The sequence below is a fragment of the Mesorhizobium sp. M8A.F.Ca.ET.165.01.1.1 genome (assembly GCF_004792065.1).
Taxonomy (GTDB): domain Bacteria; phylum Pseudomonadota; class Alphaproteobacteria; order Rhizobiales; family Rhizobiaceae; genus Mesorhizobium.
This window is the reverse complement of record NZ_SRTH01000001.1, coordinates 1-56,297: the sequence shown is the minus strand read 5'-3', so window position 1 is coordinate 56,297 and position 56,297 is coordinate 1. Positions and strand designations below refer to the sequence as shown.

Below are 56,297 nucleotides of genomic sequence, written 5' to 3'. Positions count from 1 at the left end.
CGCACGGCGCTCTAATGGAGAGACGCGATGCCGGTCGAAATCGAACAGTTCATGTGCCGCACCGACAATTTCGGCGTCTTAGTGCATGATCCCAATAGCGGCCAGACCGCGATCATCGACGCGCCCGAGGAAGCGCCGATCCTGGCCGCCATCAAGCGCACCGGCTGGACGCCGACGATGATCCTGACCACGCATCATCATATGGATCACGTCGAGGCCAACCTGGCGCTGAAGGAGCGCTTCAAGCTGCGCATCGTCGGCCCGGAGGCGGAGAAGGCGAAAATCCCTGGCATCGACGAAACGGTCGAAGAAGGCTCCGTCCTTCATCTCGGCGATGAGCGCATCGAGGTGATCGCCACGCCCGGGCATACCGCCGGCCATGTCTCCTACCATCTGCCGGCATCGAAAGTCGCGTTCACCGCGGATACGCTGTTCGCGCTGGGTTGCGGGCGGCTGTTCGAATGCAAGCCGCCGGTCATGTACGAATCGCTGAAGAAGCTCGCAGCCCTTCCGGCCGAGACGACAATCTATTGCGGCCACGAATACACGCTCGCCAATGCCCGTTTCGCGCTGAGCGTCGACCCCACCAATTCGGCATTGAAGGAACGCGCCGCGCGGATTGAAGCGCTGCGGGTCGACAACAAGCCGACACTGCCGACGACGATCGGCGAGGAACTGTCGACCAATCCCTTCCTGCGCTGGCACGATCCGGCAATCCGCAAGCATCTGGGCATGGAAAGGGCCGGGGATGCCGAGGTCTTCGCCGAGATCCGCAAGCGCAAGGACAATTTCTGAGCGCCATGCGAGCTTCCTGCCGATGACCAGTTCCGCGCAAATCATAGCAACGCTCGCACTGAAGCCGCATCCGGAAGGCGGCTGGTATGCCGAAACCTTTCGCGACGAGGCCGGCGGTGCGCGCGGCCATTCGACCGCAATCTATTTTCTGCTGGAACGGCACCAGCTTTCAGCCTGGCATCGGGTCAGGGATGCCGCCGAGGTCTGGCATTTCCATGCCGGCGCGCCGTTGGCGCTGTCGATGTGTGAAGAAGGCGGCGCCGTTATCGAGCAGGTTCTCGGCATCGACCTCGCGGCGGGCGAAAGGCCGCAAATCGTCGTGCCGGCAGGCTGGTGGCAATCGGCGCGCAGTCTGGGCGAGTGGACGCTGGTCGGCTGTACCGTCGCGCCGGGTTTCGATTTCGCCGCCTTCGAACTGGCCGAGCCGGGCTGGCAGCCCTAACCCAGCAGGAAACCCAGGGTAATGGCGAGCTGGGCGGCGTAGTACAGCACCCAGACTGCGAGGCGCATCCAGGCGCGATGCGGCGAGATGGCGGCCACCAGGAATTTCTCCGTGGCAAGTAGCCCGTCCGATGCCATGAACAGCACGGCGCCGCCGATCACCCAGATACTGTTTGTCGTCAGCGCCGACATGCCCATCGCCAGGATCGCAAGGACATAGACGGCGATCGGGATACGCAGGCCGGGGCCGACACGGCGCCAGAGCGCTGCCAGCATCACGATCGCGAACACCGCCATGGCCAGTGCAATCGCGCCTCGCCAGGATTCGGCGGAAAGCAGCTCCAATCCACCACCGCTACGCAGGAACAGCGCGACATAGACGATGTGGGCGACGAGAAAGCTCGCCAGCCCGCCGAGAAATGCCCTTTCCCCGTCGCGCGACAGGAAGGCGTCGCCGATCGCGCTCAGCGCAAGGGCGGCAACCAGCAGCAGCGGGCCGCCCTGCATTGCGGCGAGTGCGGCGAGCATGGCCACGGCAAGCGTCTTTGCCGCCGAGCGGGCCAGCGCCGGCGGCATGCCTGATGTGAAGGCATAGATCACCGCCGCTACCATCGAAAAGATCAGCGTTGCATTGGCGTTGGCGTCGATGCCGCCGGCAAACGGCATCGTCATGCCCTGGCTCCGTCTTCGGATGCCCGGGCTCCACCTTCGGATACCCTGGCTCCGTCTTCGGATGCCCCGGCTCCGTCTTCGGATGCCCCGGCTCCGTCTTCGGATGCCCCGGCTCCGCTCTCGATAGCAATGGACTTGCGCAGAAACAGCGACTTTGCCGCCAGCGCCGCGCCGCCAGTGATGAGCACGCAGGCGGCCAGAATGCGCAACGAAGGCTCGGCGACGCCAGCCGCGATCAGCACCAGCGTCGACAAAAGCGGCGCCGCGTAGCTTGCCGCACCCAACACCTGGATGTTGCCGCGCTTGACGCCGATGTCCCAGGCATAGAAGGCCGCGCCCACCGGCATCAGGCCAAGGCCGAGCACGGCCAGCCACTGGCCGGCGCCGACCGGCAGCACTGTTTCCTCGAGCGCCAGGTGGCAGGCGAGCGACAGCACGGCGGTTGCCGCGCAGAACCAGGTGACGATGCTGGTCGGCACCGACGGGAAACGTCGCGACAGCAGTGAATAGGACGACCATAGCAAGGCGCAGACGGCGGCCATGGCATAGCCGAAGGTATAGCGAGCATCGAAGGCCAGGCCGCCACCCTTGGTGACGATCAGCACGGTGCCGGCAAGGCCGAGCAGCGCGCCGACGACATGGTGCCACGCCAGTTTTTCGCCCGGCATCAGCGCCGAGCCGAGCACGATCAGCAGTGGCCAGAGATAAGCAATCAGGCTCGCCTCCACCGCCGGCGCGTTGCGCAGCGCTGTGAAGTAGAAGAAGTGGTAGCCGAACAGGCCGGCAATGCCGATCACCCACACCTGGGGTGGGATTTTCTGGCCCCTGTCGGCAGCCGGCATGAACAGCCGTGCGACTAGCCCGACACCGGTGCCGATCGAGAAGGTGATCGCCGACAACAGGAATGGCGGCACCTTGCCGGATGCGTCCGTCAGCAACGCCAGCAACGCCCACATGGCGACCGCCGAAAAGCCGATCAGTGTTGCGCGCCCCATTTTGTCTCCAGTGGCGCGCCCCATTCTGTCCCCGGTGGCCTGCCTTATTGTACCGCTTCGAAACGTCCGGCGCTGATGGTCAAGGTGCCAATCTGCGTTCCGACCGTAGCGTGGATCGGCGCATATACGCCGGTTTGGCCAAGCGGCGCAAACGTCACCATCATGCGGCTCTTGCTCTTGAGATAATTGAGCGCCTTGCGGCCCTTGCGGTAGCCTGCCACCGGCTCGAAACCCATCTGGCAGGTGACTGTGTCGCCCTTGTAACCCGGCACCGAGATCGTTCCTTTCGAGGCGTAGGTCAGCGTCAGGTCGGCGCGCATCTCACCATCATAGAACTTGACCTTGCGGCCGCAGACCTGGTCGGGGCTGTCGGCATGGATGACGGTGGCGGCCATCGGATCGAGTACCGATGCCAGATCGCCGGCACCGAGCGGTACCCAGGCCTTGGGGTCGCGCTTGCCCGGCGCGGGGATGACCTGCGTCGACGCCACGTTGCCATTGGCAAAGCGAATGTCGATCGAGGATGCCTTCTTGCCGGAAGTGTAATCGGCACGGAATGCCTGCGGCACCATTTTCTGCCCGGAGATCGTACCCTTGGACGAGATTGTGCCACGCGTGTCGTCGAACAGCTTGGCCAGACCCGCTGCGGAGACGGTGCCATTGATCGCATAAACGCCACTCTGATAGCTGCTGGAGAAAGTCGATCTCGCGATCGAGAGCCCCAGGAACGACACCGTGTATTCGCCCTTGAAGGATTGCGGCGACGCAGCCGACGCGGCGGACGGCAAGGCGATGGCAAGCGCGGTGACGAGCGCGTGAGACAAACGAGGCATGGCGGATCGGATCCTTGATTTTGGGCCGGAGGCGGGCGACTCCGGTCTGGCATGTCCCTATGAGACCGCTTATAGGGGGAAATCCGGCCTTAATATGAAATGCCGGGCGGTTCCGTGGCGAAGCCGGAGCTTGACGCCCCGGTGAAATGCAACTATGGAACGCCAACTTTTTCCATAAGGCCGCCTGACCAGAACCGCGCGCCACCCGGCGTGGGCACAAAGGTTTGGCAGGTCACGAAAGAACTGAAGGTTAGAACCCATGTCCCGCACCTGCGAACTCACTGCCAAAGCAGTCCAGACCGGCAACAATGTGAGCCACGCCAACAACAAGACCAAGCGTCGCTTCCTGCCGAACCTCGTCAATGTGACGCTGATTTCGGAAGCGCTGAACCAGAACGTGCGCCTGCGCATCTCAGCCAACGCGCTGCGTTCGGTCGAACATCGTGGCGGTCTCGACGCTTTCCTGGCCAAGGCCGACGTCAAGGAACTGTCGCAGCGCGCGCGCCTGCTGAAGAAGCAGATCGCCAAGAAGCTCGCCGAGCAGGTCGCTGCGTAACATCAGATAAGGCGGGGGACGACCGCCCCGGCCAACCTCTTGTTGGCCTCTGGCCAATCTTTTGTTGGCCACTGAGCATCGGATAGATCCGCAAGGCTCGACAATCCGATGCCCAACTGCGAAGCGGGCACCGCCCGATCGGCATGATGCTCCGCTGGTTCCATTACCCAGGATAAAAAAATGTCTTCTTTTTCGCGATACCTGCCTTTCGTGGCCGCCATGGCGCTTGTCGTCGTGGCATCGAACATCCTCGTGCAGTTTCCCATGCAGGGCCAGATTGGCGGCCTGTCGCTCGCCGACGTTTTGACCTGGGGCGCGTTCACCTACCCCTTCTCCTTCCTGGTCACCGACCTTGCCAACCGGCGCTACGGACCTGCCGTGGCGCGCCGCATCGTCTTTGTCGGCTTCATGACGGCGGTAGTGTGCTCGATCCTGATCCCACCCTTCCTGTTTCGCCACGGCTTCATCGAATTCGAGACGTCGGCCGACCGGCTGGTGCGTATCGCGGCCGCTTCGGGCGCTGCCTTCCTGACCGCGCAATTGCTCGACGTCACCGTGTTCAACCGGCTGCGCCGGCAGAGCTGGTGGCGGGCGCCGATCGTCGGCACGCTGGTCGGATCGGTGTTCGACACCGTCGTGTTCTTCGGCGTGGCCTTTTCGGGCGCCTTTGCCTTCGCCGGCCCAAGCGACAGCTTCGCGCTGGAGAGCGCCCCGTTGATGGGCGTGTTTCATGTCGAGGCCATGCGTTGGGTGTCCTGGGCGCTCGGCGACCTCAGCATGAAACTGATCATCGCTGTCGTGGCACTGATCCCTTACCGGCTGCTCGCCGCCCGCTGGAGCCAGCCGGCCGTTGCCGCGGCCTAAGCCGTGATTCCCTGGATCCAGCTGGACTCCGCGAAAACGCCTGATGGCCAACAGGAACTGCGGCTGAAACGGCGCGGTTCCGAATTCTCGATCATGCTCGGCACCAACGAGTTGATGAACAGCCGCCTCAGCGGATCCGAGGAGGCGCTGGCGAAACTATCCTGCCAGAGGATCGCGGGCCATCGGCAGCCGAGGGTGCTGATCGGCGGACTTGGCATGGGTTTTACGCTGCGCGCTGCTCTCGCCGAACTGGGCAGAAATGCCGAAATCGTTGTCGCGGAACTGGTGCCGGCCGTCGTCGCCTGGGCGCGCGGCCCGATGGCCGAGATTTTCGCCGGCTCGCTCGACGATTCCCGCGTCACCATCCGCGAGGCCGATGTCGGCAAGTTGATACGGTCCGAGCCCGCAGCCTGGGACGCGATCCTGCTCGACGTCGACAATGGCCCCGAAGGCATCGTCCACAAGGGCAATGACGCTCTCTACAGCCTGGCAGGGCTCGGCGACGCGCGTAGCGCCCTCAAGCCGGGCGGCGTGCTGGCGGTGTGGTCGCAAGGCCCGGATGCCGGCTTCACGCGGCGGCTGAAACAGGCCGGCTTCGCCTTTGAGGAGGTCAACACGCGCGCCAACGGCAAGCGCGGCGCGCGCCATGTCATCTGGATCGCCACCAACGGCCGATGATCCTGACGTAAGGTCGGCCAGCGGGTCCGCCTCAGGCGATGTTCAGCGGGACTTAGGGCGATTCAGAGTTTGATAGAATCTTTGACCGCTCTAACTTCTTGTTTTTACGCAATTCCGGACGGAAAACCGCTACGCACTTTTCCTGGAATTGCCCTAGTTCGACTTCTGGAGCTCGGCGGCAAGGGCCTCCAGGAGCCCGCGTGTCCCCTCCTCCCGCTCCTTGGCGGAACGACACCGTCGAAGAAGGCGCCCTGGTCGGTATGATGGCGTTCCGCGGTATGCGGCGTTCGGCAATCCAGTCGGCGAGCGGGTGAGCGTAGGTCCGGTGGTGAAGCCGGTGTTGAATACACTCAGCTTCAGATCGTTGGGGCTGCCGCTCATCAATCCTGGTGCAGGATGAATTCCAGGTAGAGATTGCGCTGCAGGATCGAGTGGTTATCGTCGGAGATCAGCGACACCATCAGCGCGCCGTCATCGCGGGTCCAGACGTCAAGACCTTCCATATTGTCGATCTGGTAGCCCATGTCGGCCTGCAGCAGCACCGGCCCATCGGCGACGGCGCCCTTCTCGACGCTCTCTCCATAAATGCGCCGCAGCCGCATCTTGAGGCCGCCCGCCATGGTGAAACTGCGCTCCAGCAGCAAAAGATCGCCATCCGGCAGGAAGGCGCCATCGGTGATGTCGAAATCGTCGTTGCGCTTGACGGTGAAGACGCCCTTGTGCGGGCCTTCGATGATGGCGGCGTAGATATTGCCGGCCTTGTCGAGGCTCTTCTCCGAGACCACGACCAGGCCGCCCTGATGCTGGCCGTTGGCATTGGCATGGGTGACGGTCTCGAAGCCGCGATTCTGCCGCAGCTCCCGCGCCGGCACCAGGAAATCCAACTGCCGGAACGACCCCTTCATATTGTCTTGGTCAATCCTGAACTGGGCGACGCGATGGTTGCGCTCGAAACCAACGGTGGCGATGCCGTCCTTGACCGCAAGGCCCTCGGCGTCGACTTCCCATTTTTCGTCGATCGGCTGGCCGTTCTGGTCGACCATCTGCTGCATGCGAAAATTCTGGATGCCAACGGGCCGCCTGTCAGCGTCGCGGGCCACCGAGCCGAAGAACCAGTAACCGGTGTCGGCCACGCCGATGAAATCACTGCCGGCTTTCAGAAACCGGAAGGCCGACAGCGCCCCGAAATCACGTGATGGCGAGGTCATTTCCAGCCCGCCGACGAATTCGAGCTGGCCAAACTGCTTGTCGGTACGGCCAATATGGAATTCGGTGATCGGGCGGGCCGAGACCGCGACAGGCTCAACCGGAGCCGGGTCGGCCGAACCGGCTGGCGCCGAAGCCATGCCGGCAAGCAAGGCGAAGGCGGCGAAAAGCGTGTGCCGAAACCCGCCTCGGAAAAAGATCATCCGGCGCGCCGCATGCCGCCGCGACGCGTATCCTTCGCGCTTTCCTCGGCAAACAGCGAAGCCAGTTGCTCGGTCATGGCGCCGGCCAGTTCCTCGGCATCGACGATGGTGACGGCGCGCCTGTAATAGCGCGTGACGTCATGGCCGATGCCGATGGCCAGCAACTCCACCGGCGAACGCGTCTCGATCAGTTCGATGACGGCGCGCAGATGGCGTTCGAGATAATTGCCCGGATTGACCGACAGCGTCGAATCGTCGACGGGCGCGCCGTCCGAGATCATCATCAGGATCTTGCGCTGTTCGGGCCGGGCAATCAGCCGGTTGTGCGCCCACAAGAGCGCCTCGCCGTCGATGTTTTCCTTGAGCAGGCCTTCGCGCATCATCAGGCCGAGATTGCGCCGCGCCCGCCGCCACGGGTGGTCGGCCGACTTGTAGATGATATGGCGCAGGTCGTTGAGCCGACCGGGGTTCGGCGGCTTGCCGTCCTTCAGCCATTTCTCGCGCGCCTGCCCACCCTTCCAGGCCCGCGTGGTGAAGCCGAGGATCTCGACCGACACGCCGCAGCGCTCCAGCGTGCGCGCCAGAATGTCGGCGCAGGTGGCGGCGACCGTGATCGGCCGGCCGCGCATCGAACCGGAATTGTCGAGCACCAGCGTCACCACCGTGTCACGGAATTTGGTGTCGCGCTCCTGCTTGAACGACAGCGGCTGCATCGGATCGATGACCACGCGCACCAGCCGCGCCGGGTCGAGATAGCCCTCTTCCAGGTCGAAGTCCCAGGACCGGTTCTGCTGCGCCATCAGGCGGCGCTGCAGCCGGTTGGCGAGCCGTCCGACGACGCCCGACAGGTTGGCGAGCTGCTTGTCGAGGAAGGCGCGCAGCCGGTCGAGCTCTTCCTCTTCGCAGAGCTCCTCGGCGCCGACCGTCTCGTCGAAAGCTGACGTGTAGACCTTGTAGTCGATTTCCTTCGGCAGATTGGTGAAGGGATTGTCGTTGCGGCGCGCCTCGCCGGGGGTTTCGGCATCGGCATCGTCGTCATCCGACAGATCGTCGGCCGTCGCGTCGGAGGCTTCGGTCTCCGCCGACTGCTCGTCGTCCGCCGATGCCTCGGCGTCCTCGGATTGCGACTGCTCGGAGCCGGAATCGTCTTCGCCGCCCTCCTCGCTCTGTTCCTCGCCTTGCGGCTGGTTGTCGTCATTGTCCTCGGAGTCTTCGGTCTCCTGGTCGTCGCCGAGTTCCTCGGCCATTTCCATGGAGGCGAGCATCTCGCGCACGACGCGGGCGAAGGCCTGCTGGTCCTCGAGCTTTTCCGACAGGCCGTCGAGGTCCGCCTTTGCCTTCTCCTCGACCCACGGCCGCCAGAGTTCGACCAGCCGCTCGCCGTTCTTCGGCACCGGCCGGCCGGTCAGCTTTTCGCGCACCATCAGCGCCAGCGCCTCCTCGATGGGCGCGTCGGCCTTGTCCTTGACGTCGACGAGGTTGGCCTTGGCGTATTTGTCCTCCAGCATCGAGCCGATATTGTCGGCGACGCCTTGCATGGCGCGGCTGCCGATCGCCTCGACGCGGGCCTGCTCGACCGCATCGTAGATGGCGCGGGCAGCCTTGCCTTCGGGCGCCAGCTTGCTGTGGATGCGCACGTCGTGGCAGGCGCGCTTCAGCGCCATGGAATCGCCGAGCCCGCGGGTGATCGCGATGTCGGTCTTCGATGCCTTCTTGGGCAGTTCAGGCAGCCGCGCGCGGCTACCGGCCAGCGCCGGCCTGTCCTTGGCGAAGCCGACTTCCATCTCCTTATCGCCGGCGATGGCGCGCATGCAGACGGTGACGGCGCGCTTGAAGCTATCGGCTTCAGACCCCGTCTTCGACTTGTTGCGCGTATTGTCGCCCGGACCCGCCATCGACGCTCTGCTTAGCCCAGCACCACGTTGGCCGCGCTCTCGGGCAGATCCTGGCCGAAGGCGCGCTGGTAGAACTCGGCAACCACCGAGCGTTCCAGCTCGTCGCACTTGTTGAGGAAGGTCAGCCGGAACGCCATGCCGACATCGCCGAAGATCTCGGCATTCTCGGCCCAGGTGATGACGGTACGCGGGCTCATCACCGTCGACAGGTCGCCATTGATAAAGGCCGAGCGCGTCATGTCGGCGACGCGCACCATCTTGTTGACGATGTCCTTGCCCTTGGTGTCGCGATAGTGCTTGGCCTTGGCCAGCACGATGTTCACTTCATTGTCATGCGGCAGATAGTTCAGCGTGGTGACGATCGACCAGCGGTCCATCTGCGCCTGGTTGATCTGCTGGGTGCCGTGATAGAGGCCGGTGGTGTCGCCCAGACCGACCGTGTTGGCGGTCGAGAACAGCCGGAACGCCGGATGCGGGCGGATAACCCGGCTCTGGTCGAGCAGCGTCAGGCGGCCGGACGATTCCAGCACGCGCTGGATGACGAACATCACGTCGGGACGGCCGGCATCGTATTCGTCGAAGCACAGCGCCACATTGTGCTGATAGGCCCAGGGCAGGATGCCGTCGCGGAATTCGGTGATCTGCAAGCCGTCCTTGACCACGATCGCGTCCTTGCCGACGAGGTCGATACGGCTGACATGGCTGTCGAGGTTGACGCGCACGCAAGGCCAGTTGAGGCGGGCGGCAACCTGTTCGATATGGGTCGACTTGCCGGTGCCGTGATAGCCCGACACCATGACGCGGCGGTTGTAGGCAAAGCCGGCGAGGATCGCCAAGGTCGTCGCCTTGTCGAACAGATAGTCGGGATCAATGTCGGGCACATGCTCTGATGTCACCGAATAGGCCGGCACCACCATCTTGGACTCGAAGCCGAATTTCTCCTTCACCGACACCGTCGTGTCGGGCAGGTTGGCGATATCGCGATCGACCTTGTTCATATCTCTCAACGTCTCCACAAGCGAAACGTCGCGTTTCGCCGGCAATCGATTTTGTTCGGGGGCGGTCTTAAAGCCTTTTCCAACCTTATGAAAGTTGGAAAACGACACAAACCATAGGGTCGCTCAGCACAGGCCTGCCTGTTTGAGCACGCGATAGGCCTGAAGCACATCGCGGAACCGGTCTTCCGAACCTCTGTCGCCGCCATTCGCATCCGGATGGTGACGCTTCACCAGTTCCTTATAGCGCGCCTTGATGTCCTTGCCAGTCGCCTTTGTATCAAGGCCAAGCGTTTCCAGCGCCTTGGCCTCAAGGGGCTTCGCCTTGCGCTCGCGCGCCTCGCGCGGATCCTTCGGCCCCTTGAACAGGTCGAACGGGTCGCGCATGCGGTTGTAGTAGCCGGCGCGGCCGGAGCGCATCTGCGCCATATCGGGCGAGGAGCGTGTCGAGGCGCCGTTGACGCCCATCTTCCAGGTCGGCCGGTGGCCGGTCATGGCTTCCTTCTGGAAGCGCGCGACCTCGGTGTCCGGCACGCCGGAGAAGTAGTTGAAGCCCTTGTTGTACTCGCGCACGTGGTCGAAGCAGAAGCGGAAATACTCGCCCTCCTTCATGCGCCCGACCGGCGCGCGATGTGTGCCCGCCTCCTTGCAGCCATCCCACTGGCAGATCGGCGCGTGCGACTTCACCTCCGCGTCCTTGTCGGGGCGAACGCGAATCTTCTCGAAATATTTGGGATACGGCTTCATCTCACCCATTTATGGGGCGTTCGCAGATGCGAAACAAGAATTGACATTTTCGCGATCATCGCCCTAACCGCTGAATCGCGGCTTAAAGCAGGCGAATGACTGATTTTGTTGCGCGCCAGCGGCCTGGTGAGACCGATTTCCGGTTTTCACGGCAGCGCCAACCATATGTGGTGAAGGGAGAAAACGATGTCCATACAGGCGACCATGGAAGACAAGCTCAACAAGGCATTTTCGCCGGACCGGCTGGTCATCCTCAACGAAAGCCATCTGCACGCCGGCCATCATCACGTGGAATCCGGCCACCACGCCGAGTTCGACGGCACCGGCGAGACGCATTTCCGTGTCCGCATCGTCTCGCCGAATTTCGCCGGCATGAGCCGCATCGACCGTCACCGCGCCGTCAACGAACTGCTGGCCGACGAGTTGAAGGCCGGCGTGCACGCGCTGGCGATCGAGCCGGCGGCGCCGGGCGAACAGACGCGCTGGTAAGAACCGGTCAGATTACCGCTTCGATCAGAAACGGCCCCGGGCGAGACAAGGCAGCGGCGAGCAGCGCGTCGAACCGCTCGCAGGTATCCGCACGCGCAGCCTCCACGCCCATGCCTTTGGCCAGCGAAACCCAGTCCAGCGCCGGATGATCGAGATCGAGGATGCGCCGCGCATTCTCGCCGATCGCATTCACGCCGACATTCTTCATCTCGCCATGCAGGATCGCGTAGGTACGGTTGGAAAAGACAATCGTCACCACGTCGAGACGTTCCCGCGCCTGCGTCCACAGGCCCTGCACCGTGTACATGCCGCTGCCGTCGGCCTCGAGATTGATCACCTTGCGGCCGGGACAGGCGATCGCCGCACCCGTCGCCAGCGGGATGCCGCCGCCGATCGACCCGCCCGTGCCCATCATGTAATCGTGCGGCGCGGCAAAGGCCGACAGCGCGAAGAAGCGCCGCGCCGAGGTGACGGCCTCGTCGCAGACGATCGCGTCGGCCGGCAGCTTTCTCGCGACAGACAGTGCGATGGCGTCTTCCGTCAGCGGGCCGTTCGGCGTCGCCTCGTCGGGAAAGGCGCTGGCAACCACCGTCCGTTGCGACGGCTTGACGCCAAGTTCACCGCGAAGCGCTTCCAGCGCCGCATGCAGGTCCTGGCCGTGGCCGGCGAGCGTCAGCACCTGGCAGTCGTCACGGACAAGCCGTCCCGGCTTTCCCGGATAGGCAAAGAAGGCGACCGGCTCCTTTCCGCCGACCAGCACCAGGACATCGATATCCCTGAGCGCTGCCGTCGCCGCGTCGACCGGATAGGGGATGCGCGTCGGCGCGACACGTCCGCGCCCGCGCTGCATCCTGGCGATCAGGACCTCGCTGAACAGCCTGACATCGCAGGCCGCCGAAATCTGGCCGGCGATCTCGAGCGCATCGGCGCGCGCCGCCCGCCCGCGAACGATCATGCCAACACGGCCGGGCGCGGAGCGGATCGCCGCGGCAACCTGACGCACCGCATCCACGTCAAGCACCGGCGGCGGTGAAAGGACAACCTTGCCGGGCGAAACCGCGTCAGCCTCCCCCCAGGCCGCGTCCGCCGGCAGGATCAGCGTCGTGACCCCCGGCGGCGTCAGCGAGGCGCGAAAGGCCGCCTCCGTGGCCGGCTGGACATCGGCAGGCCCTTCGATGCGGCGCACCCAGTTGGACATCGGCGCCGCCAGGCCTTCGATATCGCTGGTCAGGGGCGCGTCGAGCGGCAGATGGTATGAGGCATGGTCGCCGACGATGTTGATCATCGAACTCCTGGCGCGCCTTGCGTTGTGCATGTTGGCAAGACCGTTGGCCAGCCCCGGCCCTGTGTGAAGCAGCGTCGCTGCGGGGCGATCGGTCATGCGCGCATAGCCGTCGGCCGCACCGGTCACCACGCCCTCGAACAGGCCAAGCACACAACGCATCCGCGGCTTGCGGTCGAGCGCGGCGACGAAATGCATTTCGGATGTGCCGGGGTTGGCGAAGCACACCGTCACATCATTGGCCAGCAGCACGTCGCACAGGACATCGGCGCCATTCATGCAAATTTTCTCCCGTTAACGAGGAGCAATTGCACCCGCGCATGTCCGCGCCGCAATATTCCGCCGACGCTTTTGGCATGATCCAGCGACGGAATGGGCGAGCGACAATCGGCTGAGTCAACCGACCACCGATTTCAGGAACGTCAGCGCGGCGGCGGTCAGCGCATCGCCATCCCTGCCGAAATCGCGGTTGATCGACATATGCGTATACGCGCTGCCATCGAACAGCGTCACCTCGGTGCCTGTGGCGCGCAGGCGCTCGGCAAAGGTCGTGGACTGCTCGCCGCGACCGTCGGCACGAGAATAGGCGATGAAGGTCGGCGGATGCTTGCGGCCGTCCACATAGCTCGCCGGCGAAAGCGCCGCCCATTGCGAAGCATCGGAAAACACGCGCGCATAGGCCCGCACCATGCCGCCATTTTCGGCGAGCGCGGCGAGATCATAGGCCCGGGTATCATCGAGAAGCAGCCCGGCGACGCCGGGCAATCCACCGCGCATGCCGGTCAGAGCAATCAGGTGGCAGCCGGCCGAATGGCCCATGCCGACGATGCGGTTGGGGTCGCCACCATGCCGGGCGATGTTGGCCCTGACATAGGCATAGGCCTTCTCGACGTCGCCCGCCTGGGTGGCGACATCGGCCTGCGGCAGCATACGGTAGTCGATGGAGACGAAGCAGAAGCGGTTGGCAAGCAGGAAGGCCGGCTTGGCGCCCACCTGGCTGCGTTTGCCGAGCCGCCAGGCGCCGCCATGAACGAAAAACACCACCGGCAGCCCGCTTGCGTCCTCCGGTGCATAAAGGTCGAGTCGAGCCGGTCCGTAGTCAAACGTTTCTGGCGCGGGCTGGCGCGGCACGGTCCATGCTTCCAAGGGCAGCATCGCCGCCAGGGAGGTCAGGATGAGGTTTCGTCGATCGATCATCGTAGTCTCCCGGCTGTGCAGGTCCAACAGTGCTCGCGGGCGCTACGCGCGTCCAGAACCGGGTCGCAACTCTCGCCGCCTCAGGCCGCATCAACGCGCTTCAATACCGTGCAGATCACGAAATCAATATCTGCCCCTTGACGACCTCGTCTGGCCATCACCACCTAAGTATTGGGTAAGCATTTCGGCCAGATGGCTGGCGTCTCGGGTTTCAATGCCAAATGCACGCGCGCTCCTAATAAAGGGAACCACCATGCGTTCCGGCAGTTGAATATGTGATGAGCCATTAGGTAGCCAGCACGGCTCTGAGGGCAAAGCACTATGCGCGACAATCAGTCCGACGTCTTCGACCTTTTTTCGGAGATTTATGCCAACGCCGCCCAGGAAGAAACCAGCCTCCAGCAGTATCTCCTTGCCTGCCGAGAGGACAAATCAATGTATGCCTCGGCGCCTGAACGGATGGTCGAGGCGATCGGCGAACCCGACCTGGTCGACACCAGCAAGGACGAACGGCTCGGCCGCATCTTTTCGAACCGCACCCTTAAAATCTATCCCTCCTTCTCCGACTTCTACGGCATGGAGGAAACGATCGAGCGTATCGCCGGCTATTTTCGCTATGCCTCCCAGGGACTCGAGGAGCGCAAGCAAATCCTCTACCTCCTCGGCCCTGTCGGCGGCGGCAAATCCTCCCTGGCCGAACGGCTGAAGAAATTGATGGAACAGCGCCCGATCTACACGCTGAAGGTCGGCAACCAGATCAGCCCGGTTTTCGAATCGCCACTTGGCCTTTTCAACCCCGATCGCATGGGCGACCTGCTGGAGGATAAATACGGCATAGCCCGACGCCGGCTGCATGGGCTCATCTCGCCATGGGCGGCCAAGCGACTCGACGAACTGTCCGGCGACATTTCCAAATTCAGCGTGGTCAAGTTGATGCCTTCCCGGCTGCGCCAGATCGGCATTGCCAAGACAGAGCCTGGCGACGAAAACAATCAGGATGTCTCGGCCCTGGTCGGCAAGGTCGACATCAGACAGCTGGAAAATTTCAGCCAATCCGACCCGGACGCCTATTCCTACAGCGGCGGACTGAACCGGACCACGCAGGGCCTGCTCGAATTCGTCGAGATGTTCAAGGCACCCATCAAGGTCCTGCATCCGTTGCTGACGGCGACCCAGGAAGGCAGCTACAACGGTACCGAGAATTTCGGCGCCTTTCCCTACCAGGGCATCATCATTGCCCATTCCAACGAATCGGAATGGCAACAGTTCAAAAACAACAAGAACAATGAGGCTTTTCTCGACCGCATCCTCGTGGTCAAGGTACCGTATTGCCTGCGGATCACCGAAGAGCGGCATATCTATGAAAAGCTGCTGCGCGAGAGCGACCTGGCCGCAAGCCCCTGCGCACCTGAAGTGATGGACATTCTCAGCCGATTCACGGTCTCGACCCGCCTTGCCGAGCACGACAATTCGCCGCTCTACACCAAGATGCGCGCCTATGACGGTGAGAACCTCAAGGAAGTCGATCCCAAGGCGAAGTCGGTCCAGGAATATCGCGATGCCGCCGGCGTCGACGAAGGCATGACCGGCGTAAGCACACGCTTCGCCTTCAAGATCTTGTCCCAGACATTCAACTACGACACCAAGGAGGTGGCTGCCGATCCCGTGCACCTGATGTACATCCTGGAAGAGGCGATCAAGCGCGAGCAGTTTCCAAAGGAAACGGAAGGCGCCTATCTCGACTTCATCAAGTCGGAACTGGCAACGCGCTATGCCGAGTTCATCGGCCACGAGATTCAGAAAGCCTATCTGGAATCATACAGCGAATATGGCCAGAACCTCTTCGACCGCTACATCGCCTATGCCGATGCCTGGATTGAGGACCAGGACTACAAGGATCCCGACACGGGCCAGATTCTCAATCGCGAGGTATTGGACAAGGAATTGTCGCAGGTCGAGAAACCGGCCGGCATCGCCAATCCCAAGGACTTCCGCAATGAAGTGGTCAAATTCACGCTGCGTGCCCGGGCGCGAAACCACGGCCGCAACCCGTCCTGGACGGGTTATGAGAAACTTCGCGAGGTCATCGAGAAGCGGATGTTCGGCCAGGTCGAAGACCTCTTGCCGGTGATCAGTTTCGGCTCCAAGCAGGACAGCGTCACGGAAAAGCGGCACAATGAATTCGTGCAGCGCATGGTGGAACGCGGCTACACCGAGCGGCAGGTGCGCCGGCTTGTCGACTGGTACATGCGGGTGAACAAGGCGGGTTAAGAGAGGCCCGAATGGTTCCATGCCTATTTTCATCGACCGCCGCCTGAATCCGAAGGACAAGAGCCTGGGCAATCGCCAGCGGTTCCTCAGGCGCGCTCGGGAAGAACTCAAGCGAAGCCTACGCGATCAGATCCGCATCGGCAGGATCGCCGACGTGGATGCCGAGCACGCAGTGCCCATGCCCGACAGAGGCACGGGCGAGCCGACCTTCAACAACGCCAGGAACAGCGGCAGGCGCCAGTACATCCTGCCGGGCAACAGGCATTTCTCTCCTGGAGATCTGATCCCCAAGCCCGGCCAGGGCGGCGGCGCCGGGGCGTCGTCCCCGGGAGACACCGTGTCTGAAGACGACTTTCGTTTTGTGCTGTCACGCGAAGAGGTGCTCGATCTTTTTTTCGAGGATCTCGAACTCCCGGATATGGTCAAGCTCAACCTCAAGGAAATCCTTGCCTTCAAGCCGCGCCGGGCTGGCTTCGCCGCTACCGGCTCACCGACCAACATCAATGTTGGGCGCACGATGCGTAACAGTCATGGCCGGCGTATTGCGCTGAGGCGCCCCAAGCAGGGCGAGTTGGACGCGATCCTCGAGGAGATCGCCATGCTCGAGTTGGTGCAATCCAGCGCGGCAACGCGCCAGCGCATTGCCGCTTTGCGCGAGGAGCTGGACCGGTTGGAGCGGCGGCGCAGGCGAATTGCCTATGTCGATCCTGTCGACATTCGATTCAACCGCTTCGATCCCCAGCCCGTGCCGAACGCCAATGCCGTCATGTTCTGTCTGATGGATGTGTCCGGGTCCATGGGTGAGCGCGAAAAGGATTTGGCCAAGCGCTTCTTCGTGCTGCTGCACCTGTTTTTGAAACGGCGTTATGACCGGATCGAAATCGTCTTCATTCGCCATACCCACGAGGCGCAGGAGGTTGACGAGGAGACATTCTTCAATTGCACCCAAAGCGGCGGTACCGTCGTTTCCACCGCGCTCGAGGAAATGCATCGCATCATCGGGCAGCGATATCCGGCCAGCCAGTGGAACATCTATGCCGCCCAGGCCTCGGACGGAGACAATTCCATCACCGATTCCGAGCGCTGCATAGCCCTGCTCGACGGCAAGCTCATGCGGCTGTGCCAGTATTTTGCCTATGTCGAGATCATCGACGAGCGCGAAGCCCATATATTCGGCACGACCGAGAACGGGACATCGCTATGGCGTGCCTATAGCGCGATCGACCTGAAATGGCCGAACTTCCAGATGAGCCGCATCGCCACGCCCGCCGATATCTACCCGGTCTTTCGCCAGCTCTTCGGCAGACAGCCGACTCTCCTCAAGAGAGCGTGAGGGAGCTGATGACCACACAAGCCGCTAATTCCGAACTGCTTTTTTCCGGATCCGACTGGGATTTTACGAAATTGTCGCGGGTCTATGATGCGATCGAGGCGATCGCTGTCGAAGAGCTCCATCTCGATATCTATCCCGTGCAGATGGAGATCATCTCCTCCCAGCAGATGCTCGACGCCTACTCGTCAGTCGGTATGCCGCTGATGTACCGACATTGGTCTTTCGGCAAACACTTCCTCCACCAGGATCTGCTCTATCGCAAAGGCGGGCGCGGACTTGCCTATGAACTGGTCATCAATTCCAATCCCTGCATCGTCTATCTGATGGAGGAGAACACCATGGCCCTGCAGGCCTTGGTGACGGCTCACGCCGCGCTCGGGCACAACCATTTCTTCAAGAATAACCATCTGTTCAAGCAGTGGACGGACGCTGGAGCGATCCTCGGCTACCTGGACTTCGCCAAGAGCTACATTGTCCGTTGCGAGGAGCGGCACGGCCTCGCTGCCGTCGAGGCCGTTCTCGATTCCGCCCACGCGCTGATGGAACAGGGCGTGTTCCGCTATCAGCGGCCGCCGAAGCTGTCGTCGGAGCGACTGCGCGAAGGGCTTCGCGAGCGTCTCGAATACGAAGAGCGCTCCTATAACGATCTGTGGCGCACACTGCCGCATTCGCAGCAAAGGGCCGACGTCAAGGTCCAAGACCCGGAGTGGAAGAAATCGCTCAACCTGCCCGAAGAAAACCTCCTTTATTTCCTGGAAAAGAACAGTCCGGTCCTGGAGCCCTGGCAGCGCGAGATCATCAGGATCGTTCGCGTCATAGCGCAATATTTTTATCCGCAACGGCAAACACAGGTGATGAACGAGGGCTGCGCCACCTTCGTGCACTACACCGTGATGAACACGCTGTTCGACCGCGGCCGGATCAGCGAGGGCGCCATGCTCGAAATCCTGCGCAATCATTCCAACGTGGTCTTCCAGCCGGCGTTCGATGATCCGCGTTTTTCGGGCATCAATCCATACGCTCTCGGCCTCGACATGATGCAGGACATCAGGCGCATTTCGACCAAGCCGACGGCCGAGGATCGAGACTGGTTTCCCGACATCGCCGGCCACGGCAACTGGCGCGAGGTCCTCCTCGACGCCTGGGCAGACCACCGCGACGAGTCCTTTATCCGCCAGTACCTCAGCCCGGCCTTGATCCGGAAATGGCGGTTTTTTGTGCTCGGCGACGCTGCCGACCAGCCGCATTGTGAGGTCGCCTCGATCCACAACGAGCGCGGCTATGAAAAGATACGCGCCGCGCTCGCTCACAACTACGACGTCGGCGCGAACCGACCGGACATCCAGGTGGTGGATGTCGATCTGCTCGGCGATCGGCATTTGCGACTGCAGCACAAGGTGAAACAGGGCATCCTTCTTGAGGACACCAGCCGCGACGCCACGCTTCGTCACATCCGGAGGCTTTGGGGTTATGAGGTCAGCCTGGCCGCCGTCGACGCTGAGACGGGCCTGACGGTCAATGAACGGTCGACGAGCCAGATCGCGGAATGAGGCTTGGTTGTTGCACCGATGCCGTGGCTCAGGCCCGGCGCATATCGATCAAAAAGTGCGCAGCGGCCTTGGGGCAACTAGCATAAAGACAGGCTTCAGGCGTCGCCGGCCGGCCGGATCCTGACCCTGGCAATGCGGTTCTTGTCGCGCTTCATTACAACGAAGCGCTTGCCGTGGAACGTAAAAGCCTGCTTCTCCTCGGGGATCGATTGCGCCTCGTGGATGACGAGGCCGGCAATGGTGGTCGCCTCCTCGTCGGGCAGGTTCCAGTCGAGCGCCCGGTTGAGGTCGCGGATCGGCACCGTGCCATCGACCACGATGGAGCCGTCTGCCTCCTGCTTGACGCCCTGGATGTCGACATCGTGCTCGTCAGCGATCTCGCCGACGATCTCCTCGATGATGTCCTCCAGCGTCACCAGCCCCTCGACCTCGCCATATTCGTCGACGACGACGGCGAAATGCGCCTTGCGGCGCAGGAAGGCGTTGAGCTGTTCCTGCAAGGTCGTGGTGTCGGGCACGAACCAGGGTTTTGAGGCGATCTTCATCACGTCGATTTGCGAGAAATCGTTGCCGACTTCGTTCAGCGCGCGCAGCAGATCCTTGGCGTGCAGCACGCCGACGATGTTGTCGAGCGAGCCTTTCCAGAGCGGCATGCGGGTGTGCGGGCTCTGCAGGATCTCGCGCACCACTGCCTCCGGCGCATTGTCGGCGTTGACCGAGCGCATATTCGTGCGGTGGACCATGACGTCGGAAACTTCGAGCTCTTCGAGGTCGAACAGGCCGCCGATGCGGTCGCGGTCCTCGCGCACCACCTGCCCGTCACGGCGGAAATCGTCGACCGCGCCGCGCAATTCGTCCTGGCTCGAGCGCTGCGGCTCGATGCGCGACAGTTCGTAGCCGAACATTGCGAGGAGACGCTTGCGCACGGCAACGACCAGCAGGACGATGATGGCAAGGACGGCGACGACGATCCAGCCATTGTCCATCTCAGCCGGCTTTCCGGCTGGCTGGATGGCTTTCCCTGAGGAACGACAGCACTTCCGAGGCCGGTACATCCTTGGCGATGAAGGCCTGGCCGATGCCGCGCGTCAGAATGAAGGTCAGCGCGCCGCGCGACACCTTCTTGTCCTGCGTGATGAATGAAAGCAGGGTATCCGCATCGGGCAAATCGCCCGGGATATCGGCCATCCGCCACGGCAGCCCGACGGCACGCAGATGCGCCTCGACGCGGGCCGCATCGTCGGGGCTGGCGAGATTGAGCCGCGACGAGAACCGGTGCGCCAGCGCCATGCCGATGGCGACCCCCTCGCCATGGACAAGCCGAGCGCCGTCATACTGCGTGGCGGCTTCGAGCGCGTGTCCGAAGGTGTGGCCGAGATTGAGCAGGGCGCGGTCGCCCGTTTCGAACTCGTCGCGGGCAACGACGTCGGCCTTGGCGCGGCAGGCCTCGGCAATGGCCTCGGCCCGCTCCGGTCCGCCGGCGAACACCTTTTCCCAGTTCGCTTCCAGCCAGGCGAAGAATTCCGGCCGGTCGATCAGCCCGTATTTGGCGAGCTCGGCATAGCCGGCGCGAAATTCCCGGATCGGCAGCGTGTCGAGCACTTCGGTGTCGGCCAGCACCAGCCTGGGCTGGAGGAAGACGCCGACGAGGTTCTTGCCGCGCGGGCTGTTGATGCCGGTCTTGCCGCCGACCGAGGAATCGACCTGCGCCAGCAGCGAGGTCGGAACCTGCACGAAATTCATGCCGCGCCGCACGATGCCGGCGGCAAAACCGGTGAGATCGCCTATGACGCCGCCGCCAAGCGCGATGACGACGTCGCCGCGCTCCAGCCTGGCGGCCAGGACGCCATCGACCACCTCTTCGAGATGGGCAAAGCTCTTGGTCTTCTCGCCGGGCGGCATCGTGATGACGGTGGGCTGGATGCCACCCTTCTCGAGCCCGGCCTTCAGCGTATCGAGATGCGCCGCGGCGACGTTCTCGTCGGTTACGACGGCGGCGCGTGTGCCCGGCAGCCGGCGCGAAATCTCAGCACCGGCGCGCGACAGCAGGCCGGCGCCGATCAATATGTCGTAGGCCCGGTCACCGAGACCGACTTCGACGATGACAGGCTGATCCGCGCTCATGATTCGACCTCGCCCGTCGCCGCTATCGTATCGATGCCGAAATGCCGGCACAGCGCCTCAAGCACCTCGGCGGCGATGATCTCCTTGCGGTCGTCGCGGGTCGGCACGGTGACGTCGGAAGTGGCATAGACCGGATAGCGTTCCTCCATCAGCCGCTCCAGCACGGCGCGGGGATCGGCGCTTTTCAAAAGCGGGCGGTTCTGCTTCTTGGAAACGCGGTCCATCAGAAGGTCGAGTTCGGCCTTCAGCCACACCGAGACCCCATGGGCGGCGATGGCCTCGCGCGTCTGCGCGTTCATGAAGGCGCCGCCACCGGTCGACAGAACCTGCGGGCCGTTTTCAAGCACGCGCAGGATGACACGCTGTTCCAGGGCCCTGAACTCGGTCTCGCCGTAGCGCTCGAACAGCTCCGGAACGGTCATCCGCGACACGCTCTCGATCTCCTGGTCGCTATCGATGAAGGGCAGCGAAAGCATCGTCGACACCTTGCGGCCGATCGCCGTCTTGCCGGCGCCCATCAGGCCGACAAAGACAATGGACCGGCCGCCCAGCCGGCCAAGCAGCGCGGCATGGGTCTCGCCTGGAGGATTTGCCTGTAGCGCGTTCATCAGCTGTTTCTTGGGCCCTCTTTGCCGGCGTATCGACATGAAAAGCCGGTTTGCGTCAAGCGTGCCGAGCGCCGTGGGCTCGATATGGACGGAGGGACGCTCGCATCAGAAGTTGCTAACACGCCCCCGCTTCCTCCTTGAATTGGCCGGATTGGCGTCCCATAAGGGCACAGGGTTTGGAAACGCAGAACAAAAAGACGGGCGAGAATTGATGCCGACACTGTTTCGCTTTGTCGTGACCCTCGCGATTCTGGCCGGCATTGCCTATGGTACGATGTTCGCGCTGGTGATGTTCGTCGAGCCGAAAAAAGCGGAAATGAGCGTGCGTATTCCGCCGGAAAAGCTCAATCCCAAGAAAAACTGAACCACACCGTAACTGTCTCGGAACGCCTCAAGGAAATGAACAGCGCCGCCCGTATCGAGGCCTTCCTGGAAATGATGAGCGCCGAGCGGGGAGCGGCCGAGAACACGCTTTCCTCCTATCGCCGCGATCTGGAGGATGCCTCGCAAGAAATCGATGGCGGGCTTGCCGGTGCGGCTACCGCAGATATCCGCGCCTATCTCGACGATATTGCCGCGCGCGGCTTCGCGCCGACGTCGCAGGCGCGCAAACTGTCGGCGATCCGCCAGTTCTTCAAGTTCCTCTATGCCGAAGGCCTGCGTGCCGACGACCCGACCGGCACGCTGGACAGCCCTAAGAAGGGCCGTCCACTGCCCAAGACGATGAGTGAGGCCGAAACCGGCCGGCTGATCGACCGCGCCGCGCACGAAGCCGGCGATGCCGGGCTCGGTCATGCCGACAGGTTGGCGGCCTTGCGCCTGCATGCGCTGGTCGAAGTGCTCTACGCCACGGGTCTGCGCGTTTCCGAACTGGTCGGCCTGCCGGTGACGGTGGCGCAGCGCGACGACCGTTTCTTCATGGTGCGCGGCAAGGGCGACAAGGAACGCATGGTGCCGCTGTCGGCCAAGGCGCGCTCGGCGATGCGGAGCTGGCTTGACGTCCGGGCCAAGGTGCCTGCTTTCGGCGACAGCCCGTTCCTGTTTCCGGCGGCATCCGATAGCGGCTATCTCTCGCGCCAGGTCTTTGCCCGCGACCTGAAAGGGCTGGCGGCGCGCGCCGGCATTGCCTCGGCGAAAATATCGCCGCATGTGCTGCGCCATGCTTTCGCCAGCCATCTCTTGCAGAACGGCGCCGATCTCAGGGCCGTGCAGCAACTGCTTGGCCACGCCGACATATCGACGACACAGATTTACACCCACGTGCTTGAGGAGCGGCTGGTGCGGCTGGTCAACGATCATCATCCGCTTGCCGACTAGGCCTCATATCGCTATGTGAGGACGACATTTCACCGCCCGGAGCCTTGGTTTCAACGGTTCCGCAGTCCTTGCCTTCCGACGCATCGGTCCGCTCAAGCATGTACAATTACCTCGATTTCGAAAAGCCGGTGCAGGATCTTGAGCTCAAGATCCTCGAGCTCAAGAAGCTTGCCGAGAACGGCGAGGCGGTCGATGTCGCCGACGAGATCACCAGGCTCGAGAAGCGCTCGCGCGACGCGCTGCGCGAACTCTACAAGGCGCTGACGCCATGGCAGAAGGTGCAGGTGGCGCGCCACTCCGACCGGCCGCACTGCGTCGACTACATCAAGGGCCTGTTCAGCGACTTCACGCCGCTCGCCGGCGACCGCAATTTCGGCGAGGACCAGGCGATCGTCGGCGGTTTTGCCCGTTTCCGCGGCGAACCTGTCGCCATCCTCGGCCAGGAAAAGGGCTCGGACACGGCGAGCCGGCTGAAGCACAATTTCGGCTCGGTGCGTCCTGAAGGGTATCGCAAGGCGGTGCGGCTGATGGAACTTGCCGACCGCTTCAAGATTCCACTGCTGACGCTGGTCGACACGGCCGGCGCCTATCCCGGCGTCGGCGCCGAGGAGCGCGGCCAGGCCGAAGCCATCGCCCGCTCGACCTCGGCCTGCCTTGGCCTGAAAGTGCCGTCGATCTCGGTCGTCATCGGCGAAGGCGGTTCGGGCGGCGCCATCGCGATCGCCACCGCCAACCGCGTCTACATGCTCGAACACGCCATCTATTCGGTGATTTCGCCCGAGGGTGCCGCCTCCATCCTGTGGCGCGACACGACGCGCTCCAAGGACGCGGCGACCAACATGAAGATCACCGCGCAGGATCTTCTCGAACTGAAGATCATCGACGCCATCATCCCCGAGCCGATGGGCGGCGCCCAGCGCGCGCCCGAAACGGTGATAGCCGCGACCGGCGACCTCATCGCCAAGACGATGAAGGAATTCGCCGGCGCCAACACCGATTTCCGTGAACAGCGCCGCGAGAAATACCTGGCGATGGGCCGCAGCCTCTGACCGTCCGACGGCACAATGGGACCATCGAAGCCCCGTGCCCACGGCAATGTGGCGGCAATGAGCGCTTTCGCCACAAAAATGCCGCCGGATTCGGTTCAATGAAATTGCCGTGAGGGGTTTGTCGAAGCTTGCGGTAAGGAATTTTCAAGGTTAACGGGCTTACGGTCCGTCGGTGTTCAGCATACGGGTCCAGCCGCTTTGAGGCCATGGACCGAGGAAAAAGACATAGCCGTATCCATGTTTGCCAAGTTTGCCCGCACCGGAGTCCTCATTGCCTCGATAGTCGTTGCCGGCTGCAATGATTCGTCGATGAAGGATTTTGCCCCGGAAGCCAACAAGCCGCTGCCCGACAAGATCCTGGCCGACATGAAGGCCAAGGGCATGATCCGCACCTCCTCGGTGATGGCCCGTATCTTCAAGGAAGAAGGCAAGCTCGAAATCTGGAAGGCCAAGACCAATGGCCGCTACGACATGGTGGCGAGCTACGATATCTGCAAATGGTCGGGCAAGCTCGGGCCGAAATACACCGAGGGCGACCGCCAGGCGCCGGAAGGTTTCTATACGGTTCGGCCATCGCAGATGAACCCGCGCTCGAACTACCATCTGTCCTTCAACATCGGCTTCCCCAACGCCTATGACCGCGCCAATGGCCGCACCGGCCAGAACCTGATGGTGCATGGCGCCTGCTCGTCGTCGGGCTGCTATTCGATGACCGACGCACAGATCGAGCAGATCTATGCCTTCGGCCGCGACGCCTTTCAGGGTGGCCAGACCGAGTTCCAGATCCAGGCTTTTCCGTTCCGCATGACCGCGGCCAACATGGCGCGCTACCGCAACGATCCGAACTATGAGTTCTGGAAGATGCTGAAGGTCGGCTACGACAATTTCGAAGTCACCAAGGTGCCGCCGAAGGTCGACGTCTGCGAGAAGCGCTACGTCTTCAACCAGGTTGCCGCCGACGGCCAGACCTTCGATCCGACCGGCGCCTGCCCGGCGACCACGCAGCCGGATTCCTTGAAGAGCGCCTACAACGCCTATCAGAGCACTTACGATGCAGCGTTCAACGGCGCGCTCAAGGCTAGCGTGCCGCCGCCGAAGCCAACCATTGCCGGCATCAAGGAAGCCAGCATCGTCTCCGACTGGTCGAAGCGCCGGGCGCGCGGCGAACGCGTGCCGATCGACCCGCCATCGCTCAACACCGACGGTTCGGTGACCGAGACGGCGCGCATGGGCCGCATCGATTCGCCCGCCGGCCGCAAGATGGCGGCGCTCGACGCGGAAAAAGCGGCCAAGAAGAAGGCCGAGGAGCAGAGGCTGGCAGCCATTGAGGCCGCCAAACAGGCCAAGGAAGCCGCCAAGGCGCAGGCGTTGGCAGAAAAGGAAGCCGCCAAGGCGCAAGCCGTGGCTGCAAAGGAAGCGGCCAAGGCCGCCAAGGAAGCTCCCGTCGCCACTGCGACCATTGCTGCTCCGACGGAAGCCCAGCCGGCCGAAACGCAGGCCGCCAGCGCGGACGAGAGCCGGGTGACGAAGCTGAAGAACAAGCTGCTCGGCATGTTCGGCGGCTGATCGCCGTGGCCAGCGACACCGTCTATGATCTGAAGGGGCTGAATTGCCCTCTGCCCGTGCTGAAGGCGAAGAAGCGGCTGGCCGGCATGCAGCCGGGCAGCCGGCTCTGGCTGGAAACCACCGACCCGCTGGCCGTCATCGACATCCCCGCCTTCTGCTCGGACGCCGGCCACCAGCTGATTGAAACAGCGTCGGTTTCAGGCCATCGCTTTCTGGTCGAGCGCGGCGAGCAATAATCGAAAGATTTACAGTCCGGCGATCGCCAACGGGTTGTTTTCCAGCGCCGCGCGGTCGGGCGTATCGACCGACGGCCGGTTGGTGAAGGCGGCGAACAGCCGGCGCACATAGTCTTCCGGCATATCGAGCGTGATCAGAACCAGCCGCGTGCCGCGCTGGCTGTCCGGCCAGGACGGCAACCGCACCGGCGGATGCAGGATCTTCTGCACGCCATGCACGACCAACGGCCGCGACGGATCCTCCTGCAATTCGATAATACCCTTCATGCGCAGCAGGTGCTCGCCATGCGTCGAACGCAGGAGATCGAGAAACATCTCGATGGCTGAAAACGGCACCGGGCCGTCATGCACCAGCGAATGGGTTTTTACGCGCTGATCGTGGCGATGGGCATGGGCATGGGCATGGGCATGGGCATGGGCATGGGCATGCTCGTGATCATCATGGCCATGATGGTCAACATGGTCGTGATGCGCAGCCTCTTCACCAAGCCAGCGCCGCACGTCGGCGGACTTGGTGGCAGGATTGTAGAGGCCGCAGTCGAACAGCGCCGCCACGCCGGTCTTCGTCTCCCCGACATCGAGCAGTTGAGCTCCGGGATTGATCTGGCGCAAGCGCGCCCGCAGCGTTTCGAGATCGCCGGGATCAGCGACCAGATCGGCCTTGGAGAGCACGATACGGTCGGCCACCGCAACCTGCTTGACCGCCTCGACATGCGCATCGAGTGTCGCCCCACCGTTGACCGCATCGGCCAGGGTGATGACGCCGTCGAGCCGAAAAGCCTGGACCAGCGCCGGATGGGCCATGATCGACTGCAGCACCGGCGCCGGGTCGGCCAGTCCCGTGGTCTCGACGATGACGCGGGCAAGCCGGGCAATACGGCCGGTCTGCAGCCGGTCGACCAGGTCGGCCAGCGTGTCGACAAGTTCGCCGCGCACCGTGCAGCACAGGCAGCCGTCGGAAAGCTGGATGATGCCGTCGGAGGCCTGCTCGACCAGCAGGTGGTCGATCGCCACCTCGCCATACTCGTTGATGATGACCGCGGTGTCGGCCAAGGCCGGATCCTTCAGGAGCCGGTTGAGCAATGTCGTCTTGCCGGCGCCGAGAAAGCCGGTCAGCACCGAGACGGGTATCGGGAAACCGCTCATCGGGTTAATTCGCGGCTTTGGTCGGCTGGTCGCCTTGCGCGGCGGCACCCACGACTTTCGGACCGGTGCCGGCCGGTACGGGTTTGTCGGGCCGCCAAGGCGGAATCGGCACGTCGGCATATTCCTGCGCGCCCTCGTCGAGGATCGCTTTCGGCGCCGGACCGGTGGCGCCGCCGAGGCCGACGGCAACCAGTGTCGGCACATGGTCGAGCTTCTCCCGATAGGGCGATTTCGGCACGTCCTTGGCGGCGACGGCTGGCGGCGCCTCGGACTGCTCCGCCTTCGTCTTCTTCTTGCAGACCTCGTCATGCATGTCGTTGGGCGAGATCAGATCGCCGTAGGGCGCCAGCGTGGTGACGGTGGTCGACCCGGCGGCAGGCGCGTCAAAGCCTTGATCGAGCAGTTTGGCCGCGGTTTCGGCACGGCTGATCGCCGACTTCTCGCCAAGCACCACCGCCACCAGCGTACGCCCGTTGCGGGTCGCCGAACCGATCATGTTGAAGCCGGACGGGCAGACAAAGCCGGTCTTCATGCCGTCGGCGCCGGGATAGCGGCCGATCAGGAGATTGTAGTTGGAAATGGCCTTCTTGCCGACCGCGAGCCCCTCGATCGAGAACCACGGCGCATATTGCGGAAACTCGCGGCGGATCGCCATCACCAGGATCGAGAGATCGCGCGCCGTCGTATACTGGTCGGGCGAGTAAAGCCCGTTCGGGTTGACGAAATGGGTGCCGTTCATGCCGAGCCGGGCCGCCTCGGCGTTCATCCTTTCGGCAAAGGCTGCCTGCGACCCGCCGACATTCTCGCCGACCGCCATGGCGATGTCATTGGCCGATTTGACCAGCATCATCTTCAGCGCATTGTCGAGCCGCATCACCGAGCCGGGCTTGAAACCCATCTTGCTCGGCGGTTCGCCAGCGGAATGTTTGGTCACCTTGATCGGCGAATCGAGCTGGACTTCCCCGGCCGCGATCGCCCTGAAGGTCACATAGGCGGTCATCAGCTTGCTGAGCGAGGCTGGATACCAGCGCTTGAACGCATCCTGATGCTGCAGGATCTGGCCGCTCTTGAGGTCGAAGACCACCACCGGATTGGCCAGCGCCGGCCCAGCCAGGACCGACAGCATGATTGCGCCAGCCGGGAATAGTTTGAGGAAATGCCTGTGCCGCATGATCGAATCCGAAATCGCCTCTTGCCCTGATTGCCCCTGGCTCCGTAAGATTTCGTTACGTGACCGCCAGCATAAGGATCCGACCCTCAAAAACCGGACCGCATTATTGCGGTGCTATTTACCCTATGTGACGCCAACATGGCAAAGCGCCTGACAATCACAATTCCAAAACATCGGGCTGAAGCCGGCTGCACCAACAACGAAATGGAACCATCATGCCAATCCTGAACCGCGCCGCCGAAATGCAGGACGAAGTCACTGGCTGGCGACAGCATCTGCACCAGACGCCAGAACTGAACTTCGATGTCTTCAAGACGGCGGCCTTCGTCACCGAAAAGCTGAAAGAGTTTGGCTGCGACGATGTGGTGACCGGCCTCGGCAAGACGGGCGTCGTCGGCATCATCCGCGGCCGTCAGGGGGAAGGCCCCACAATCGGGTTGCGCGCCGACATGGACGCCCTGCCGCTCAAGGAGATCACCGGCAAGCCCTACGCGTCGACCGTTCCGGGCAAGATGCATGCCTGCGGCCATGACGGCCACACCGCGATGCTGCTCGGCGCGGCGAAATATCTCGCCGAGACGCGCAATTTCACGGGCTCCGTGGCGGTCATCTTCCAGCCGGCGGAAGAAGGCGGTGGCGGCGGCAACGAGATGGTCAAGGACGGCATGATGGAGCGCTTCGATATCGCCAAAGTGTTCGGCATGCACAATATGCCCGGCCTGCCGGTCGGCCAGTTCGCCATCCGTCCAGGCCCGATCATGGCGGCGACCGCCGAATTCACCATCACCGTGAAAGGCCGGGGCGGCCATGCGGCGATGCCGCACGGCACGATCGACCCGATCGTCATCACCAGCCAGCTGGTCGGCGCCTTGCAGACGATCGCCTCGCGCAGCACCGATCCTGTCGAGGCCGTGGTGGTGTCGGTGACCAAGTTCCACGCGGGCGACGCCTACAACATCATCCCGGAATCGGCCGAGATCGCCGGCACGGTGCGCACGCTGAAGAAGGAGGTGGCCAAGAAATCGGAAGAGCGTATCCGCGCGATCTGCGCGGGGCTGGCCACCGCCTATGGCGCGACGATCGAGGTCGACTACGACGCGAATTACCCGGTGACGTTCAACCATGCGGATGAGACGGTGTTCGCCAGCGACGTGGCCGCCGACGTGGCCGGCGATGCCCAGGTGCACCGCGCGATCCAACCGGTGATGGGCGGCGAGGACTTCTCCTATATGCTGGAAGCCCGGCCCGGAGCCTTCATCTTCATCGGCAATGGCGAGACCGCCGGTCTCCACAACCCGGCCTATGACTTCAATGACGAAGCCATCCCGCACGGCATGAGCTATTGGGTAAAACTGGCGGAGACGGCGCTAGCCGCCTGATGCATGTAAAGCGCCGGCCGAATTGCCTTCGGCCGGCCTCTTGGCGAAACGGTCCGAAGCGGCTATGTGTCGGGCCGCGTGGTCCCGTAGCTCAGTAGGATAGAGCGGCAGATTCCTAATCTGTAGGTCACAGGTTCGATTCCTGTCGGGATCACCAACGAAATCAGAGGGTTGGAATTGATTTTCGCGGTGACCACGTCGCACCGTGTTGCAAACAACCCTCATTGATTGTCAACGACTTCAACCAGTTGCGGCAGGTCAGGGCGACAAGAACGCTTCCTGGGACGGTTCCATCGGCTGGCACAGCGCATAGGCCTTCCCCAGCGCTGCTTCGGCATCCCTGTGCGTTTGCCGTTTCATGATCGCCTCGGCCTTGCCGATGACGCAGTCGAAGTAAGTATCATCGTCATCGGCAAGGGTCGTCTGCGTCATCGCCGCGCTGGCCAGCATGGCGATCGCAACGAGCGTAAGCAGGCGCGCCGGCAGCCTTGCCTCGGGCCGGCGTGCATCGTGGTTTGCCGCTGTCCTTTCCGGGACTGCCGGCCGATAGACCTCCCTGACGATCGGCATGAAGTAACCGGTCTGCAGCAGGGTTGCGCTGGCGGCGGCGCATGCAAGGGCGAGCCATGGCGAACCCGTCCTGAAATAGGCCGCGAGCGCGACGGACGCCGACGTTGCGGTCATTCCGATGAGAAACTGACGAAAATGCATCGTTGCCAACCGTTGGATCGGGACGGCCTTGTGGCCGCCTCGCCACAGCAGCAAATGCCGTGCCAGACGTGCTGACCCATTACGATGCATCTGGTCATTGAACGACGGAGCAACGCGTCGAAACCAATGCCACAAGCGAAAATCCCGCCATGGCGGACCATGGCGGGATTTTCATGCTCGAATGCGATCAGGCCGGCTCAGCCGACCCGGACGACGAAATGCTTGATCACCGGCTCGACGATCTTCCAGGTGCCCTTGAAATCGGCTTCCACCACGAAGGCGTCGCCGGGGCCCACTTCGACCGGAGTGCCGCCGTCGGGCGTGATGATGATGCGGCCGGCGATCATGTGCACGAACTCATAGTCGGTGTAGGTCGCGTGATAGGTGCCGGGTGACGCCCGCCATGTGCCCGATATCACCTTGCCGTCCGCGGTCGTGTGCTGGACGGCGGTCTGCATGGTCGGCTGGCCCTCGACCGCGATCCAGCCAGGCAGATCGCCGGCTTCCGCGTGCTCGACCGCGCCGAATTTGAGGATAGTCTTGTTCGTCATGCCGGGCTCCGTTTGCTTCATTATGTTCGAGGTCGGATAGCCGATGCACATGACGGGAGCAATGCCGTGCCATGCGAAACAGGCGCGGCCGCGCATCCCGCGCCGACCTGGAGTTGCTACGGTTTGTGCGGCGCCGAGACGAGTTCAGCCTTGCGTTGCGCCGTCTCCAGCCCGAGGCCGATGAAGGCGCGCGCGTGTTTGGCGAGCGCCATATTGTCGGTCCACAGATTGCGCCAGATCGCGGTCTTCTTCGACAAGTTCTCGTCGACGATCTCCGAGGAGAAGGATTCGAAGCTGAGATCGTCGGCGTAGCCGATTGCGGTCAGCGCATCGAAAATCGCCGCAAAGTCGATGTTGCCGGTGCCGAGGAAGCCGCGATGGCTTTCGCCGATATGGACATAGCCGATCTTGGCTGCCGCGTGACGGATGGCGAGCCCGACATCGGCCTCCTCGATGTTCATATGGAAGGTGTCGAGATGCAGGAAGATGTTATCCGACCCGGTGTCCTCGATGAAGGCCAGGCCCTGCGCGGCGGTGTTGAGCAGATTGCTTTCGAAGCGGTTGACGATTTCCAGGTTGAGCGTGACGCCGGCCGCCTTCGCCGTCTCGGCAACCTTGGCCAGCGCCGCGGCGCTGCGGTTCCATTGATCGCGTGTCGGCGCCTCGACCTGCAGCCCATGGCTGGCCGACAGAATGCCGGCGACCTTGCTGCCGCCAAGGTCGCGCGTCAACGCGACGGTCTGGTTGAGGATCTCGACGCCGCGCGCGGCGATCGCCTTGTCGGCGCTCGATATGTCGCCATCACCAGGCAACCCGATGCTGATCGCCACGCCGAGGCCGAGATCGGCGATGCGTTTGGCAAGGCCGCCAATATCGACATCGGCGGGGTCGAGATAGGAGAATTCTATCAGGTCGAAACCGGCCTCCTTGGTATTGGCCAGCGTGCGTTCGAGCTCGTGCTGCGCCGAGCTTGCCGACCAGACGAAAGAATGGATTCCGATGCGCGACATGATCGTCTCCGGCATTGAGGTGGGGAGAATGGGTGCGGCCGGATCGCGCCGGCCGCACCAGCCTTGGGAGGCTTAGCGGGCCGCGGTCCAGCCCTTGTAGTCCTTCAGGTTCTCGGCGGTGATCAGCTTCGGGTCGAGCAGCACGGTGGCCTCCGCCGGCTTCTTGCCGGCCAGCAGGTCGGCCGCCATGGTCAGCGACTGGCCGGCCATCACATAGGGATCCTGCGAGGCCGAAGCCTTGATCATCGATTTGCCGGAAGAAAGTTCTTTCTCGATATCCGGCGCGCCGTCGACCGCGGTGAAGATGAACTCCGAGCGGTTGAGCTGCTTGGCGGCGAGCTCGGCGCCGATCGCCGTCGGGTCGTTGATGGCGAACACCGCGTCGATCTTGTCGAAACGGGTAAGCAGCGACTGGAACACTTTCAAGCCGCCGTCGCGCGAGCCTTCGGCGTTCTGGTCGTCGGACAGTATCTTGATGTCGGGATGCTGGGCAAGCACGTTCTTGCAGCCCTTCACACGTTCCAGGATCGACGACGACGCCGGTCCATTGAGGATGACGTAGTCGCCCTTGCCGCCGGTGTGGTCGACCAGGTACTGGCAGGCTTCCTCGCCGGCCTTGACGTTGTTGGTCATCACGGTGACGTCGGCGCCCGGCGCCGAAACGTCGAAGGCGGCGACGACGATGCCGGCAGCCTGCGCCTTCTTCACCGCCGGTGCGATCGCCTTGGCATCGACCGCGTTGAGCATGATCACGTCGACGCCGGCGGCGATGAAGGAATCGACCTGCGAGACCTGCTTGTTGAGGTCATAGTCGGCCGAGACCGATGTTACCTCGACCTTCGGATTGATCTTCTTGGCCGCATCCTCGATGCCCTTGATGGTGGCGACGAAGAACGGGTTGCCGAGCAGGCCGACCGAGATGCCGACCTTGTTGAGGTCCTTGGCCGATGCCGGCGCGATGGCGACGGCCGCGAAAGCGGCGCCGCAGAGCAGTCTGGTGATGATCTTCATTACGCTTACTTCCTCCGATGCACCGCGCCTCTCACGGTGCGTTGCACAAGCCGGTCGTTGATGCCGGCGACCAGGTCACTCACGTTCTTGCCCCTGCCTGGAGCCGGTAGCGGTCGAGGGCGACCGCCACGATGATGACCAATCCCTTGATGATGTACTGCCAGATGTCCGAGACACCGGCCAAGATGAGCCCGTTGGAGAGCACCGCGATGATCAGGCCGCCGATCAGCGTGCCCCAGATCGAGCCGACGCCGCCGACGAAACTGGTGCCGCCGAGGATGACGGCGGCGATGGCGTCGAGTTCATAGCTTTGTCCGAGCTGCAGGCCGTTGGCGGCGTAGAGCCGGGCCGCCGACATGGCGCCGCCAAGGCCGGCGAGCAGCCCGGAAACGCCATAGACGAAGAGCAGCACCAGCGGCACCTTGATGCCGGTCAGCCGCGCAGCCTCGGCGTTGCCGCCGACGGCGTAGATCCAGGTGCCGAGCACGGTGCGTTTCAGCACCAGCCAGGACAGCACCACCACCGACAGCGCGATGATGACCAGCCAGGGGATGCCGAGCACCGAACCGTTGCCGATGAAGTCGAACGGCAGGTCGGAGTTGAACACCGTCGTGTCCTGCCCGAGCAGGCGGGCAACGCCGCGCACGGCGGTCAGCGAACCGAGCGTCACGATGAACGGCGGCAGCCTGATATAGGCGACCAGCAACCCGTTGATGAGCCCGAAGCCAAGGCCGACCAGGATGGCCGCCGGCACGCCGAGCAGGCCCCAGTCCGGCACCAGCGACACCAGCACCGCCACCATCGCGGAGGCGGCAAGGATGGAGCCGACCGACAGGTCGATGCCGCCGGTCAGGATGACGAAGGTCATGCCGGCGGCAAGCACGATGTTGATCGACGATTGCTGCGTGACGATCAGCAGGTTGGTGCCGGTCAGAAAGCGCGGATTGATGAACTGGAAGCCGGCGGCCAGCAGCACCAGCACCGGCAGCATGCCAAGGGCCGCAAGCGCGGTGCGCAGCCGCCGGCTCCTGACCGCCGCCTGATCCACACTCTTCGTCCCGGTCGTCCTGTCTGTCATCGCTGAGACGCTCCCGTCGCAAGTTCCATGATCGCTTCCTGACGAAGCGGCTCGCCTTCCGATGCCGTCACCTCGCCAGCGATCGCGCCATCGCGCATCACCAGCACGCGGTCGGCGACGCCGATCACCTCGGGCAATTCGCTGGAGATCATCAGGATGGCGATGCCCTTGTTGGCGAGGTTGTCGATCAGCCGGTAGATTTCCGACTTGGCGCCGACATCGACGCCGCGGGTCGGTTCGTCGAGGATGACCACCTTCGGCTCGGTCTCCAGCAGGCGCGCGAGCAGCACCTTCTGCTGGTTGCCGCCCGACAGCGAGCCGGCATTGGCCTGTGCCGAGCCGGTGCGGATGGAGAGGTCGGCAATGGCCTTCGCCGCTCTCCTGTCGGCGGCGGTGAAATCGCGAAATCCGCCGGCTCGTGCGTCCCTGGCCAGCACGCCCATGCTGATGTTGTCGGAAATCGACATGTCGAGGAACAGGCCGAGTTCCTTGCGGTCCTCGGTAAGGTAGGCGATGCCGGCATCGAGCGCCTCGCGCGGCGAGCCGATGGTCACGGCCTTGCCGTCGAGTTCCATCGTGCCGGCGCTGCGCTTGTCGGCGCCGAAGATCAGCCTGGCAAGCTCCGTGCGGCCCGAGCCGACGAGGCCGGCCAGCGCCAGCACCTCGCCGTGGTGGAGGTCGAACGAACAGTTCTTCAGCAAGTGCGCGTCGGACATGCCGCGCACCGAGAGCGCCACGGCGCGTTTCTCGTCCGGCGGGCGATGATCCTTCTTGTAGAAGGCGGAGAGATCGCGGCCGACCATCATCGACACCAGCCGCGAGGCGTTGAGGTCGGCGCGCTCCAGCGTACCGACATAGCCGCTGTCGCGCAGCACGCTGACGCGGTCGGCGAGTTGGTAGACCTCTTCCATGCGATGGCTGATGTAGATGATGGCGATGCCTTGCGCCTTCAGCGTCGCGATCACCTCGAACAGCCGGTCGGTCTCGCGCGAGGTCAGCGACGTGGTCGGCTCGTCCATGACGATGATGCGCGCATTGGTCGACAGCGCCCGGGCGATCTCGACCAGCTGGCGCTCGCCGAGCGACAGGCTGGAAACCAGGGCACGCGCCGAGAAGGCGACGCCGAGCCGGTCGACGATCTCGGCGGCGCGTCGGTTGCACTGGTCCCGGTCGACGACGCCGAAGCGCCGCGGCTCGTTGCCGAGGAAGATGTTCTGCGCCACCGTCAGGTTCGGCGCCAGCGACAGCTCCTGGTAGATCACCGCGATACCGGCCGCGCGTGCCTTGATCGGATCGCCGGTCGCGGCGGGCGCGCCATCGATCAGGATCTCGCCGCCGGGATCCGGGCGATAGGCGCCCGACAGCACCTTCATCAGCGTCGACTTGCCGGCGCCGTTCTCGCCCATCAGCGCGTGCAATTCGCCCGCGTGGACGCTGAGCGAGACGTCCTGGAGGGCGCGGATCGCGCCGAAGGTCTTCGAGATGTGGCGCATCTCCAGCACCGGCTGGCGCGTCGCCTGTGGTTGGACTGCCGCGCTCATGGCGCACCACCCGCAGCCTTGGCGGCGGCACCATGTCCGGCAGCGCGATCGCGCCAGGCGTCGCGATAGCCGGCAAGACCGCCGAATTGCGTCGCCCGCACCGGCTCCGGCGGCTCGGCGGCGAAGTCGCGCCCCACGCTCTCGAAGGCGAGCGCCGCGGCACCGGTGGCACTGCCTTCCAGCGAGGCGCCTTGCAGGAAGGTCTGGCCGGGACGCAGCTGCGCCAGCAGCCCGGCAAGCAGGCCGCCAGTGTTCAGCCCGCCATCGACGATCACCGTGTTATCGGAATGGATGAGATCGAGGCAAAGGTCGACCATCAGCGCAACGTAGAGCAACGCCACCGCCGCGCGTTGCACGGCGCTGGGCGTACCGCCGATGATTTCGCCGCTACGGTCCGATATCGGTCCACCCGGCGCGAAACTCGGTAGTGCCATGAGACCGGCGTCGATCGCCTGCTGTATCGAGCCTAGCGGGATCGCGCCTTGCCAGCCGCCGCTGATGACGGCGAATTCGCGCCCGCCCATGAAGCGGATGGTCGGCACCGGGCCGCCATCGACGTCGACATTGACCAGCATGTCGCGCTCGTGGTCGAGCGCCTCGAGCGGACAGTCTGGATTGAGCACGACGACCCAGGTGCCGGTCGAGACGACGGTCAGCGGCCCAAGCCCTTGCCGGCGATAGGCGTACAGCGCCGCATTGGAGTCGTGGACGCCATTGTGGATGGCGATCGATCGCTCGGTATTGCCGAAGCGCTGCTCGCCGATGACGGCGCCGGCACGTTCGAAAGCCGGCATCTGGCCGCGCCAGCCCTCGGCGTCGACCAGCGAGGAAAAATCACGTTTGCGCGGTGCCCACAAATGCGAATGGCAGCCGAGATAGGAGACTTCCGAGACCGGCCTGCCGCCGAGGCGCCAGCTCCAGTACTGGGGATAGCCCAGAATCGATGTCGCGTTCGAAAACGCATCGGGATCGACCGCCTGCAGCCACAGCATGTGGCGGCCATAGTTGAAGCCGAGCGGCAGGCGAGGAGAGAAGGTTTCGGCGAAATCCGGGATGCGGCGGTCGATCCGCACCGCGATCTCGGCCGGCGGCTCCTGTTCGTAGTCGAGGATCGGATGGGTCAGCGCCTTGCCATCGACAAGGGCGAAGGTGCAACCATGGCCCGACACCATCACCCCTTCCACACCATGGTTTTCGACCGCGTCGGTAACGGCGCCCAACCCCCAGTCATGAAGGGCGGCCTCGTCGAGTACGCTGAAGCCGCCTTGACGCGTCCATTTCGGCTGCGTCCGGCGTTCGTCGAGAATGCGTCCGTCCTGGTCGAAGACGAACAGCTTCGAATTGGTCTTGCCGAAGTCGAGCACCGCCACGTTCACGCGAGGGCTCCCGAGGTCGAAGCGATCCGCACCATGACGCCGGCGTCCTCCAGCATGCGCGCATCGGCATCGGAGAGCCCGTCATCGGTGACCAGCGTGCCGATGCGCGACAGCGGCAGCGCGACATTGCGCGCGTGGATCGACAGTTTGCGGCTGTCGGCCAGCACCACGATCTGATCGGCGCAGAGGCTGAGGTCGACGATGGAGCGTACCAGCAGCGGATGCGATTCCAGCAGCCCTTCCTGGTTGAGGCCTTGCGTGCCGAGAAAGAATTTCGAGGCATAGAAGGGCGCCGCCTGGGTCGGTGAATGGATGATGCCGGGCTCGCGGTGCAGGTCACCGCCCGCGACGGTCAGGCTGCAATGGCCATGGTCGCTGAGATAGGCCGCGAGCGGCATCGAGTTGGTGTAGAGCCGGATGTTGCGGTCGGCGAGCTTGACGCCGAGGTGGAAACAGGTCGAGCCGCCATGGACGATGACGGCATCGCCATCGCGCACCATGGTCGCGGCAACGGCCGCGATCTGCCGCTTGGCCTCGACGGCAAGGTCACGGTTCTCGTCATAGGGCCGGGCATAGGCGACGCCCGCATGCGAAGCCCCGTCGAGCGCAGAAATGCCGCCATAGACCTTGCGGGCTTCACCGGCCTCGTCGATCCGGTCGATATCGCGCCGGACCGTCGCCGCCGAGACCCCGAGCCGCTCCTGCAGCTCGCGCACGGAGGCGAACGGGCGGTCCCGCAGCAGTTCGACGATCTGACGCTGGCGGCCGAAGTCGCTCAACCCTTTCCTCCCTGACGCCATCTCCCACGGCAATTGGTGCAACTTAATCAACAGTACCCGGATTGCAAGCCGATTTTGATGATAGTAGATCACTGTTGACGCAGATCGCTCATATCTGCGATATCAGCGCCCAGCAGCGGCCCGGCGACGGGATTGCGTGCAAACGTTGGAGGAAAGGCGCCGTGGCAACCCAAGCTGATGCACAGGAACTGGCCGCCTTGCGGGCGCTTTCGGCCAGCATCGGGCTGAATCCGCACATGACGCAGGCGGCGGGCGGCAACACCTCGCTGAAGGCCGGCGACACGCTGTGGATCAAGGCCTCGGGCACCTGGCTGAAGGATGCGCTCCGCGACGACATCATGGTGCCGGTGGCGATGGCACCGCTGCTCGAGGCCGTCGAACAGCGCGATCCAGCCGCCGACAAGCCGCAGGCCTTCGCCATCGAAGACCTCAATCCGCGTGGCCTGCGCCCGTCGATCGAGACCACGGTGCATGCCTTGATGCCGCAACGCGTGGTTCTGCATGTCCACTGCGTCGACACGATTTCGCTTGCCGTGCAAGCCGATGGCGAGGCCGAGGTCGCCAGGCGACTGGGCGGTGTCGAATGGGCTTGGGTACCCTACTTCCGGCCGGGTCTGCCGCTCGCCCGCGGCATTGCCGCGAAATTGCGGCCCGGGGTCGACGTGCTGATCCTTGGCAATCACGGGCTGGTGGTTGCTGCCGAAACCGTCGCCGAGGCCGAGGCTCTGCTGCACCGCGTCCGGTCGCTGCTGGCGCGGCCGGCGCGCGCGACCGCCGCACCTGATATCGCCGCCTTGACGGCACTTGCCGGCGACTACCGATTGCCGGCGGATGTCGAAGCGCATGCGGTCGCGCTCGATGCGGAAAGCCTAGATATGGCCGAGGCCGGCAGCCTTTATCCGGATCATGTCATCTTCCTTGGCCAGGGCTCGGTCGTTGCGAGGCCGGGCGAGAACGTGGCTGGCGTCACCGCGCGGCTCGGCGCGGCACCCGTGGCGATCCTGTTTCCCGGCGCTGGTGTGCTGATGCGCGGCGACGCCGGCGCCGGCGCCGACGCCATGCAGCGTTGCCTCGCCGACGTGACCGCGCGCGTCGACGGCAAGGCGCGGCTGAACTATCTCACCGCCGCCGAGAATGACGAACTGGTCAACTGGGACGCCGAGCAGTATCGCCAGAAGCTCAATGCGGCCGGCACGGCCTAGCGAGGGACGGACGACATGACGCCACTTGTCGTTGGCATCGACATCGGCACGTCCGGCGCCCGCGCCGTCGCCATGCGTCAGGATTTTTCCATTGCCGGCCAGTCCGCTGTCCGGCTCGACAAATTCGGCCAGAACCCCCGCGACCCCTCGATATGGTGGCAGGCGGTCCAGGCAGCGCTGGCGGAACTGCTTTCGGGCGTCGACCGCGCCGCGATCCGCGCCATCGCCATCGACGGCACGTCGGGCACCCTGCTGCCGGTCGACGCTGATGGGCGGCCTCTGGCCGAGCCGCTGATGTACAACGACAAGGTCGATGACGGCGACATCCTGGCCGCGATCGCCCGCGCGGCGCCGGAAGCGAGCGCCGCCCACGGGGCGACTTCCGGCCTGGCCAAGGCGCTCCGGTACCAGCATCTGCCCGGCATAGCGGCCGTGCTGCACCAGGCCGACTGGATCGCCGGCAACCTGTCCGGGCGCTTCGATGTCAGCGACGAGAACAATGCGCTCAAGACCGGCTACGACGTCGAGGCGCGCCGCTGGCCGGATTGGATCGCGGCCACCGGCATGCGCATGGATTTGCTGCCTGATGTCATCGAGCCGGGCGACGTCACGGGCACCCTCACCGCGGCCGCCGCCGCGCTTTTCGGCCTGCCGCGCGATGTGGTCGTGGTTGCCGGCACCACGGACGGCTGTGCCTCGTTCCTGGCGACGGGCGCCACGGCGGCCGGCGACGGTGTCACGGCGCTGGGGTCCTCGCTGACCATCAAGATCCTGTCCGACCGGCCGATCTCGGCGCCGCGCTTTGGCATCTACAGCCATCGTCTTGGCGACACCTGGCTGGCAGGCGGCGCCTCGAATTCCGGCGGCAAGGTGCTGGCGCAGCATTTTCCGCTCGCGCGGATCATCGAACTCAGCGCGATGATCGACCCCACGACCGAGACCGGCCTCGACTACTATCCGCTTGGGACGGCTGGCGAGCGGTTCCCGATCGCCGATCCGGCCTTGCCGCCGCGTCTCACCCCACGGCCTGCTGACGATGCCGATTACCTCAAGGCGATGTTCGAGGGCATGGCGGCGATCGAAGCGCTTGGTTACGGCAGGCTGGCCGAACTCGGCGCGCCGGCCCTGACCTCCATTCGCAGCGTCGGCGGCGGCGCCGCCAATCCGGTATGGAGCGCGATCCGGCAGCGCAAGCTCGGCGTCGCGTTCCTGCCGGCATTGTCGGACGAGGCCGCCGCCGGTACGGCCCGGCTGGCGCTGAAAGGCGCCAGCGAGACAGGGCTCCTATGAAAAAGGTCGAACGTCTCGACGGCATCGGGAAGCTGGCGCAACGCTACCAGGTCTTCCTGCTCGACCAGTTCGGCGTGCTGCATGACGGCCAAGCTCCGTATCCCGGTGCGGTGGAGGCATTGTCCACGCTGAAGCGCGCCGGCAAGACCGTGGTGCTGATCTCCAATTCCGGCAAGCGCGCCCGGCCCAACGAGGATCGCCTGCTGAAGCTCGGCTTCGAGGCCGGCAGCTGGGACCATTTTGTGTCTTCCGGCGAGGTAGCGTGGCGACGTTTCCATGACATGGCGGCGGCAGGAGTGTTGCGGTCCGGCACGAAATGCCTGTTGATCAGCCGCGACGGCGACCGCAGCGCGATCGAAGGCCTGCCCTTCGCGCTGACAGAGGCCGGCGAGGACGCCGAACTGGTGCTGATCTCGGCCAGTGAGGGGGACCGCCACGACCTCGACCATTATCGCCGGCTGCTGGGCCCGGCAGCGGCGCGGCAAGTGCCGTGCTTCTGTACCAATCCCGATAGGATCATGCTGACGGCGGTCGGACCCCGCTTCGGCGCCGGCGAGATCGCCGATCTCTACGAGAACCTGGGCGGCGGCGTCACCCGCATCGGCAAGCCCTATCCGGCGATCTTCGATGCCGCACTTGCACTGGCAGGCGAGCCGGACCGCCACAGCGTGGTCTGCGTCGGCGACAGCGTCGAACACGATATTGCAGGCGGCAATGGTGTCGGCATCGCCACCGCGTTGGTATTGGATGGGATCCTGGCCGGCGCGCCTGACCTCGCCGCTGTTTTCGGCGAGCACAAGGCCTGGCCGGACTACATCACGGGATCGTTCAGCTTTCGCTGACCGCATTCAGCATACGCCTTGCGCTTTCCTCGTCGGTGATCAGGATTGTCGGCGCAATCAGATTCATGGCGCCGAGCAGCGCGTCGGTCTTCTCCGCGCCGCCGGAGGTCAGAATGCGGATCGGCGCCTTGCGCAGCCGGTCGACATCCACCGACATCACATGGTTGTTGACGGGATGGTCGACCAGATCGCCATTGCGGTCGTAGAAATGGAACAGAAGGTCGCCGACGGCGCCGCGCGCCAGCAGCGCCTCGCGGTCCGCTTCCCTGAGGAAGCCGCCGCGCGAGAAGGTGGTGGCCGAAGCGATGCCGCCGACACTCAGCAGAACGGCATCGAGCGCGTCGGCCATCTCAAAAACCTCCTGCAGGCCGCAGCGCTCGACCAGCGCGATCTTGGTCTCGACGCTGTCGACGACGGCCGGCGTCGGCATCAGATAGCCATCGCCCTGGAAAATCTGGGCGAAGCGCCACGCGAACTCGGCCGGGTTGACCCGGCGCGCGACGCCGACGCCACCAAGCAGCGAAATCACCTTGAAATCGGTCAGCGATTTGGCGCTGATGAACGGCAAGGTGTGGAACAGCGTATTGCCCCAGCCGACGCCGACCTGCATGCCGGATTTCATCGCGTCGGACAGGAACATGCCGGTCTTGGCGGCGATCGCCGGGATCGGATCGGCATTGGCCGCGGTCAACGGCGCCACCAGCGCCTGCTGCAGTCCGAAGGTCCTTTCGAGCGCGCGCTCCAGCCGCACGATCTCCAGAAGCTCGCTCTCGATGGTGATCTTGACCTCGTTGCGCGACCGCGCCTCCGCCAGCATGCGCACGATGGTGACGCGGCCGACGCCAAGCACATCGGCGATCTCGTTCTGCGTCATCTGCTCGACGAAATACATCCAGGCGGCGCGGATCCTGAGGCGGTCCGTTCGGCTCTCGCTGACGACCGGCTCGGTCGCTTCGGCTCCTGCTCGACTTTCGTTGGCCCGCCTTTCGTTGGCCCGCCTTTCCTCGGCCCGCCTTTCCTCGGTTTGTCGTCCCCTGGCCAAATCATCCCTCCCCCGCGGCGGCGGACGCGCGCCGTCGCCGATTCTGCGTGCTGGTCTAGTATCGCCTATTGATCTACCAATCGATAGGAACAATGTAGAGTCGGTGGCCGCCCTACTGCAGCTGGCCCGCACGGCACATTCGAGGCAAACCGCGATGCTCCGACAAATCTCCGAAGACGTCCGCGTCAACCTCAAGGACCGGCTGCGGGAAGTCCGCGACATCATCCGCCAGAGCCGTCATGACGGCAGCGGCGACGCCAGCGCCCTGCGCGAAGCCACCAGCCATCTTCCGCCGTTTCCGGGCAAAGGCATCGAAGGCCTGCTCAGCCATGCCGCGAGCGCCGTCGACGACGCGCTGTCGATCGCCGAATCCTTCGTCCCGCATGAACGCCCGATAAGCGTCGATGGAACGACCGTCAAAGGTCTCGGCACCTATTTTCCGGCCGGGGACGAAGACCAGCAATTGAACGCCGAGCGCCTGTTCCGGCGCGACATGTACTATCTGAGCAAGGCCGTGCTTGCCGGGCTGAAGATCGAGAATGCCCGTATCCATGAAGCCGGTTTTGCCGCCGTCCACTCGGCCATGCGCAAGCGCCATGGCGATCTGTTGGCCGCACTGGCCGCGCCGGGTGCCGGACTGCAGGCAATCGCGGCAACCTGCGCGGCGCTTTTGATCGAATTGCTCAACCAGCGCCCGGTCCGCTTTGGCGAAGCCGCGCCGGAATCGAATGCTGCTGGCGGCCGGGCGCTCGATATAAGCTGCCTGGGGCCGGTCGTCCTGGCTTGCGGCCTGGCGACAACCGGCCGCGACGGCGCGCCGGAGCCAGACATGCTGGAGATCGCGATGCTGGCCGCCGATATACGTCATGAGCGCATTGTCCAGGCCTGCGCCAAGGCGAGCCCGGTCGATGAACTGACACCTGTCTTCGCAACCTTGCTTGCGCACTTGCCGTAAGCTCCAGCAGCAGCGGTCGCAGGAACTACTCCCCGGCCGCCATCGCCGTGATCGTCTTCTTGGCGCGCTGGATCGATGCCGGGCTCATCGACAGCTCGGTCAGGCCCATCTTCAGGAAGGCTGGAATGAGATCCGGCCGACCTGCCGCCTCGCCGCACATGCCCACCATGATGCCGGCGGCGACCCCGGCCCTGGCCGTCAGTTCGATCGCCGACATCACGGCCGGATTGGTGACGTCGTTAAGCTTCGCAACGGTCGGGTTGAGCCTGTCGGCGGCCATGATGTACTGGGTGAGATCATTGGTGCCGATCGAGAAGAAAGCCACCTCCCTGGCCAGTGCCGGTGCGATCAGCACCGCGGCCGGGGTTTCGATCATCACGCCGAGATCGAACGTGGCGTGCGGCACGCCTTCGGCCTTGAGTTCGGCGGCGCATTCATCGACCAGTGCGCGGCTGCGCGTCACTTCGGAAATATCCGACACCATCGGCAGCATCACCTTGATGTTGCCGTGTACGGCGGCCCTCAGCAGCGCCCTCAGCTGGCGCTTGAAGATATCGGGCCGGTCGAGGCACATGCGGATGCCGCGCCAGCCGAGGAAGGGATTTTCCTCGTCGGGAAACTCGATGCCGGCGATCGGCTTGTCGCCGCCGATGTCGAGCGTGCGCACGATGACCGGATAGGGGGCGAAGGCTTTGGCCAGCGCCGCATAGGTCTCGGCCTGCATGTCTTCCGACGGCAGGTGCATATGGCGCATGAACAGAAGCTCGGTCCGGAACAGGCCGACACCCATGGCGCCGGCTTCCTGCGCAGCCTCGATCTCCTCCAGCGAGCCGATATTGGCCGCGACCTCGATAGTCCTGCCGTCCGCCAGCTTCGGCGTCACCGTCTTGAACGCGGTCAGGCCGGCACGCTCCTTGGCCGCCGCTTCGACGCGGCCGGCGAAATCGGCGCGTGTGGCCGCATCGGGGTCGATGATCACCTGGCCGCTGTTGCCGTCGAGCGCCACCTCTTGCGCCGTGCGCAAGGCATTGATCTTGTCGCCGAGGCCCAGCACCGCCGGAATGCCGTGCGAGCGGGCGATGATGGCGATGTGCGAGGTGGCGCCGCCATGGCCGCACACCACGCCGCCGATGCGTTTCAGCGGCGCGCGCGCCAGATCCCAGGCGCCGATATCATCGGCGATCAGGATCGCACCCTGCGGGATATTTTCGAGGCTGACGTCGTCTTGGCCCAGCAGCACCAGGCAGATCTGCCGTCCGACCGCATGGACATCGTCGGCCCGCGCATTGAGGTAATGATCGTCGACGGCGCTGAAATCGGCGGCGATGGTGGAAGCGGCGGTGATCGTGGCCGACACCGCGTCATTGCCGCCCTTGATCGCCTTCTCGGCCTCGCCGGTCAGGCTGTCGTCGGCGGCGATATCCCTGAGCGCCGCGACGATGCCCCGGTCACCGGCCGACAGACTGTCCTGCGCCAGCGCCCGGTCCATGCGCGCCTGGACGGCGGCGACGGCGGCGCGGAATCTGTCGATTTCGCCGGCGATTTCTTCTGCCTGCAGCATGCGGCCCTGTCCCGCGATATCAGGCGGGAAATGCGCGAAGGCGGGTCCGATGGCGACGCCCTCGCTTGCGGCGACACCGCGCAAACCATTCGCCTCGCCTGATACCGCCGGCGCGGATTGGGGCGCGGGCGCCGCTTCCTTGCCTGCGTCATTCGCCGGGGCGTGGGTGTCTTCGTCATCGAGACCCGCCGTTGGGTTCTCGAGATAGCCGATCAACGCCTCGATCGCCTCGATGGCATCGGCGCCGTTCGCCCGCACGGTGACTTCCTGGTTTTCCTTGACCGCCAACAGCATCAGCTTGACCGAGCTCTTGGCGCTGACCGCCTTGCCGTCCTTGACCAGTTCGACGTCGGATTCGAAACCCTTCGCGAGCTTCACGAAGCGTGTGGCGGGGCGGGCGTGCAAACCTTCATGCACTCTGACGATGGTCGAGCGTTCCATGGCAAATACTCTGCTTTTTTGGGCGCCAAAGCCAGACTGGGCGGGCGCAAGTGCTTTCAGGCGGCGATGGTGATGATCGCGTCTGTCTTCAGGGCGGCCACGAGGGCTTGGCGATCGACCTGCGATGCGCAGATCTCGCCCGGCCTTTCGGCCTCGGTGGCGCCGTTGAACGAGATGACGACGTGGCCCATCTCGAGGACCTTGCTCCAGGCGCTGGAGCCGACGGCGGTTATGACGGCGGTAACCGGACCAAGGGTGATCGACGCGCCCTTTTCAGGCGCGCCGTCACTGGGTCCGAGCTCCGTCTTGTGGAGCACCGAGACCTCGGCAAGCTCCGGCGGCGAGCCATCCGCGAACAGGATGACCACGCCCCCTTCGGCAAGGTCCGCCACTTCGGGTCCTATTGCCGTGACCCGTGTCTTGAGAAAAACCGACATATGGCGAACCTCGTTATTTCAGGTGTTTAGAATACGATCAGGGAGACGACCCAGGCGATCAGCACCGAGACCGGCCCCATGATCTGGCGGCTGATGAGCACCGCAGGCACGCCGATCTCGATGGTTTTCGGCTTGGCTTCGCCGAGCGCCAGGCCGACCGGGACGAAGTCGCAGCCCACCTGGGTGTTGTAGGCAAACAGCGCCGGCAGCGCCATTGCCGGCGAAATCGTGCCGTTGGCGATCTGCGGGCCGATGATGGCCACGCCGATGACCTGCGCGATGACGGCGCCTGGTCCCAGGATGGGCGACAGGAACGGCAGTCCGCAGATTGCCGAGATGATCAGCAGGCCGACGATGTTGTTGGCCAGCGGTCCCATCGGCTGCGCCAGCACGTCGCCGATGCCGGTGTACAGGATCAGGCCGATCAGCATGGTCACGAAGGCCATGAACGGCAGCACGTTGCGAACCACCTGGTCGATCGTGCGGCGGCCGGCATTGAAGAAGATGCCGACCACACGGCCCATGACGCGGCCGATCGAGCTGATCAGGCCGATAAGCCCGCCTTCGCTCGGCAGCGGCTGTGGCGCGGCGGCTGAAGTGCTGTTGTTTGAACTCATCGACGCTGCTCCCCCCGCAGTGGTGACCGCTTCGGATCCGTCCGCCATTGCGACGTTGGCCGGCTTCACGCCCGAAACGTAGATATCCTCTGTGATGAACTGGGCGAGCGGCCCAGCCTGTCCGACCGGCGTCAGATTGACGGTCGGGATGCGCTTGCGCGGATAGACGCCGCAGCGTGCGGTGCCGCCGCAGTCGACGACGACGACCGCCATCTCACTTTCGATCGGCGGCGCCTTGAAGCCGTCGACGGCCGTGGCGCCGGTCATGTCGGCGATAAGTTGGGCGACAGGATGGATGCCGCCGCCGGTGACGGAGACGATCTTGTCGCGCTGGGCGGTCGGCTCGATGACGAGCGGGCCGCCCCAGCCTGTGTTACCCCGGGAGATCTTTACGGCTTTGAATGTCTTGTCCATGATGTCCTCCCCGCCCTTACAGCTCGACGCCTTGGCGGCGTGCCATGATGGTGGTGATGCGCTCGGTCAGCATGCCCTTGAGCAGGATGACGACGAGGCCGACAATGGCGTACCAGATCGCCACCTTGACGTGGTAACCGGCGACGACAACGCCCTTTTTCTCAAGCTCGAGCAAAGCCACGAGAATACCGCCCCAGACGAAGTATTCGCCGGGATTGATGTGCGGGAACAGGCCGAGCGGCGGATGCACATAGGACACGGCCGCGTCATAGAAGGCGGGCTTGTGCTTTTCTTCCAGGAACGATCCGAACGTATAGGCCATCGGATTGGTCAGGAAGAACACCGCCAGCAGCGGCAGCAGCGTGTATCGCGTCAGCGCGATCCGGCCCGCGCCGCGCGCCAGGCCATGCACGCGCTCTTCACCGACCAGTTCGGTGACGGCATAGAAGGCGGTCATAAGCACCACAAGCGTCGGGATGATACCGGTGACGAAGCCGGCGAACACTTCGCCGCCCTTCTGGAAGATGCCGATGAAGTACTTGCCGATGGCGGTCAGCCAGCCGAGCTGCTCTTCCTGCTGGACGTCCTTCAGCTTTTCCTTGAATTGATCGACGGTAATCGGCCCGCTGTCGGCCTGCGCCAGGACAACGAGATGGTCGGAAGCATGCTCGACGGCGAGCTTGCCATGCAAAGCAGCATCCGAAACCATGGCACCCGCGACATGCAGATTGTGCACGGCCATGTCGGCATGCTGCGCCAACAACGAAAATACAGACATTTCTCCTCCTTATGCCGGCCCGCCGGGTGGTCCCAGTCGGCGCACGGCCTCCTCTATGCCCTTGCTACGTTCAAGCCGGCCAGGCCCGGCTTCTTCCCCGGCTCCGACCGTGCTTTGTCGATCTGTTCGATCGCCCGCTTCACGGCCTCGGCCACACCGGGTTCCCCCTCCCCCATGATCGCAGGGTTGGACCGGAGTCGATCGATGGGAACACCCTCGAATTCTTCATGTCGTTTGAATTTGGTGAACACGGAACGGCCGCTCATCACCATCATCCGGCGCACGATCAGGTCAGGCGTCACCACGACCAGCGCGATGGTCCCCTTGGCAAATCGGCCGCGAAAATTGCCTGCGCCGACGAAGCCGTCCTTGTATTGGTCAGTGACGCCCCGGAAGACATCCGAATAGTGCCGCATCTGCAGCCAGACGCCGAGCGACTGCAACGCCCACACAATAACCAGCAGAAGCAGTCCCCACTGCCAAATCGCCATTCGGTTCTCCTCCCGAAGTCTCAGTCGAGGCGCACCTTGGACCGGCACGCGACAACAGCAAAGTGAGAACATTTGTTTCCGCGAATGTCAATATGTATGATATTGACCTCGACCTCGGTCATCCACAGGGCCGTCGGCCGATTTCGGCGGCGGCACGGCTGTGCTAGCCTGTCGTGAAACGGGATGCATACAATGGAACTGCCCTTCAGGGACGAATTGGCCCTCATGCCCGACCTGCGCCACCGGCTGCGGCAGTTGCGTTGGTTCCGCGCCACTTTCCGTGGCAGCGCCAAGGTGGTCTCGGACACATTCGGCGTGCGCTTCGAAATCGACGAGGCGAAGCTGACGCGGGCTTTTCTCGACTGGGTCGAGGTCATGGAAGCGCAGAAGCGGTTTGCCGCGATCGACCGGGCCGACTTCATCGTCTTTGCCGCCGGCCTTGTGTTGCGCGAACTGATAAAACAGGCGCCGGCCAGGGAGATCTCCGGTCTTACCCAGCTCGTCGAAACGGATCAGAATGCCGGCACGCTGGACATCATCCGCTTCTGGCCGGAAGGCTTTCTCTACACCAACTACTGCGTCTCGGTCATTTCGGCCATCTACGAGCAGGAGTTCGGCTCGGCGCCCAGTATCGACAAATGCGCCGACGACCTGCGCACCTGGTGGTCCTATCGCGAGAACGTCACCGAAATCCCGGCCTATGCCGTGGCTTTCCTCGACCGCTTCCTGGGCGCGGAGCCCAACTGGATCACGCCCGACCGCGCGCAGTCGCGGCAGGCCATGCAACGGGCACTGGGGTCCTCCCGCGCCAGCGACGTGTTGCGCCAGCTTTGAGCATCGCCGGTTTTCGCATGTCCCCAAAAAACACCGCTATTGAACATCTGACTTTTTGCCGATAGCGATGTGCGAAATTTGAGTTGAGGAGACAAGCGCGTGGCGCGAGCAAGGCCCATCATCTTCGATTGCGACGGCGTTCTCGTCGACAGCGAGCCCCTGGCCGCCAGGGCCTACGAGCGCGTCTATGAAAAGCATGGCATGCCGGGCGTTCACGGCGGCATCATCGCGCAGTGCGTCGGCATGAAACAGGCCGACATCATCGTCAGGATCAAGGAATTGACCGGCCATCAGTTTCCCGCGGCCGCCGACAGCGATATCTGGGCCGAGACCAAGATCCTGTTTTCGCAGGAATTGAAGCCGACACCGGGAATCGCCGCATTCCTGGAGACGCTCGACGGCGACCGCTGCGTTGCCTCGTCGTCCTCCGTCGAACGCATCAACCACAGCCTGGCCATCACCGGGCTGGCGCGGTTCTTCGGCGATGCGATCTACAGCTCTTCGATGGTCAAGAACGGCAAGCCCGCGCCTGATATTTTCCTGTTCGCCGCGGCGGCGATGGGCGCCAGTCCGGCCGACTGCATCGTCATCGAGGATTCGCCTTTCGGCATCCAGGGCGCGGTTGCCGCCGGCATGACGGCGGTCGGCTATACAGGTGGCGGACATACTTATGCGGAGCATGCCGCACGGCTGATGGCCGCCGGTGCCGATTTCGTCTGCGCCGACTGGAGTGAAGTGAGCCGGCAATTGTCGGGGCTCGGTGTACCGGCGTAGCTAGTAAAGCCCAAGGCGGGCCCATTGGTCGCGCGGGATCACTGGCCCCACACGGAAATTAAAGGACAGGACCCTCGTCGCATTGGTGTCGACCTCGCACCGGAAGCCCAGATGAAACCAGGTAGTTGTGGTGCGGAAGGCTACATCCGAGCCGTCAACAACATTGCCCGCTCTAAGTGGGACACTTGGGATCAGGTCGGGAAAGTAAGAGGCGTCCAGCAATTGCTGCTGCAACACACTGGCACAAAGTTTGGCTCCCCGCTGACTGCGCGGCAAACCACCCATCGAGGTCGTGGCCAACGCATCGTCAGTGGCACCCTGCGAGTAGAGTTTGCGAACGCCCGGAAGGCCCGAGTCGCGCTGCGATGCCGACTTCGAGACCTTGGGTTTCGGCGCATTTGCTGGTTTGGGCTTTGGCGCTTCGGCTGATGTGGGAAGCTCGACGTCGCCATCGGCAGCCAACGGCGTTGATAGCGCGCCCTGTTGCTTGGCGGCTTCGAGCCCCGCCTGCTTTTCTGCCTCCTGTTTGGCTGCCTGTTGTTTATCCACGTCCTCGGTTGAAGCTGCCTGCTTCTGCGCGTCCTTGGCTGGGTCGGAGTCTGGTGGTGTGGCAGGCTGGTTTTCCGCCGGCTTCGGTTCGACCGGCGGCTTCGAAGGCTCATTCTTGGCCGGGAATGGCGAGCTGTCTTGAGCGCTGGTCCCATCCAGGGATTTCCTCGGGCCGGTATCCTTGTCGCCGAACTGAAAAACGGGCTTCAGGACCTCCACTGGCGGGGGCTTCTGCGCCTGCTTTTCCGACGGAGGCTGTTTCTCAACCTTCTGCTCAGGCGGTTTTTCTACCTTTGGTTTCGGTGGAGGCGGAACAGGTTTCGGCTTTGGCTGATCGGGCGGAGGCACGAGCGCGACATTGACCGGCTGCTCCTCCCGCAGCTGTTGGGGAGGGATTGGCAGCCCATATATCAGGATCGCCGCGATGAGCACGTGCAGGATCAGCGATGCGGGCACGCCCCACAACAGATTCCGACGCCGTTCTCGTGCCTCGTCCTTCATCACCTTCGATGTGGAATGAAATCGCGGCGGCTTCAAGCACGGGCACTGGATTGGCGCTATTTAACCGCCGACAGCTTGGCGACCTGGATGACCGGCGATTGTCCCGGCTCGGCGTGCCGGCCTAATTTAGCGGATACTTGGTGAATCCACGGCTGGCCCATTCGCCGGGCGGGATCAATGACCCAACACGGAAGTTGAAAGACAGGACCCTCGTCGCATCAGCGTCGACCTCGCACCGGAAGTTCAGACTGTACCATTGGGTTCTGGTGCTGAAGGCGGCATGCGGAGGGTTAAGGACGTTGCCCAGCTTCAGCGGAATGGTTGGCACCCATTTGGGCGAATAATCGGCACTTTGCAATTCCTGGTCCAGAACGTTGCCGCAAAGGTTGGCAACGCGCTGATCGCGCGGCACGTTGTCCATGGAGCTTGTGGCCAGCGCATTGCCGGTTGCGCCTTGCGAGTAAAGCTTTCTGACGCCCGGAAGGCCGGAGTAGATCGGCGATCCCGCAGCCTCGGTGTTGGTGGGATTTGACCTTCCCGCCTTCCCGCCTGGGGCTTTGAAGGCTGTTGCGGATTTGAACTTCATCGGCTTTGCGGGTTTAGGCTTTGCCTTTTCTTCCGAGGATGGAGGCGCCGGCTTGTCGGCGGCCTCGGCAGCCAATGGCTTTGGCGCCACGACCGCTTGCTTTTCGCCGGTTTGCGGCGTCGCCTGCTGTTTGTCGGTGTCTTCAGTCTCCTCCTTTTTCTCGCTTTGCGCGGGTTTTTCGGCCGGCACGGCGGTTGCCGGCTTCTCGTCGGCCCTGTCGGAGGCTGCCTCTTGCTCAGGCGCAGCGGATTGGGTCGGGGCGGGCTTCGGTTCGACTGGCGGCTTCGCGGCCTCATCCTTGGCCGGCAACGGTGCATTGACTTGAGCGCTGCCGCCGTCGAGAGATTTCTCAGGCCCCGTATCCTTTTCGCCATATTGAAAAACGCGCTTCAGTACCGGAGTGTTCACCGGCTTGGGCGGCTGCTCGGGCGGTTTTTCAACCTTGGGTTCCGGCGGCTTTTCGGCTTTGGGCTGCGTTGGCGGTGGGGGAACAGGTTTCGGCTTCGGCTGATCGGGCGGAGGCACGATCGCGACATTGACCGGCTGTTCCTCCCGCGGCTGCTGGGGACGTGGGGGCACACCATATATCAGCAGCGCCGCGACAAGCACGTGCAGGATCAGCGATGCGGGGATACCCCACAACAGATTCCGATGCCTTTCTCGTGCCTCGTTCATCCTGACGGATGTGGAATGAAATAGCGGCGGCTTCAAGCATACGGATAGGATTGGCGCAATTTGGCCACTGACAGCTTGGTGATCTGGATGATCACGCGCGGGCCTGCGTTACGAGTCGCGACTCACCCCGCCGAGCAAGTCATGCGGCGGCTCCCGGGGCAGGGATCAGCCAGCCGGATCTTATGCGCAGCCGGACCTGCGCACCGTTCTCCAGCACGACCGGATCGGGCTGCTCGAAACGCAAGGTCAGGTCGGGACCGGCAGCAGGCGTAAATTCTACGCGCGCGGTACCTCCCTGATAGATCGCCCGCTTGACGAGACCGTCGAAGCCCGAGGCATCGGCGGAAAGCTCGATATCAGCGGATCGGCAGCAGATCCTGGCGCCGGCGCGTGGCCGCTCGCCAGGCCGACAGCGGACCACCAGTTCGGTTCCGAGAACCCTGACCTTGCAACGGCCGCCGTCTTCGCTCGTCATCACATCCGCTGGCAGCAGGATGCCTTGCGAGATGAAGGAGGCCACCATCTCATTTGCCGGCTCATGATAGAGTTCGCGCGGCGTCGCAAGCTGCGCCAGGCGTCCGTGGTCCATCACCGCGATACGGTCGGCCAGCGCCATCGCCTCGGCCTGGTCGTGGGTGATGTAGACGATAGTCGTGCCCGTGCGCTTGTGAAAGGCGGCGAACTCGTCCTCCATCGAGGCTCTCAGATGCACGTCGAGATTGGCGAGCGGCTCGTCGAACAGCACCAGCGACGGCGCGGCGACAAGGCAACGTGCGAGCGCCACGCGCTGGCGCTGGCCGCCGGAAAGATTGGCGGGCCAGCGCTCACCCAGCCCTTGCAGATTGACCAAGGCAAGCGCGTCTTCGACCTTCTGGCGCGCAACCGCCTTGTCGAGCCTGGCAACCTTCAGCGAATAGCCGACATTCTCGGCGACGCTCATATGCGGCCACAGCGCATAGTTCTGGAAGACGATGCCGACACGCCGCTTTTCCGGAGCGACGCTGCCGCCCTTGCCCGACACGACCTCGCCGCCGATGCGGATTTCGCCCGAAGTCACTTTCTCGAAACCGGCGACCAGCCGCAGCAACGTCGTCTTGCCACAGCCGGAAGGTCCGAGCACCGCCAGGAACTCGCCGTCAGCGACATCGATCGAGACATCCTTCACGGCATCGAAATCGGTGAAGCTCTTGGTCACATGGTCCAGGGTCAGTCGCGCCATGGCAGAACTCCGCTCGGAAGATGAGGGGCAAGCAGGTGGGTCACCAGCATCAGCGCGAAGGTGACCGCGACCGTGATGACGGACATCGCCGCCGCGTAGTTGGAATCACCGCCCTGCTCGAAGGAAAACATCACCACGCCGATCGTTTCGGCCCCCGATGACCACAGCAGCGCCGAGACGGTGAGTTCGCTGAGCGCCGTCATGAAGATCAGGAGGCCGCCGGCGATCGCCGCCGGTGCGACGAGCGGAAAGATGATGGTGCGCATACGCGTGAACAGGCCGGCGCCCGCCACCTGTGCGGCCTCCTCCAGCGCCCGGTCGATCTGATGATAGCCGCTGATGGTCGGCCGCAGCGCCAGCACCAGGAAGCGGGCGAGATAGGCGTAGAGGATAATCCAGACGGTGTTGTAGAGCTGGATGCCGGTCAGCGGGATCGGCCTGAGAAACAACAGCAGCGAGGCGATCGCCAGCACCACGCCGGGCAAGGCATAGGGCAGTTCGACCGACAGGTTGAGCAGCCGCACCCAGCGCTGCTTGCCCCAGGCGATGAGATAGCCGACAGGCACGGCAACGATAACCGCGAAGAAAGCAGCCACGATCGACAGCCAGAAACTGTTGAAGAAGGCGCGATTGGCGGCATCATGCTCGAACAGCACGAAACGGTAATTGTCGAGCGTCGCCGTTTTGGCGGTGAGCGCGATGCCGTAGCCCGGCACCAGCGAGGTCAGCACCAGCCCGAACAGCGGCAGGACCAGCACCAGCAGGATGAGCAGCCACATGCCGGCCTGGACGACCGGCCGCCAGCGGCCGAGCTCATAAGGTTCGGACGGCAGCGATGTCGAGGAAATACGGTAGTCGCGGCGACGGCTCATCCCCTCCTGGGCGAGGATGCCGGCCATGGCGATGATGCCGATCAGCACCGACAGAAACGCGGTCTCGCCGAGCACCGCCGGACCGCCGCCGGCCAGCTTCTGATAGATGAGCGTCGGCAGCACGAGATAGTTGGCGGGAATGCCGAGAAACGCCGGAATGCCGAAATTGCCGACACAGGAGACGAAGGCAAGTGCGGCCGCCGCCATGATCGACGGCGTCATCAAGGGCAGCACGATGGTGACCAGTACGGTGAACCAGTTCGCGCCGCCGGCGCGCGCCGCCTCGACCAGTTCGCGCGGCAGCTTGCGCAGGCCGGCACGCACCAGCAGGAAGACCAGCGGGCCGTATTGGACGCCAAGCAGCAGGATGATGCCCGAGGTCGAATAGAGCAGGTTCTTCGTGCCGAGCGGCGGCGCCGCCCCGAACAATTTTAGGAACGGGCTCGCCGGGCCGAACAGTTGCAGCCAGGCCAGCGCCGTCACCTGCGGCGCGATCAGCAGCGGCATGACGTAGCAGAGCACCAGGGCGCTTCGGCCACGTATGTCGGTCAGCGAGACCAGCACGGCCACCAGCGTCCCCGACAGCACAGCCAGAAGAGTGCCGCCAATGCCGACGACCAGCGTGTGCCAGGTCGCGATCCAGGTTGCCGGGCTTCTCAGCCCGGCCTCCACGGCCACGGTCGTCAAGACGCCGCCGGGTGCCGCGATCTCCTTGACGAGGCGCAGCATGGGCAGCAGCGAAAGCAGCACAATGACGACGGCAACCGCCGCCGTCAGGGCCATTTCCTGGCCCCGGCTTTCCCTGATTCGTGCCGACATGATTGGTTTCCTGGGATCGGTCGATCGATTCGATCACGTTTCGCCGGAACCGGCGAGATGCCGTGGAAACGGCATCTCGCCTGACTGTCGGCTCAGCCGCCGAACAGTTCCGAGAACTTTGCCTTGTCGGCGTCAGTCTTGGCAACAATGGCCTTGGTGTCGAACGGCATCACCTTGATTTTGACGCCTTCCGGCAGCCAGTCGGGACGGCCGACCGAGGCGCGCGCCGGCAGATAGCCCATCGACAGCGCCAGCTTCTGGCCTTCATCGGACAAAATGAAGTCGACGAATTTTTTCGCGCCATCGACGTTCTTGGCGGTCTTCATGATGGCGACCGGCTCGGTCACGGCAGGCACGCCTTCGCTGGGGAAAACGAACTCGACCGGCGAGCCCTTCTTCTTGGCGTTCATCGCCATGAAGTCGACGAGGATGCCATAGGGCTTCTCGCCCGATGCCACCGACTTCAGCACCGCGCCGTTGCCGCGCACGCTGACGGTGCTGTTGGTCTTCAGCTTCTGGAAGAAATCCCAGCCATAGTTAGCGTCGCCGACAAAGCCCGAAAGCAGGTAGGCGGCAGCGCCCGAATAGAGCGGGCTCGGCATGACCAGGCCGTCGGCATAGGCCGGCTTGGCAAGGTCTGCCCAATGCTCCGGCTTTTGCGCGGCCGCGGTGTTGTAGACGATGCCGGTGGTGATCAGCTTGCTGCCGAAATAGGTCTTGTCGGCGTCATAGGCATCCGCATCGATACCGTCGAGCTTGGCCCCGGGATAGGCCATCAACCGGTCATCCTTCTTCAGCAACTCCATCGAGACCGCGTCGGCGATCAGGAGCACGTCGGGCTGCGGGCTGCCCGCGGCGAATTCGGCCGCCATCTTGGTCAGGATGTCGCTGGTTCCCGAGCGATAGATGGTAACGTCGATGCCGGGCTGCGCCTTCTTGAAGGCATCCACGGTCTTGGCCGCGTCCGCCTCGGGTTGGGATGTGTAGAGCGTCAGCGTTTCGGCATTTGCCACGCCGGCAAACAAAGTTGCGGCGAGCGCCAGCTGGCTGGCCAGCAGCTTGATGAATAGCGTCTTCATGAGACCTCCTGATCCTGTCTGTGCATGAGCGGACCGGCATCCTGGCCGGTTTCCATATTCTCCCTGCACGGCCCATATGACTGGTGGATGACACTGAGTGTCAGCGTCCGGATCAGATCGCATTCATCAGGAAAGAGAGGCTGTCTGGCAGCCTCGAGTGGGGCCGGGAAGGCCCCGGGCACATCGCAACGAACAGCCTCAACGGAGCGGGAGGCGGGCTCCTGCTGTCAACCCGCTTTCCGCTGCCGGCATACTCCGAAGGCAGCGCGGAAAACCGTTCAGACCAGCATGCCCATCGGGTTCTCGATCAAGGTCTTGAAGGCGACCAAGAGTTCCGCCCCCAGCGCACCGTCAACCGCACGATGGTCGGTCGACAGCGTCACCGACATCACGGTGGCGATCTTGATCTCGCCGTTCTTGACCACCGGCCGCTCCTCGCCGGCGCCGACCGCCAGGATCGTCGCGTGCGGCGGGTTGATGACGGCGGCAAAGTCCTTGATGCCGAACATGCCGAGATTGGACACCGCCGTGGTGCCGCCCTGATATTCCTCCGGCTTCAGCTTGCGGCTACGGGCACGGCTCGCGAGATCCTTCATCTCGTTGGAAATGACCGACAGCGTCTTTTCATCCGCATGCCGAATGA

General features: G+C 63.8%; 55 protein-coding genes and 1 tRNA gene. 22 read left to right on the top strand and 34 right to left on the bottom strand.

The window, feature by feature from the left end; genetic code table 11:
• Positions 1–27 precede the first annotated feature (27 nt).
• Together gloB and EN808_RS00280 are read left to right on the top strand one after the other, a co-directional pair.
• Positions 28–795 (top strand): hydroxyacylglutathione hydrolase, encoded by a 768-nt coding sequence (gene gloB, locus EN808_RS00285; protein WP_135914888.1) that lies wholly within the window; start codon positions 28–30, stop codon positions 793–795.
• Between the two features lie 22 nt (positions 796–817).
• Positions 818–1,237, top strand: coding sequence for a cupin domain-containing protein (locus EN808_RS00280; RefSeq protein WP_135914887.1), 420 nt, complete (start codon positions 818–820; stop codon positions 1,235–1,237).
• Here EN808_RS00280 and EN808_RS00275 read toward each other — a convergent pair.
• Genes EN808_RS00275 through EN808_RS00265 form a run of 3 tightly spaced genes read right to left on the bottom strand, consistent with a single transcriptional unit; the run spans position 1,234 to position 3,736 of the window.
• Positions 1,234–1,908 (bottom strand): lysoplasmalogenase, encoded by a 675-nt coding sequence (locus tag EN808_RS00275; RefSeq protein WP_135914886.1) that lies wholly within the window; start codon positions 1,906–1,908, stop codon positions 1,234–1,236. The genes EN808_RS00280 and EN808_RS00275 overlap by 4 nt on opposite strands.
• Positions 1,905–2,903 carry an EamA family transporter gene (locus EN808_RS00270; RefSeq protein WP_135914885.1) on the bottom strand — a complete coding sequence of 333 codons (999 nt, stop codon included), beginning with the start codon at positions 2,901–2,903 and terminating at the stop codon, positions 1,905–1,907. Before EN808_RS00270 ends, EN808_RS00275 begins: the two co-directional genes overlap by 4 nt.
• Before the next feature lie 44 nt (positions 2,904–2,947).
• Entirely contained in the window at positions 2,948–3,736 is a 789-nt protein-coding gene (locus tag EN808_RS00265) for a DUF3108 domain-containing protein (protein WP_127276009.1), read from the bottom strand.
• A gap of 259 nt (positions 3,737–3,995) precedes the next feature.
• Between EN808_RS00265 and rpmB the strand changes: the two genes are divergently transcribed.
• The 3 genes from rpmB (at position 3,996) to EN808_RS00250 (ending at position 5,834) form a co-directional block, all read left to right on the top strand.
• Positions 3,996–4,292, top strand: coding sequence for a 50S ribosomal protein L28 (gene rpmB, locus EN808_RS00260; protein WP_010911765.1), 297 nt, complete (start codon positions 3,996–3,998; stop codon positions 4,290–4,292).
• Positions 4,293–4,472: 180 nt separating this feature from the next.
• Positions 4,473–5,156 (top strand): queuosine precursor transporter, encoded by a 684-nt coding sequence (locus EN808_RS00255; protein ID WP_135914884.1) that lies wholly within the window; start codon positions 4,473–4,475, stop codon positions 5,154–5,156.
• Between the two features lie 3 nt (positions 5,157–5,159).
• Complete coding sequence (locus EN808_RS00250) at positions 5,160–5,834, top strand: hypothetical protein (protein WP_135914883.1); 675 nt, start codon at positions 5,160–5,162, stop codon at positions 5,832–5,834.
• A gap of 380 nt (positions 5,835–6,214) precedes the next feature.
• Here the strand turns inward: EN808_RS00250 and EN808_RS00240 are convergent, their stop codons facing one another.
• The 4 genes from EN808_RS00240 to EN808_RS00225 form a co-directional block, all read right to left on the bottom strand.
• On the bottom strand, positions 6,215–7,243 hold the full coding sequence (locus EN808_RS00240; protein ID WP_127276012.1) for an esterase-like activity of phytase family protein: 1,029 nt from the start codon (positions 7,241–7,243) through the stop codon (positions 6,215–6,217).
• The gene (cobT, locus tag EN808_RS00235; RefSeq protein WP_135914882.1) at positions 7,240–9,138 is read right to left on the bottom strand and encodes a cobaltochelatase subunit CobT; all 1,899 of its coding nucleotides are present in this window, start codon (positions 9,136–9,138) and stop codon (positions 7,240–7,242) included. Before cobT ends, EN808_RS00240 begins: the two co-directional genes overlap by 4 nt.
• Before the next feature lie 11 nt (positions 9,139–9,149).
• Positions 9,150–10,136 carry a cobaltochelatase subunit CobS gene (cobS, locus tag EN808_RS00230; protein WP_127276014.1) on the bottom strand — a complete coding sequence of 329 codons (987 nt, stop codon included), beginning with the start codon at positions 10,134–10,136 and terminating at the stop codon, positions 9,150–9,152.
• Positions 10,137–10,259: 123 nt separating this feature from the next.
• Positions 10,260–10,889: a J domain-containing protein gene (locus tag EN808_RS00225; RefSeq protein ID WP_127276015.1), complete on the bottom strand. Its 630-nt coding sequence runs from the start codon at positions 10,887–10,889 to the stop codon at positions 10,260–10,262.
• 177 nt (positions 10,890–11,066) lie between these two features.
• On the opposite strand from EN808_RS00225, the gene EN808_RS00220 reads away from it, so the two are divergent.
• Positions 11,067–11,369 (top strand): BolA family protein, encoded by a 303-nt coding sequence (locus EN808_RS00220; RefSeq protein WP_127276016.1) that lies wholly within the window; start codon positions 11,067–11,069, stop codon positions 11,367–11,369.
• A gap of 7 nt (positions 11,370–11,376) precedes the next feature.
• Here EN808_RS00220 and EN808_RS00215 read toward each other — a convergent pair whose 3' ends face one another.
• Positions 11,377–12,930: an acetolactate synthase large subunit gene (locus EN808_RS00215; RefSeq protein WP_135914881.1), complete on the bottom strand. Its 1,554-nt coding sequence runs from the start codon at positions 12,928–12,930 to the stop codon at positions 11,377–11,379.
• A gap of 117 nt (positions 12,931–13,047) precedes the next feature.
• Complete coding sequence (locus tag EN808_RS00210; protein WP_127872202.1) at positions 13,048–13,848, bottom strand: alpha/beta hydrolase; 801 nt, start codon at positions 13,846–13,848, stop codon at positions 13,048–13,050.
• 321 nt (positions 13,849–14,169) lie between these two features.
• Here EN808_RS00210 and EN808_RS00205 point away from each other — a divergent pair, with 321 nt between their 5' ends.
• From EN808_RS00205 to EN808_RS00195, 3 genes are read left to right on the top strand one after another with little or no spacing between them, the layout of a single operon-like run.
• The gene (locus EN808_RS00205; protein ID WP_135914880.1) at positions 14,170–16,119 is read left to right on the top strand and encodes a PrkA family serine protein kinase; all 1,950 of its coding nucleotides are present in this window, start codon (positions 14,170–14,172) and stop codon (positions 16,117–16,119) included.
• A gap of 19 nt (positions 16,120–16,138) precedes the next feature.
• Positions 16,139–17,452 (top strand): YeaH/YhbH family protein, encoded by a 1,314-nt coding sequence (locus EN808_RS00200; RefSeq protein ID WP_135914878.1) that lies wholly within the window; start codon positions 16,139–16,141, stop codon positions 17,450–17,452.
• Positions 17,453–17,460: 8 nt separating this feature from the next.
• Complete coding sequence (locus tag EN808_RS00195; RefSeq protein ID WP_135914876.1) at positions 17,461–19,002, top strand: SpoVR family protein; 1,542 nt, start codon at positions 17,461–17,463, stop codon at positions 19,000–19,002.
• A gap of 95 nt (positions 19,003–19,097) precedes the next feature.
• On the opposite strand, the gene EN808_RS00190 is transcribed toward EN808_RS00195, so the two are convergent.
• From EN808_RS00190 to EN808_RS00180, 3 genes are read right to left on the bottom strand one after another with little or no spacing between them, the layout of a single operon-like run.
• Entirely contained in the window at positions 19,098–19,988 is an 891-nt protein-coding gene (locus EN808_RS00190) for an HlyC/CorC family transporter (protein WP_127276021.1), read from the bottom strand.
• Position 19,989: 1 nt separating this feature from the next.
• The gene (aroB, locus tag EN808_RS00185) at positions 19,990–21,126 is read right to left on the bottom strand and encodes a 3-dehydroquinate synthase (protein WP_135914874.1); all 1,137 of its coding nucleotides are present in this window, start codon (positions 21,124–21,126) and stop codon (positions 19,990–19,992) included.
• A complete protein-coding gene (locus EN808_RS00180; RefSeq protein ID WP_135914872.1) occupies positions 21,123–21,734 on the bottom strand; it encodes a shikimate kinase in 612 nt (203 codons plus the stop codon). The genes aroB and EN808_RS00180 overlap by 4 nt, the downstream gene beginning before the upstream one ends.
• 211 nt (positions 21,735–21,945) lie before the next feature.
• Here EN808_RS00180 and EN808_RS00175 point away from each other — a divergent pair, with 211 nt between their 5' ends.
• From EN808_RS00175 to EN808_RS00155, 5 genes are all read left to right on the top strand, one after another.
• Positions 21,946–22,098, top strand: coding sequence for a hypothetical protein (locus EN808_RS00175; protein WP_015315495.1), 153 nt, complete (start codon positions 21,946–21,948; stop codon positions 22,096–22,098).
• A 35-nt stretch (positions 22,099–22,133) separates the two neighbouring features.
• Entirely contained in the window at positions 22,134–23,051 is a 918-nt protein-coding gene (locus tag EN808_RS00170; RefSeq protein ID WP_135914870.1) for a site-specific tyrosine recombinase XerD, read from the top strand.
• Positions 23,052–23,149: 98 nt separating this feature from the next.
• Positions 23,150–24,100 carry an acetyl-CoA carboxylase carboxyltransferase subunit alpha gene (locus EN808_RS00165; protein WP_127872194.1) on the top strand — a complete coding sequence of 317 codons (951 nt, stop codon included), beginning with the start codon at positions 23,150–23,152 and terminating at the stop codon, positions 24,098–24,100.
• A gap of 237 nt (positions 24,101–24,337) precedes the next feature.
• A complete protein-coding gene (locus EN808_RS00160) occupies positions 24,338–25,666 on the top strand; it encodes a murein L,D-transpeptidase family protein (RefSeq protein ID WP_135883507.1) in 1,329 nt (442 codons plus the stop codon).
• Positions 25,667–25,671: 5 nt separating this feature from the next.
• Positions 25,672–25,902, top strand: a complete 231-nt coding sequence (locus EN808_RS00155; protein WP_189524035.1) for a sulfurtransferase TusA family protein — start codon at positions 25,672–25,674, stop codon at positions 25,900–25,902.
• Positions 25,903–25,911: 9 nt separating this feature from the next.
• Here EN808_RS00155 and EN808_RS00150 read toward each other — a convergent pair whose 3' ends face one another.
• Positions 25,912–27,048: a GTP-binding protein gene (locus tag EN808_RS00150; protein ID WP_135914866.1), complete on the bottom strand. Its 1,137-nt coding sequence runs from the start codon at positions 27,046–27,048 to the stop codon at positions 25,912–25,914.
• A 4-nt stretch (positions 27,049–27,052) separates the two neighbouring features.
• Positions 27,053–28,219: a D-alanyl-D-alanine carboxypeptidase family protein gene (locus EN808_RS00145; RefSeq protein ID WP_127279581.1), complete on the bottom strand. Its 1,167-nt coding sequence runs from the start codon at positions 28,217–28,219 to the stop codon at positions 27,053–27,055.
• Positions 28,220–28,434: 215 nt separating this feature from the next.
• On the opposite strand from EN808_RS00145, the gene EN808_RS00140 reads away from it, so the two are divergent.
• Positions 28,435–29,598: a M20 aminoacylase family protein gene (locus EN808_RS00140; protein ID WP_135914864.1), complete on the top strand. Its 1,164-nt coding sequence runs from the start codon at positions 28,435–28,437 to the stop codon at positions 29,596–29,598.
• Positions 29,599–29,678: 80 nt separating this feature from the next.
• A tRNA-Arg gene (locus EN808_RS00135) sits at positions 29,679–29,755 on the top strand.
• Positions 29,756–29,856: 101 nt separating this feature from the next.
• On the opposite strand, the gene EN808_RS00130 is transcribed toward EN808_RS00135, so the two are convergent.
• The 8 genes from EN808_RS00130 to EN808_RS00095 form a co-directional block, all read right to left on the bottom strand.
• Entirely contained in the window at positions 29,857–30,309 is a 453-nt protein-coding gene (locus tag EN808_RS00130) for a hypothetical protein (protein ID WP_189524034.1), read from the bottom strand.
• Between the two features lie 197 nt (positions 30,310–30,506).
• Entirely contained in the window at positions 30,507–30,860 is a 354-nt protein-coding gene (locus EN808_RS00125; RefSeq protein ID WP_135914860.1) for a cupin domain-containing protein, read from the bottom strand.
• A gap of 116 nt (positions 30,861–30,976) precedes the next feature.
• Positions 30,977–31,870 carry a sugar phosphate isomerase/epimerase gene (locus EN808_RS00120; RefSeq protein WP_135914857.1) on the bottom strand — a complete coding sequence of 298 codons (894 nt, stop codon included), beginning with the start codon at positions 31,868–31,870 and terminating at the stop codon, positions 30,977–30,979.
• Positions 31,871–31,942: 72 nt separating this feature from the next.
• Positions 31,943–32,881 carry an ABC transporter substrate-binding protein gene (locus EN808_RS00115; protein WP_135914855.1) on the bottom strand — a complete coding sequence of 313 codons (939 nt, stop codon included), beginning with the start codon at positions 32,879–32,881 and terminating at the stop codon, positions 31,943–31,945.
• Between the two features lie 79 nt (positions 32,882–32,960).
• Positions 32,961–33,959 carry a ribose ABC transporter permease gene (locus tag EN808_RS00110; RefSeq protein ID WP_127279100.1) on the bottom strand — a complete coding sequence of 333 codons (999 nt, stop codon included), beginning with the start codon at positions 33,957–33,959 and terminating at the stop codon, positions 32,961–32,963.
• On the bottom strand, positions 33,956–35,500 hold the full coding sequence (locus EN808_RS00105) for a sugar ABC transporter ATP-binding protein (protein WP_135914848.1): 1,545 nt from the start codon (positions 35,498–35,500) through the stop codon (positions 33,956–33,958). Before EN808_RS00105 ends, EN808_RS00110 begins: the two co-directional genes overlap by 4 nt.
• Positions 35,497–36,876 carry a carbohydrate kinase gene (locus EN808_RS00100; protein ID WP_135914846.1) on the bottom strand — a complete coding sequence of 460 codons (1,380 nt, stop codon included), beginning with the start codon at positions 36,874–36,876 and terminating at the stop codon, positions 35,497–35,499. Before EN808_RS00100 ends, EN808_RS00105 begins: the two co-directional genes overlap by 4 nt.
• Positions 36,873–37,655 (bottom strand): DeoR/GlpR family DNA-binding transcription regulator, encoded by a 783-nt coding sequence (locus EN808_RS00095; protein ID WP_135914843.1) that lies wholly within the window; start codon positions 37,653–37,655, stop codon positions 36,873–36,875. The genes EN808_RS00100 and EN808_RS00095 overlap by 4 nt, the downstream gene beginning before the upstream one ends.
• Before the next feature lie 182 nt (positions 37,656–37,837).
• On the opposite strand from EN808_RS00095, the gene EN808_RS00090 reads away from it, so the two are divergent.
• Genes EN808_RS00090 through EN808_RS00080 form a run of 3 tightly spaced genes read left to right on the top strand, consistent with a single transcriptional unit; the run spans position 37,838 to position 41,010 of the window.
• Entirely contained in the window at positions 37,838–38,878 is a 1,041-nt protein-coding gene (locus tag EN808_RS00090; RefSeq protein WP_135914841.1) for a class II aldolase/adducin family protein, read from the top strand.
• Positions 38,879–38,893: 15 nt separating this feature from the next.
• Positions 38,894–40,168, top strand: a complete 1,275-nt coding sequence (locus tag EN808_RS00085; RefSeq protein WP_135914839.1) for an FGGY-family carbohydrate kinase — start codon at positions 38,894–38,896, stop codon at positions 40,166–40,168.
• A complete protein-coding gene (locus EN808_RS00080) occupies positions 40,165–41,010 on the top strand; it encodes a TIGR01459 family HAD-type hydrolase (RefSeq protein ID WP_135914837.1) in 846 nt (281 codons plus the stop codon). Before EN808_RS00085 ends, EN808_RS00080 begins: the two co-directional genes overlap by 4 nt.
• On the opposite strand, the gene EN808_RS00075 is transcribed toward EN808_RS00080, so the two are convergent.
• Positions 40,997–42,052 carry a sugar-binding transcriptional regulator gene (locus EN808_RS00075; RefSeq protein WP_245525011.1) on the bottom strand — a complete coding sequence of 352 codons (1,056 nt, stop codon included), beginning with the start codon at positions 42,050–42,052 and terminating at the stop codon, positions 40,997–40,999. The two genes, EN808_RS00080 and EN808_RS00075, sit on opposite strands and share 14 nt — an antisense overlap.
• 154 nt (positions 42,053–42,206) lie before the next feature.
• Here EN808_RS00075 and EN808_RS00070 point away from each other — a divergent pair, with 154 nt between their 5' ends.
• Entirely contained in the window at positions 42,207–43,007 is an 801-nt protein-coding gene (locus EN808_RS00070) for a hypothetical protein (protein WP_135914834.1), read from the top strand.
• A gap of 25 nt (positions 43,008–43,032) precedes the next feature.
• Here the strand turns inward: EN808_RS00070 and ptsP are convergent, their stop codons facing one another.
• From ptsP to EN808_RS00045, 5 genes are read right to left on the bottom strand one after another with little or no spacing between them, the layout of a single operon-like run.
• Positions 43,033–45,009 (bottom strand): phosphoenolpyruvate--protein phosphotransferase, encoded by a 1,977-nt coding sequence (gene ptsP, locus EN808_RS00065; RefSeq protein WP_135883513.1) that lies wholly within the window; start codon positions 45,007–45,009, stop codon positions 43,033–43,035.
• A gap of 56 nt (positions 45,010–45,065) precedes the next feature.
• Positions 45,066–45,446, bottom strand: coding sequence for a PTS glucitol/sorbitol transporter subunit IIA (locus EN808_RS00060; protein WP_127279792.1), 381 nt, complete (start codon positions 45,444–45,446; stop codon positions 45,066–45,068).
• A gap of 26 nt (positions 45,447–45,472) precedes the next feature.
• The gene (locus EN808_RS00055; protein ID WP_135914832.1) at positions 45,473–46,477 is read right to left on the bottom strand and encodes a PTS glucitol/sorbitol transporter subunit IIB; all 1,005 of its coding nucleotides are present in this window, start codon (positions 46,475–46,477) and stop codon (positions 45,473–45,475) included.
• Between the two features lie 16 nt (positions 46,478–46,493).
• Entirely contained in the window at positions 46,494–47,255 is a 762-nt protein-coding gene (locus tag EN808_RS00050; RefSeq protein WP_027054143.1) for a PTS glucitol/sorbitol transporter subunit IIC, read from the bottom strand.
• A 53-nt stretch (positions 47,256–47,308) separates the two neighbouring features.
• Positions 47,309–47,746, bottom strand: coding sequence for a transcriptional regulator GutM (locus EN808_RS00045; RefSeq protein ID WP_135914830.1), 438 nt, complete (start codon positions 47,744–47,746; stop codon positions 47,309–47,311).
• A gap of 192 nt (positions 47,747–47,938) precedes the next feature.
• Here EN808_RS00045 and EN808_RS00040 point away from each other — a divergent pair, with 192 nt between their 5' ends.
• Together EN808_RS00040 and EN808_RS00035 are read left to right on the top strand one after the other, a co-directional pair.
• Complete coding sequence (locus tag EN808_RS00040) at positions 47,939–48,580, top strand: hypothetical protein (protein ID WP_127872180.1); 642 nt, start codon at positions 47,939–47,941, stop codon at positions 48,578–48,580.
• 99 nt (positions 48,581–48,679) lie between these two features.
• Positions 48,680–49,354: an HAD family phosphatase gene (locus tag EN808_RS00035; protein WP_127872179.1), complete on the top strand. Its 675-nt coding sequence runs from the start codon at positions 48,680–48,682 to the stop codon at positions 49,352–49,354.
• On the opposite strand, the gene EN808_RS00030 is transcribed toward EN808_RS00035, so the two are convergent.
• The 6 genes from EN808_RS00030 to EN808_RS00005 form a co-directional block, all read right to left on the bottom strand.
• On the bottom strand, positions 49,355–50,404 hold the full coding sequence (locus tag EN808_RS00030) for a DUF930 domain-containing protein (protein ID WP_135914828.1): 1,050 nt from the start codon (positions 50,402–50,404) through the stop codon (positions 49,355–49,357).
• A 121-nt stretch (positions 50,405–50,525) separates the two neighbouring features.
• Positions 50,526–51,665, bottom strand: coding sequence for a DUF930 domain-containing protein (locus tag EN808_RS00025; protein ID WP_135914826.1), 1,140 nt, complete (start codon positions 51,663–51,665; stop codon positions 50,526–50,528).
• Between the two features lie 139 nt (positions 51,666–51,804).
• Positions 51,805–52,884 carry an ABC transporter ATP-binding protein gene (locus tag EN808_RS00020; RefSeq protein ID WP_135914823.1) on the bottom strand — a complete coding sequence of 360 codons (1,080 nt, stop codon included), beginning with the start codon at positions 52,882–52,884 and terminating at the stop codon, positions 51,805–51,807.
• Positions 52,872–54,575, bottom strand: coding sequence for an iron ABC transporter permease (locus EN808_RS00015; protein ID WP_135914821.1), 1,704 nt, complete (start codon positions 54,573–54,575; stop codon positions 52,872–52,874). Before EN808_RS00015 ends, EN808_RS00020 begins: the two co-directional genes overlap by 13 nt.
• A 92-nt stretch (positions 54,576–54,667) precedes the next feature.
• Positions 54,668–55,654 (bottom strand): ABC transporter substrate-binding protein, encoded by a 987-nt coding sequence (locus tag EN808_RS00010; protein WP_135914819.1) that lies wholly within the window; start codon positions 55,652–55,654, stop codon positions 54,668–54,670.
• A 278-nt stretch (positions 55,655–55,932) separates the two neighbouring features.
• On the bottom strand, positions 55,933–56,297 hold a 365-nt coding region (locus EN808_RS00005), incomplete at its 5' end, for a 2-oxo acid dehydrogenase subunit E2 (protein ID WP_189524033.1).

Bases quoted from the DNA above. Each gene is read 5' to 3' on its own strand.
- EN808_RS00275 (WP_135914886.1), bottom strand. From the start codon at position 1,908: ATGACGATGCCGTTTGCCGGCGGCATCGACGCCAACGCCAATGCAACG.
- EN808_RS00115 (WP_135914855.1), bottom strand. From the start codon at position 32,881: ATGAAGATCATCACCAGACTGCTCTGCGGCGCCGCTTTCGCGGCCGTC.
- EN808_RS00225 (WP_127276015.1), bottom strand. From the start codon at position 10,889: ATGGGTGAGATGAAGCCGTATCCCAAATATTTCGAGAAGATTCGCGTT.
- EN808_RS00200 (WP_135914878.1), top strand. From the start codon at position 16,139: ATGCCTATTTTCATCGACCGCCGCCTGAATCCGAAGGACAAGAGCCTG.
- EN808_RS00050 (WP_027054143.1), bottom strand. From the start codon at position 47,255: ATGTCTGTATTTTCGTTGTTGGCGCAGCATGCCGACATGGCCGTGCAC.
- EN808_RS00015 (WP_135914821.1), bottom strand. From the start codon at position 54,575: ATGTCGGCACGAATCAGGGAAAGCCGGGGCCAGGAAATGGCCCTGACG.
- EN808_RS00120 (WP_135914857.1), bottom strand. From the start codon at position 31,870: ATGTCGCGCATCGGAATCCATTCTTTCGTCTGGTCGGCAAGCTCGGCG.
- EN808_RS00190 (WP_127276021.1), bottom strand. From the start codon at position 19,988: ATGGACAATGGCTGGATCGTCGTCGCCGTCCTTGCCATCATCGTCCTG.
- EN808_RS00180 (WP_135914872.1), bottom strand. From the start codon at position 21,734: ATGAACGCGCTACAGGCAAATCCTCCAGGCGAGACCCATGCCGCGCTG.
- EN808_RS00045 (WP_135914830.1), bottom strand. From the start codon at position 47,746: ATGGCGATTTGGCAGTGGGGACTGCTTCTGCTGGTTATTGTGTGGGCG.
- EN808_RS00175 (WP_015315495.1), top strand. From the start codon at position 21,946: ATGCCGACACTGTTTCGCTTTGTCGTGACCCTCGCGATTCTGGCCGGC.
- EN808_RS00280 (WP_135914887.1), top strand. From the start codon at position 818: ATGACCAGTTCCGCGCAAATCATAGCAACGCTCGCACTGAAGCCGCAT.
- gloB (WP_135914888.1), top strand. From the start codon at position 28: ATGCCGGTCGAAATCGAACAGTTCATGTGCCGCACCGACAATTTCGGC.
- EN808_RS00195 (WP_135914876.1), top strand. From the start codon at position 17,461: ATGACCACACAAGCCGCTAATTCCGAACTGCTTTTTTCCGGATCCGAC.
- EN808_RS00160 (WP_135883507.1), top strand. From the start codon at position 24,338: ATGTTTGCCAAGTTTGCCCGCACCGGAGTCCTCATTGCCTCGATAGTC.
- EN808_RS00205 (WP_135914880.1), top strand. From the start codon at position 14,170: ATGCGCGACAATCAGTCCGACGTCTTCGACCTTTTTTCGGAGATTTAT.
- aroB (WP_135914874.1), bottom strand. From the start codon at position 21,126: ATGAGCGCGGATCAGCCTGTCATCGTCGAAGTCGGTCTCGGTGACCGG.
- EN808_RS00270 (WP_135914885.1), bottom strand. From the start codon at position 2,903: ATGGGGCGCGCAACACTGATCGGCTTTTCGGCGGTCGCCATGTGGGCG.
- cobT (WP_135914882.1), bottom strand. From the start codon at position 9,138: ATGGCGGGTCCGGGCGACAATACGCGCAACAAGTCGAAGACGGGGTCT.
- EN808_RS00150 (WP_135914866.1), bottom strand. From the start codon at position 27,048: ATGAGCGGTTTCCCGATACCCGTCTCGGTGCTGACCGGCTTTCTCGGC.
- EN808_RS00165 (WP_127872194.1), top strand. From the start codon at position 23,150: ATGTACAATTACCTCGATTTCGAAAAGCCGGTGCAGGATCTTGAGCTC.
- EN808_RS00080 (WP_135914837.1), top strand. From the start codon at position 40,165: ATGAAAAAGGTCGAACGTCTCGACGGCATCGGGAAGCTGGCGCAACGC.
- EN808_RS00085 (WP_135914839.1), top strand. From the start codon at position 38,894: ATGACGCCACTTGTCGTTGGCATCGACATCGGCACGTCCGGCGCCCGC.
- EN808_RS00265 (WP_127276009.1), bottom strand. From the start codon at position 3,736: ATGCCTCGTTTGTCTCACGCGCTCGTCACCGCGCTTGCCATCGCCTTG.
- EN808_RS00110 (WP_127279100.1), bottom strand. From the start codon at position 33,959: ATGACAGACAGGACGACCGGGACGAAGAGTGTGGATCAGGCGGCGGTC.
- EN808_RS00010 (WP_135914819.1), bottom strand. From the start codon at position 55,654: ATGAAGACGCTATTCATCAAGCTGCTGGCCAGCCAGCTGGCGCTCGCC.
- EN808_RS00240 (WP_127276012.1), bottom strand. From the start codon at position 7,243: ATGATCTTTTTCCGAGGCGGGTTTCGGCACACGCTTTTCGCCGCCTTC.
- EN808_RS00170 (WP_135914870.1), top strand. From the start codon at position 22,134: ATGAACAGCGCCGCCCGTATCGAGGCCTTCCTGGAAATGATGAGCGCC.
- EN808_RS00145 (WP_127279581.1), bottom strand. From the start codon at position 28,219: ATGCGGCACAGGCATTTCCTCAAACTATTCCCGGCTGGCGCAATCATG.
- rpmB (WP_010911765.1), top strand. From the start codon at position 3,996: ATGTCCCGCACCTGCGAACTCACTGCCAAAGCAGTCCAGACCGGCAAC.
- EN808_RS00215 (WP_135914881.1), bottom strand. From the start codon at position 12,930: ATGAATGGCGCCGATGTCCTGTGCGACGTGCTGCTGGCCAATGATGTG.
- EN808_RS00220 (WP_127276016.1), top strand. From the start codon at position 11,067: ATGTCCATACAGGCGACCATGGAAGACAAGCTCAACAAGGCATTTTCG.
- EN808_RS00255 (WP_135914884.1), top strand. From the start codon at position 4,473: ATGTCTTCTTTTTCGCGATACCTGCCTTTCGTGGCCGCCATGGCGCTT.
- EN808_RS00025 (WP_135914826.1), bottom strand. From the start codon at position 51,665: ATGAACGAGGCACGAGAAAGGCATCGGAATCTGTTGTGGGGTATCCCC.
- EN808_RS00210 (WP_127872202.1), bottom strand. From the start codon at position 13,848: ATGATCGATCGACGAAACCTCATCCTGACCTCCCTGGCGGCGATGCTG.
- EN808_RS00125 (WP_135914860.1), bottom strand. From the start codon at position 30,860: ATGACGAACAAGACTATCCTCAAATTCGGCGCGGTCGAGCACGCGGAA.
- EN808_RS00070 (WP_135914834.1), top strand. From the start codon at position 42,207: ATGCTCCGACAAATCTCCGAAGACGTCCGCGTCAACCTCAAGGACCGG.
- EN808_RS00130 (WP_189524034.1), bottom strand. From the start codon at position 30,309: ATGCATTTTCGTCAGTTTCTCATCGGAATGACCGCAACGTCGGCGTCC.
- cobS (WP_127276014.1), bottom strand. From the start codon at position 10,136: ATGAACAAGGTCGATCGCGATATCGCCAACCTGCCCGACACGACGGTG.
- EN808_RS00030 (WP_135914828.1), bottom strand. From the start codon at position 50,404: ATGAAGGACGAGGCACGAGAACGGCGTCGGAATCTGTTGTGGGGCGTG.
- ptsP (WP_135883513.1), bottom strand. From the start codon at position 45,009: ATGGAACGCTCGACCATCGTCAGAGTGCATGAAGGTTTGCACGCCCGC.
- EN808_RS00060 (WP_127279792.1), bottom strand. From the start codon at position 45,446: ATGTCGGTTTTTCTCAAGACACGGGTCACGGCAATAGGACCCGAAGTG.
- EN808_RS00020 (WP_135914823.1), bottom strand. From the start codon at position 52,884: ATGGCGCGACTGACCCTGGACCATGTGACCAAGAGCTTCACCGATTTC.
- EN808_RS00055 (WP_135914832.1), bottom strand. From the start codon at position 46,477: ATGGACAAGACATTCAAAGCCGTAAAGATCTCCCGGGGTAACACAGGC.
- EN808_RS00140 (WP_135914864.1), top strand. From the start codon at position 28,435: ATGCCAATCCTGAACCGCGCCGCCGAAATGCAGGACGAAGTCACTGGC.
- EN808_RS00040 (WP_127872180.1), top strand. From the start codon at position 47,939: ATGGAACTGCCCTTCAGGGACGAATTGGCCCTCATGCCCGACCTGCGC.
- EN808_RS00105 (WP_135914848.1), bottom strand. From the start codon at position 35,500: ATGAGCGCGGCAGTCCAACCACAGGCGACGCGCCAGCCGGTGCTGGAG.